The sequence below is a fragment of the Vibrio sp. PID17_43 genome (genome assembly GCF_002608565.1).
GTDB lineage: Bacteria > Pseudomonadota > Gammaproteobacteria > Enterobacterales > Vibrionaceae > Vibrio.
On record NZ_LIXM01000026.1, the window covers coordinates 1 to 55,809 of the forward strand.

Consider the following 55,809-nt stretch of genomic DNA (forward strand, 5'->3'; position numbering starts at 1 on the left):
GCATCATCGGTATGACAACGTTCGGTGAATCTGCACCGGCAGAGCAACTGTTCGAAATGTTTGGTTTCACGGTAGAAAACGTAGTGAACACAGCAAAAGAGCTGCTAGCGTAAGCTTAAGTAGATATAAGAAAAACCGAGTGTTCATGCTCGGTTTTTTTATGTCTCAAATAGAGAAAACTATTCAGTTAATGCGTTCCAACCTTCAATCAGGTACTATCTGTGACACGAAATTTTAGTGGAGTGAAGGACGAATGCTAAAGGTTGCGATCAATGGATTTGGGCGTATCGGTCGTAATGTACTGCGGGCAGTATATGAAAGCGGTAAGCATCAACAGATCAAAGTCGTTGCGGTCAACGAATTGGCTCAGCCAGAAGCGATGGCTCACCTCCTCCAATATGACACCAGTCATGGCCGTTTCTGCAAGAAAGTCTCTCACGACCAAGAACACCTCTATATTCATCACGGCTCTTATCATCAAAGTACGGGCGAATTTGATACTATTCGCATTCTCCACCTTTCTGAAATCGAACTATTGCCATGGCGTGATCTAGAAGTTGATATTGTACTCGATTGTACCGGTGTTTATGGTTCTCAAGCGGATGGTTTAGAGCATATTGCCGCTGGAGCGGAAAAGGTTCTATTTTCCCACCCTGGTGCAAACGACCTGGATAACACCATTATTTATGGGGTGAATCATGAAACCTTACGAGGGGAACACAAGGTCGTCTCTAACGGGTCATGTACCACCAATTGCATCGTGCCGATTATTAAAGTCTTAGATGAAGCGTTTGGCATTGAATCTGGTACCATTACTACCATCCACTCTGCAATGAACGATCAGCAAGTCATAGATGCTTATCACTCTGATTTACGCCGTACTCGTGCCGCAAGCCAATCAATTATTCCGGTAGATACAAAATTGCATAAAGGCATTGAAAGAATCTTCCCGAAATTTTCCAACAAATTTGAAGCCATTTCGGTGCGCGTACCTACCGTTAACGTTACTGCGATGGATTTAAGTGTCACAATTAGTACAAATGTGAAAGTTAATGACGTAAATCAAACCATTGTTAACGCATCTCAGTGTACATTACACGACATTGTTGACTATACTGAATCGCCGCTCGTTTCTATTGACTTTAACCACGATCCCCATAGTGCAATTGTCGATGGAACACAGACCCGAGTAAGTAATGGGCATCTAGTAAAAATGCTCGTTTGGTGTGATAACGAATGGGGCTTTGCTAATCGAATGCTGGATACTGCGTTAGCAATGCAGGCTTCCTCTCAAGGAGAGTCTTGAGCGTTGAAAGCCCTGGAGAAATTTTTTTATTTTTACCCTTGAAATAAATCAGAGGTATCTCCATATCAGTAACCAGTTTAAAGAATTAACAGGCTTGGCAGGGTTGCTGAGTTGTCAAAAACTTTATTAATTTAATATTTGAGAGGACACATCATGTCTGTAATCAAGATGACTGACCTGGATCTTGCAGGTAAACGCGTATTCATCCGTGCTGACCTAAACGTACCAGTAAAAGACGGTAAAGTAACTTCAGATGCACGTATCATTGCATCTCTACCAACTATCAAAATGTGTCTAGAAGCTGGCGCAAAAGTAATGGTTACTTCTCACCTAGGTCGTCCAACTGAAGGCGAATATGCAGAAGAGTTCTCTCTAGCTCCTGTAGTGAACTACCTAAACGATGCTCTTGATTGTGAAGTTAAGCTAGCGAAAGATTACCTAAATGGTCTAGAACTAAACGCTGGCGAGCTTGTTGTTCTTGAAAACGTTCGCTTTAACAAAGGCGAGAAGAAAAACGAAGAAGAGCTATCTAAAGCATACGCAGCGCTATGTGATATCTTCGTAATGGATGCATTCGGTACTGCTCACCGTGCACAAGCGTCAACACACGGTGTAGGTATGCACGCTCCAGTAGCATGTGCTGGTCCTCTACTAGCTGCTGAACTAGAAGCACTAGGTAAAGCAATGAGCAACCCAGAGCGTCCACTCGTTGCTATCGTTGGTGGCTCTAAAGTTTCTACTAAACTGACTGTTCTTGAGTCTCTATCAAAAATCGCTGACCAATTAGTTGTTGGTGGTGGCATCGCGAACACATTCATCGCAGCTGAAGGCCACAACGTAGGTAAGTCTCTATACGAAGCAGACCTAGTTGAGACAGCTCAAAAACTAATGAAAGAGTGTGCGATTCCAGTAGCAACTGACGTTGCATGTGCAAAAGCATTTGATGAGAACGCAGAAGCTGAAATCAAAAACGTTGCTGACGTGCAAGACGACGACATGATCTTCGACCTAGGCCCTGATTCAACTGCGGCTCTAGCTGAAATCATCGGCAACGCAAAAACTATCCTTTGGAATGGTCCTGTAGGCGTATTCGAATTCAAAAACTTCGAAGCAGGCACTCGCGGCATTTCTGAAGCAATCGCTAAGTCTGCAGCATTCTCTGTGGCGGGCGGTGGTGACACGCTAGCTGCTATCGACCAGTTCGGTATTAAAGCTGACGTTTCTTACATCTCTACTGGCGGTGGTGCATTCCTTGAGTTTGTTGAAGGTAAAGTACTTCCTGCAGTTGCGATGCTAGAAGAGCGCGCTAAAGCGTAAGAATTAATGAGAGCGGGGGGGATACTCCCGCTTTCTTGTTTGCTGCAAGCAGGAAGGAACTCTGCTAGAATACCTCCAGTTGTGAGCAAACGTTTGCAAGAATTTAAACTTAATTGTTTTATTTTTAAAACGACAGAAAAATAGGATCAAATCCATGTCTAAGATCTTCGATTTCGTAAAACCAGGTGTTATTTCTGGTGATGATGTACAGAAAGTTTTTGAAGTAGCGAAAGAAAACAAATTCGCACTTCCAGCGGTAAACGTTGTTAACACTGACTCTATCAACGGTGTTCTTGAAGCAGCAGCTAAAGTTAAAGCGCCAGTTGTCGTTCAGTTCTCTAACGGTGGTGCAGGTTTCTTCGCAGGTAAAGGCGTTAAACTTGAAGGTCAAGGTGCACAAATCCTTGGTGCTGTAGCTGGTGCGAAATACGTTCACGCAGTAGCTGAAGCTTACGGTGTTCCAGTTATCCTTCACACTGACCACGCAGCTAAGAAACTTCTTCCTTGGATCGACGGTCTACTAGACGCTGGCGAAGCTTTCTTTGCTGAAACTGGTAAGCCACTATTCTCTTCTCACATGATTGACCTTTCAGAAGAGTCTCTAGAAGAGAACATCGAAATTTCAGCTAAATACCTAGAGCGTATGGCTAAGATGGGTATGACACTAGAAATCGAACTAGGTTGTACTGGTGGTGAAGAAGACGGCGTTGATAACTCTCACATGGATGCATCTGAGCTATACACTTCTCCAGAAGACGTTGCTTACGCATACGAGAAACTAAGCGCAGTTTCACACCGTTTCACTATCGCAGCATCTTTTGGTAACGTACACGGCGTTTACAAGCCAGGTAACGTTGTTCTAACTCCAACTATCCTACGTGACTCTCAAGCATACTGTGCAGAGAAGTTCGGTATCGCACCAAATGCTCTAAACTTCGTATTCCACGGTGGTTCTGGTTCTACAGAAGCAGAAATCCAAGAGTCTATCGGCTACGGTGTTATCAAAATGAACATCGATACTGATACACAGTGGGCAACGTGGGATGGTATCCGTACATACGAAGCGGAAAACCACGACTACCTACAAGGTCAAATTGGTAACCCAACTGGCGAAGATGCACCAAACAAGAAGTACTACGATCCACGCGTATGGCTACGTGCAGGTCAAGCTTCAATGGTTGCTCGTCTAGAGAAAGCATTCTCTGACCTAAACGCAGTAGACGTACTATAATTTCTTTGAAATAGTACTCGCAAAATTACCCAAACCCGCTCTTATGAGCGGGTTTTTTTATGTCTATTTGGTGCTTATGAGAATGTTTCGCTGAACTTTCACACAAGACGCTCAATCATTCACCACACTAGGACTGATGGAGATGGTGTTGAATATCTTATATGCATAGTCGCAATTTTTGAAACATAAGATGTTTAACGCGAGGTGGACTGGAACAATAGAAAGACTGTGGTGAAATGTAACTTCATTGCGTAATCTGTAACAGGCTAGTATCAATTAACGCAGAGTAAGTGGCTGTTTTGCATATCTTTGCGAAACTTTAACTTTGCAAAAAGTCAGAATTGGGATATTGTGCCAAAATTCTGACACTGTTCAGTAAAGCAATAAGGATGTTATTCACAATAAGAACACATAAGTATTGTGGTTAATATTTAAACAGCAATTAGACTGATATCTCTTTATTTTTGAGGATACGAATTATGGCAGGCGAATCGATGGGTATCGATACCTCTTTGACTGATGGGCTAAATGAAGCGCAGACGTGGTTAAGCAACAACTCAGATCTTCTGATTCAATATGGCGTTAATATTATCTCAGCTGTACTGATTCTATTTATTGGTAATTTTATCGTGAAGATGATTGCTAATAGTGTAGCGAAGGTGCTTGAGAAGAAGAGCATGGATAAAGCGGTTGTCGAGTTTATCCACGGTATTGTTCGTTACCTACTATTAGTGATTGTTTTGATCGCAGCGCTGAGCCGAATTGGCGTGCAAACGGCTTCAGTGGTCGCGGTAATCGGTGCGGCAGGCTTAGCCATTGGTCTTGCTCTACAGGGTTCACTGTCTAACTTTGCAGCTGGCGTTCTTATTGTTGCTTTCCGCCCATTTAAATCAGGTGATTACGTTGAAGTCGGCGGTGTGGCGGGTAGTGTAGAAGCGATCCAAATTTTCCAAACTGTGCTAAAAACACCAGACAACAAAATGGTTGTTGTGCCTAACTCTGGCGTGATTGGCTCACCAATTACGAACTACTCTCGTCATGCAACGCGCCGCGTCGATCTTGTTATCGGCGTTTCTTACAAAGCGGATTTGAAGCAAACAAAGCAAGTGATTCGTGAGGCATTAGAAAAAGACTCTCGCATTCTGAAAGATCCAGAAATGACGATCGGTGTACTCGCACTCGCAGACTCTTCAGTTAATTTCGTGGTTCGCCCATGGTGTAATACGGAAGATTACTGGAATGTTTACTTCGACTCGACTCAAGCGATCAAAGAAGCGCTGGATGAAGCTGGTATCGAGATTCCATTTCCGCAAATGGATATTCATTTCAACAAAGTCGATGCTTAATCAATAAGATTGAGAACACCAAAAAGCGAGGCATTGGCCTCGCTTTTTTATATCTCGCAAAGAGCGTAATGGCCTGCCTGCTGAAGCGATGATGCTGTTGTTTATCAAGGCAGTTTTGATCGGGCTGCAGAGCACCTATTTGTGTCTCAATCTGCGATTTCTCAGCGTATTAAACAGCTTGAAAAGCACCTTGCTCAGCCGGTATTGATTCGAGATCTGCATAAAACATTTTTGACTGAGCATTTTAACATCCACCTAGACAGCGTAATTCACCATAATATCAGCAGCTCAGAAGCTTTTCTAAAAATGGCCTTGGCTGGTATTGCCTATTGTTTGATCCCTCGTTTACAGATTACGGATGAGATTGAAAGAGTGGCGCTTATTGATATTACCCCAGGCTTTTTGATGCCGTATCAGATTTGCTGGCACCATTGGCAGTTGGAGGCAGGTGTATTGCAACAAATGTTGCAAGCGATCATTCATTATGCTCAGCAGCATTTACCACAATAAGTTATCAAGTTAAGCGCGGTTTAGATTGGTATCACGTTGGAGTAACACCGTCAAAGTTGTGTTAGAAGTGGGGTGAAGTGCTTGGAAAATCAACAAAATTACCTATGATGAGTTCATCTCAATATAGATGGATTTGTCGAATGAAACTATTTTCATGTTTGCTAGCTTCTACACTGAGCCTTACTAGTGTATCAGTATTCGCTAATGTCCCTGAGTTTGCTCACCTGAGCACGACTGGTTATGGCGAGGTTGTGGCTACTCCTGATATGGCCACTTTTTCAGTAAAAGTGGTGGATACCACAATGACTGCGGAGCAAGCGAAGTTATCCGTTGATGACAAGGTGGATGCATTTTTAAAAAGTCTTGCTGACGCAGGTCTATCGAAAGAGCACATCATTAGCTCAAACCTTTATTTGGCACCTCAGTATCATTACCCCAAATCAGGTAAAGCGGAGTTGGTAGGTTATCGTGCATCACGCAGTATTGATGTGACAGTTAATGACCTTGCAAAACTCAATCAATACTTGGATATGGCGTTAAAAGCGGGCATTAATCAAGTGGATAATATTCAGCTTAAGGTAAGTAATCAGCTTGAGTATCAGCAAAAAGCGCGCATGGCGGCAATCAAAGATGCTCAAGACAAAGCGGCATCTTTAGCAACAGGCTTTGATAAAAAATTAGGCGATGTTTGGCAAATCAATTACAACCAGATGCACGCTCGCCCGGTTTTAATGCGTTCAATAGCGATGGATGCAAAACAAAGCGCGAATAGCTACCAAGATTCGACGTTGGTGATTCGTGATCAAGTTGATGTGGTTTACAAGCTGAAATAACGATTAAGCAATACGACGAATAGAAATAGAAAAGGCAGGGATTTCCCTGCCTTTGTCATATCTGGTTGTACTTAGTGAAGAATACGAGCACGAATTGTGCCTTCAATACCTTTTAACTTCACTAGTGCTTCTTCTGCTCGGTGGGTCTCAACATCAATCACCACATAGCCGATTTCTACTGCCGTTTGTAGGTACTGACCCGCAATGTTGATGCCTTCTTCTGCAAAAATGGTGTTAATTTGCGTCAGAATACCAGGGCGGTTTTTGTGGATGTGTAGTAGACGTGAACACTCACGATGCTCAGGCAAGGATACTTCAGGGAAGTTCACACTAGATAGCGTTGAACCATTGTCTGAGTATTTTGCTAGCTTGCCCGCCACTTCAACACCGATGTTCTCTTGTGCTTCTTGGGTAGAACCGCCGACATGTGGTGTTAGGATGACGTTGTCGAATTTTTGTAGTGGAGATTCGAACGCATCAGCATTGGTTTTTGGTTCTACAGGGAATACATCAACCGCAGCACCCGCAATATGACCTGATTCTAGGCTGTGGCATAGGGCAGGGATGTCTACCACTGTCCCACGCGCGGCGTTGATAAAGATCGCACCCGGCTTCATACGAGCGAACTCTTCTTCACCCATCATGTTTTTGGTTTCTGGTGTTTCAGGAACATGCAGAGAAATGACATCACACTTGTTTAGTAGCTCACTCATCGTGAACACTTGCGTTGCGTTACCTAGCGACAGTTTGTTTTCAATATCATAGTAGTAAACGCGCATTCCCAGGTTTTCTGCAATGATACCCAACTGAGTACCAATGTGACCGTAACCGATGATGCCAAGACGTTTTCCACGCGCTTCGTAAGAGCTGTCTGCGCTCTTCTTCCAAATGCCGCGGTGTGCTAATGCGTTTTTTTCTGGAATGCCACGAAGAAGCAGTAGGATTTGACCGAGCACCAACTCAGCAACACTGCGCGTGTTTGAGAACGGCGCGTTAAAGACAGGCACACCACGTTGTGCTGCGGCGTTTAGGTCAACTTGGTTAGTACCAATACAAAAACAGCCAATTGCAACAAGCTTATTTGCTGCATTGATCACATCTTCTGATAGGTTAGTTCGGGAGCGAATACCGATGAAGTGAACGTCCTTTACTGCTTCGATCAGTTCTTCTTCAGGGAGTGAACCTTTGTGATATTCAATGTTGCTGTAGCCTGCTGCTTGAAGAACTTCAACTGAAGAAGGGTGCAGCCCCTCAAGTAAGAGGATTTTAATCTTTTCTTTTTCCAGTGAAACTTTGGCCATTATTATCGTCCTTAAAATGGAAAGATGGGCTAATGTGGCGCACATAAAGCAAAACTATTAAAAGAGTGGGTCATTAATAGTTTTGTTGAAAGGCAAACGTTTTCTCGTGCGCATTCTGCTCAATAAAGTAACAAAAAAAAATTGCTTTGGGTAAGAAAATTACGGAATAAGGTAGGCGTTTGTTAGAAAAAGAGATGAAAAAACGGCGCCTTATGGCACCGTTTGTAATGAAATAACAGAAAAATCAGAACAACGTATGTTTTATTCTTCTATTTTTGCACCTTCCGGAGTACCAGTGATCACAACGTCAGCACCGCGATGAGCGAAGAGACCAACCGTTACCACACCAGCGATACCGTTGATTTTGTCTTCCATGTCTTTTGGATTGGTTATTCGCATGTTGTACACATCTAGGATCATGTTACCGTTGTCCGTCACTACACCTTCACGGTATGCAGGATCACCGCCTAGTTTCACCAACTCGCGAGCAACGTAAGAGCGCGCCATTGGAATAACTTCTACAGGAAGTGGGAACTGACCAAGTACGTCAACCGCTTTTGTGCCGTCAACGATACATACGAATTTGTCTGAGATAGCGGCCACGATTTTTTCACGAGTCAGTGCTGCACCGCCACCTTTGATCATTTCGCGAGCTGCGTTGATTTCATCTGCACCATCAACGTAGACATCAAGTCTTGCTACGTCGTTACACTCGTATACTTCAATACCGAGTTCTTTTAGACGTTCAGTAGAGGCAACAGAACTAGACACTGCGCCTTTGATATCGTCTTTGATACTGCCTAGGGCATCGATGAAGTGATTCACGGTAGAACCAGTACCTACACCAATAATGCTGCCTTTTTCAACATATTTAAGTGCAGCCCAACCAGCCGCTTTCTTCATTTCATCTTGAGTCATGCCAATCTCCTGAATAGGTATTCGTTAACGTTTGCGGCGTGATTATAACGGGTAAGTGTTACTTTTCCCATTGCCAGATTTTGCTTGGAGTCACGATCTTAGGCAACGGGATATCCCAACTTTCTGTAGGGAGGCGATCGACATGTTGGCAGTCGTGTGCAATGCCGATTGGCGCGGCGCCTTCCCCGGTACTGAACCAGCTAGCAAGTGTTCGGTCGTAGTAGCCACCGCCCATACCTAAGCGGTGACCAATACTGTCAAACCCGACTAAAGGGGTGCAGATTAGGTCGAGTTCGCGAATAGGCTTGAGATAACGAATATCGAGTTTGGGCTCTAAAATCCCGTATTGGTTATAAACCAACTGGTCGTCATGTAAGTACTGCAAAAACAGTAAATGGCCTTTGGCAAAAGGATGAATGACAGGTAAGTAAATGGATTTACCTTGCTGCCATAGCCATTCAATGAGTGGCTTGGTATCCAGTTCTCCATCGGCGGAGAGGTAGAGAGCAATATGCTGCGCAGTTTGGATCTCTGGTAGGTGAACAAACTGGGTAACGAGATCGAATCCAGCTTGAAACTGGGTATCACTGCATAATGCGTTGCGTTTTTCGCGGATAAGTTTACGAAATTCTTGTCGAGATAGAGCTGACATGGAAGGTTACCCCAGGGTGCCGTTGAGGATTGTGGCCCTTGAACCAGCTAGTTCAAGGCGGATCAGCAATGATAACCGTAGGCTTCTCGGTGCATGCCAAGCTTGCTCAATAGCTATCAAGTACTAACCCTTTGGTATTGCTTATCGGCTCGGGGACTTAAATCCTGCTGACAAACACCCCAGGGTAAATTTGGTATCTACTGCTGTCCCTGCTTTACTTTGTTTAGTGCGCTTTCTAGCGACGCGCTGAGCTTTTCCATTCGCTCAGTGATTTCCTGTTGCTGCCCGGTAGACTCGTATGATTTAGTATGCAACTCATAACTAATATTCAACGCAGCAAAGGTTAATAGCTGTACTTCATTGGTTACCTTAGTACGCTCGCTCATCTCTTTCAATCGTCGATCGAGATCTTTTGCCGCTGTAACCAGTGACTCTTCTTGCCCAGGAGGACAATTCACTCGTGTCATTTTGCCAAGAATTTCAACGTCGACCGCTTGATTGCTCATGATGAATAAACTCTATATTCGCGCTATCTAAGGTGTTGTTACGTACAACTACCGAGGGAGAAACTATAGGAAAACCGCAATTAAGATTCAAGCATTTCCCATCACAGAACGAAAAATGGTGAAGTGATCACACAGGAAATGGACAAATTGAGCAATTCCTATCCAAAATTGAATTTGATAGCCGTTTCAGCCGACTAGGCTTGATGGTAGGATATATCAAAAGATGATTATGAAGCATGAGCCCAGATATGAGTGAAATCACCCTTCCAGAATACCAATCTATTGCTGCTGAATTGAAATCCGCTAACCTTGCTGTAACGCCTGCTGAATTGCATGGCCTGCTTGTTGGTATGCTAAGTGGTGGATTGGCAACGAATGACCAAACCTGGCAACCCATTCTTTTTGATTACACCAACGATGGTATGGGCTGGCCGACAACTGCGCTCGTTTTCGCACAGAATGTGTTTAAAGTGACGGCCAGTGAATTAACGGGCTCTTCAATGGAGCTGTCTTTGTTGCTTCCGGAAGATCCTAGTGAAGATGGCTTGTTTGCTTTGGCTGATGGCTTGTCTGATTTCGTTAACCATTTCATTTCAGGTCTAGGCTTAGCGGGTATTACGCTAAATAAAGCGTCTGATGATGTGAAAGAGGCGTTGGCTGATCTAGAAGAGATCGCCAAGCTAGGAATTGATGAAGATGATGATCTTGGTGAGCAAGCCCAACTGCTAGAACACGTTATCGAACATGTAAAAGCGTGCGTGCTAACAATTCACGCCGAGTTTGGTGTTCGCCCTGAAAGCAATGACAGCAAGCCAACGATCCACTAATTGCACGGTTTTCAATAATCGAATTATTTCTAGAGGTTAGCATGAGGCAATATGATGTTGTAATTGCTGGTGGTGCCATGGCCGGAGCCACGCTTGCGTTAGCGATTGACTATTTATCTAAAGGCGAATTGAAGATCGCAGTGGTTGAACCTTTTAAAGCTCAGTCAGATGCACACCCAGGCTTTGACTCGCGTTCGATTGCGTTATCCTATGGTACGGTCAATATTTTGCGTCGTTTTCAGCTATGGTCTGCGATTAAGCCTTTTGCGACTCCTATTGAACATATTCATGTTTCCGATCGTTCTCATGCCGGAATGACAGACATCAGCAAACAAGACGTCGGTGTTGAGGCGCTCGGCTACGTAGTGGAACTAGCTGATGTCGGTCGAGCTTACCAAGCGCTGCTGGAGAAGAGTGAATCGATAACCCTGTTTTGTCCGGATGGTGTTACTCATATTGAGCGAGAGCACGATCAAGCCCGCATTGAACTAAGTAGCGGAGAGACGCTAGAAGCTAAATTGCTGGTGGCCGCTGATGGTGCAGTGTCTCAATGTTGCCAGCAAATTGGTTTGGTGCTGTCTGAACACGATTTTGACCAAGTCGCGGTGATTGCGAATATTGTTACGCAAGAGGCGCCTCAAGGGCGTGCATTTGAACGTTTTACTGAAAACGGTCCTGTTGCTCTTTTACCTATGAGTGACAACCGCATGTCGTTAGTTTGGTGTCTCCGCCCTGAAGAAGCAAAAGCGGTGATGAACTTTTCTGATGCAAAGTTCCTTGAGCGATTACAACATGAATTTGGCTGGCGTTTAGGTGCGATGCAGAAAGTGGGACAACGTGCGAGTTACCCATTGCTATTACGTCATCGCAAACAAAATATTTCTCATCGTTTTGCGATTGTGGGTAATGCGGCACAAACGCTTCACCCAATTGCCGGGCAGGGCTTTAACCTTGGTATTAGAGACGTGGCATCACTGGCGGAAGAAATCGTCAAGCAGAGTGATGATGTTGGGTGCTATCAAGGGTTGATGCGTTTTAGTCAACGTCGTGAAGATGACCGCCGTGAGACCATCTGGCTGACGAGTTCGTTGGTACACATATTTTCAAACGATTTACCTGCGATGAAAATTGGACGTAACCTCGCGCTAGCAGCGATGGATAACTTTTCTATTTTTAAGCAGCCACTATTACGCCATACGCTTGGTTTAGTGAAGCGATGAGTGACAGCAACGAATTAGGTAACAATAAGCAATGATGCAAAGTGTAGATATCGCCATTATTGGCGGTGGTATGGTTGGGTTAGCGCTGGCCACGGCTTTTAAGGACAGTGATCTGCGTGTGGCTGTGATTGAAGGTGCAGTACCTGACGATACGCTAAACGAACTGCCAGATGTTCGCGTTTCTGCGTTAAGCCGTTCGAGTGAAATTATTTTGCGTAATCTAGGTGCATGGGAGGGCATTGAACAACGTCGTTCCGTCCCTTATTACGCGATGGAAGTGTGGGAGCAAGACAGTTTCGCGAAGATCGACTTTGACGCACAAAGTATGGCGCAGCCAGATCTAGGTCATATCGTTGAAAATCGGGTGATTCAACTTGCCCTGTTAGAGCAAGTGGAAAAGTTGGATAATGTGACGCTATTCATGCCAGCACGCTGCGCCACACTAGCGGTTGGTGAGCAAGAAAGCTGGCTAACGCTCGATAATGGCCAAGCGATGACCGCAAAGCTGGTGGTGGGAGCGGATGGCGCGAATTCTTGGTTGCGTAATCAAATGGACATTCCGCTGACCCTTTGGGATTACGGTCACAGTGCGCTAGTTGCAAACGTGAAAACGGCTGATGCTCATAATAGTGTCGCACGTCAGATTTTTACTCCCCAAGGCCCACTGGCTTTTCTGCCTATGTCTGATCCACACATGAGCTCCATTGTGTGGTCGACGGATCCGAGCCGCGCCGAACAACTGCTAGCAATGAGTGAGCATGACTTCAATAAAGCGCTGACGAGTGAGTTTGATGCTCGCTTAGGTTTGTGCGAAGTGGTGGGGGAGCGTGCCGCGTACCCACTCAAAATGCGTTATGCACGTGACTTTGTGGTTGAACGAGTCGCCTTGGTTGGTGATGCCGCCCATACTATCCACCCGTTAGCTGGGCAAGGTGTGAACTTAGGTTTGCTTGACGCCGCAAGCTTAGCGCAAGAAGTGCTAGCCTTGTGGAAACAAGGTCAAGATATCGGAACGAAGCGTAATTTGCGTGGTTACGAACGCTGGCGTAAAACGGAAGCGGCGAAGATGATCGCGGCAATGCAAGGTTTCCGTGATTTGTTTAGTGGCGAGAACCCAGCCAAGAAGCTAGTGCGTGGTATTGGTTTGAGCTTAGCGGGACAATTGCCAGGTGCGAAAGACGAAATCATGAAGCGAGCATTGGGCTTGAAAGGCAATCTGCCGGATCTTGCTCGTCGGTGAACGCTTGCTGAGTTTCATTATGTGAAAGACGCAAAAAAGGCTGGTTAATCCAGCCTTTTTTATTACATCGATGTTTCGCTAAGCCAAGTTAAGCATACGCACATCGGAGTTTCATGATTTCTTGGTTAATCTCTTTTACTGCTTGAAAGTGGCGTTTTTCAGCTTTCTCCGGCAACATCAACTTTCCGTTATCAAACTCGAACTTACCGACTCCGTAAATATAGATTCTGCCTTTAAAAAGACGACTTATGTGTTTAGCAATCATACCGGGTGTATAGCGCTTAAACAGTCTCATATTTACTTTTCCTTATCTCTTACCTAGCGCGCTTATTCTACGTTTTACATCCAAAAATTATTGTGACAGCAATAGTATTCGGCATAGGCTGGGTGTGTGATTTAAGAGATTTGTGCAGCATTAGACAAATTGACAGAGCCACCGCTCAAATAGCGTGAGGATTACCCCAAAAAAATGTGATGGGAGGAACCTGCTCTGCAGCTATGTCTGTATACGTGGTGTATTTAGCCTTGGTTTTGTTACAAGATTAAGAATAGAAGGAAAAATATTGGTTGCAAAATTTTGTGGTGAAATGAACATCTAGTGCATTGGGCCAGTGGCTTTCATGCAGAGAGATAAAGGGATAGAAAAAGGGTAAGTAAAAAAATGCCCGCTTCGGCGGGCGAATAGTCACAGATGCATTACACAAAAGTGGACGATTGGCTTCATAAACGCAGTCATTAAACTCAGTATGTCCACTTTATGTTGGTTAAGCAGTTGTTGAAAACTTAACCAACAAATTCAGCATATACGAGTTTTTACTGTGTGACTATTTATGTTTTTAAAATGACTAAAAATACCATGATATGATCGAGTTGATATGAGTGAGATCACACAGGGATGAGAATGCTGGGTATGATTACATTGAGAACCTGAGTTTAGCGGCAGATATCAGCGAGGGTGGGGTGACACAACGTAATAAGATCATTGATGGACAATGCTAATCCAGCCATTCGATCGCCACTGCTGATGGTGATTTCTTTTTCTTCCAACAAACTTGGGTCGAACACAATAGGCATGTCGCGCTTTAGTCGTAACGGGGTGACGGTGCCAATCATGTATCCGGTGATTGCTTGTACGTCAGCTTGGTCAACACAGGTCATGCGACGGCATTGCAGCAGTGCACGAACTTTTCTAGGATCAATGCTACGATCGCCAGGCGCACAGGCGAGCGCATATTGATTGCCCATATCACGCAACAAGATCGTTTTGACCATTTGTGAAGGACGGATGCCACGTTGTTGCGCGGCATCCTCAATTGTCGTAGCGGGTCTTTGGTGAGGAAGAAGGCGGAACGCTATGTTCTGATCTGCCAAAAACTGCATCAAAGGAGTATGGAAGGTATTATTCATCTTCAAGGCTGTACGGCAGTGCCGCGATTTCCCATTCGCATTCTGGTTGAGCAATCAAGCGTAGGCGAGTGCCATCGTCTAGATTATTCGGCAATACAATCAAACCCATCGCTTGGTTGTCGCAAAATTGGTAATGCGCGAGCAATGCACCCACTGATCGCCAGTTTTCACCCACGCTACGTTCCAATTCAATCGCGCCTTCACCCAGTGCGTCTGCGGTTGCACCTTTCACTATGTACATTGCACGTTTATTGGTACCACGATACTTTGCTCGAGCGACGGTCTCTTGACCGGTGTAGCAGCCTTTGGTGAAGCTGATCCCACCAAGTGCTTGCAGGTTCAGAGCTTGTGGAATGTGTTCGTTTTGCGCTTCGGTTGCTACGAATGGCAACGCCGATTCAATATCAAAGCGAGTCCAAAGTTCATGAGTGGTCAGTGTGGCTTGGCTGTTTGTAACCAACGCTTGCGCTGTTTCTGCTGTCACGACAAGTAGCCAACGGTTTTCTGTCACTTTAACGGCTGTACCTCCTTGGATGACACACACATCACCAGCACCCTCAGTTATGCTAGAGACAAATGCGTCAGCATTCTCACCCGCAACACCAAGAATGATGTCGCTCGATTCCTCGATGATGACTTTGGAGAATACGGCGTACTTTTTGATCTCTTTCAGTTCGACTTCAATGGCTGATTTGGGTTGGATCATGCCGTAGCCATCGTGGTGATGGAATAAACGGAAGACGCTCCATACTTTACCTTTCGCATCACAGTGTGCACCTAGCGTAGATTGGTCTTTTTCAAGAGAAACCACATCACAGGTTACTTGGCCTTGTAGGTACGACTTTTTATCCTCCCCGACGATGGTGATCATGCTCAAATTATCGAGAAGTGAGATAGACAGCTCGGGCAAAGCGTCTTGCGTTGATAGCGGTAGTGGTGAAAAGCGAGTTTGCCATTCCATGATTACAATGCCTTTATAAAATATTTTTAACTATGTTAATCGCACAAAGCGAGTTTGTCAGCTTTCGCTAGCGTATTGTGACCCCGGTACTAGTGACACCGCTTTTCCCTTGTTACACTCCGCTATAAGAACAAGACATCTATGAAGGAATACTGAATGTACACTGCGGAAGAAAAGGCGCGTATTAAATGGGCTTGTCGTCGAGGCATGCTTGAGCTTGACGTGGTGATTATGCCGTTTTTCGAAGAGTGTTTTGACACTCTAACAGAACAAGAGCAGCGTGATTTTGTCTCTTTACTAGAATGTGACGATCCGGATTTGTTCACATGGGTGATGGGACATGGTCGTAGCGAAAACTTAGGCCACGCTTCAATGGTTGATAAAATTGTCGCGCACAACCTCAGTAAAGTTCGTTAATCTCACGATTTATACCTCTTTAATCGCCCAAGTCTCTAACCAGCTTCTTCTCCATGGTTTAATTTGGGCGGTTATCTGCACTGATATCCCATTTATCTTATCGACCTATCTGTTATTAATGATCGCCAAATGCCAAAATCAAGGTACCTTTGTGCAGCCCTCTGCTCAAGGGCATTGGTATTTTCACCGCGATGGCGTGGTAAGAAACGCTTTTCAAACTTCTTTGTTGTCCAAAGTAGATACCTCCGCTGCAAGTTTTAAAGTCTCTTTTGAGTTAGAGTCCGGAGAGTGGGGAACGATTTGGCGAGATAGTTGCGCTGATGAGCAATACCGACAGCTTTGTTTGATATTACGTCAATGGAAAATGGGAGCTGATGCTCCCATTTGATGTTTTTATTTGTTTGGCGTCAGAATCGTTGGCCCACTATTTTCCAGCTGATTTGGGTAATCCAAGGTGTAGTGCAGGCCTCGGCTCTCTTTGCGCTGCATCGCACAGCGTACCATCAGTTCTGCTACTTGCAGTAGATTACGAAGCTCCAGCAAGTTGTTCGAAACGCGGAAGTGACTATAGTACTCGTGTGTTTCTTGCTGCAACATTTGAATGCGGCGCAGTGCGCGTTCCAGACGCTTATCGGTACGTACGATGCCCATGTAATCCCACATAAATAGACGTAATTCATGCCAGTTATGCTGAATGATGACTTCTTCGTCACTGTTCGTCACTTGGCTTTCATCCCAGCAAGGCACTTGCGGTGCGAGCTCTACGTCGTGGTGGTGCTTAAGAATATCTTTTGCTGCCGACCAGGCATAAACCACACACTCCAGTAACGAGTTCGATGCCATACGGTTCGCGCCGTGCAAGCCGGTGTAGCTCACCTCGCCAATGGCATACAGATTTTTCAGGTCGGTATTGCCGTTTTGATCCACCATGACGCCGCCACAGGTGTAGTGCGCTGCTGGTACAATCGGGATCGGCTCTTTGGTCATATCAATGCCCAAATCCATCAAGCGAGAGTAGATCGTAGGGAAGTGTTTGGTAATAAAGTCAGCTGGTTTGTGACTGATGTCTAAGTACATGCAGTCTGCGCCTAGGCGTTTCATCTCGAAGTCGATCGCACGGGCAACCACATCACGTGGTGCGAGTTCTTTACGTTCATCGAAATCTGGCATAAAACGTGAGCCGTCAGGGCGACGTAGGTATGCGCCTTCACCACGCAGAGCTTCTGTCAGTAGGAAATTACGCGCTTCAGGGTGGAATAAACAGGTTGGATGGAACTGATTGAATTCCATGTTCGCAACGCGACAGCCTGCACGCCACGCGATCGCAATACCATCGCCCGATGACACATCTGGGTTAGAGGTGTATTGGTAAACTTTGGAAGCGCCGCCCGTTGCGAGCACAACAAATTTTGCACGAACGGTTTCAACTTGCTCTTTGTTGCGATTCCAAATGTAAGCACCAATGACTTTGCTCTTATCACCACCGACTTTATCTTCGGTGATAAGGTCGAGTGCGTTGTGGCGCTCAAGAACATGAATGTTAGGGTGGTTGTGGGCGTTATCTTGCAGAGAGGTTTGCATTGCCATGCCTGTTGCATCGGCAGCGTGCAAAATACGGCGACGGCTATGGCCCCCTTCACGAGTTAGGTGATAGCGAGGCTTATCATCAGAATCGTCTTCTTCACGATCAAATGGTACACCGCCATCAATTAACCACTGCACACACTCTTTTGAGTTTTCGGCGATGAACTTGACGGTCTCTTCGTCACAGATGCCATCTCCAGCAATTTGTGTGTCTTCAACATGAGATTCAATGGTGTCGGACTCATCAAATACGGCTGCGATACCACCTTGCGCGTAATAGGTAGCCCCTTCGCTGCGTGGTCCCTTGCTGAGTACCATCACCTTACAGTGGTTGGCGACGCGTAAAGCCAACGACAAGCCCGCAGCGCCACTCCCTACCACTAATACGTCACATTCATGTTCACGATTTGTGTTCATATAACTTTTATAATCCCAAGCTAAGGTAACAAGGCTACCTTGTGTATATTTTGCACACCATGTGCGTTCCATTAACGCGACGTTCGTCGCTTAGGGCTAAGTTGGGAGACTGTTCTAAATCATCGTTTTTCTGGTGGCTTTAGCCACTCTATTTTATTGCACGTCAAAGACATACAAATTTGTCTGAGTGTTATTTGAATCTCGATGTTCGGATAGCCATTAGCCATGCAAGTGAAAAGTAATAGTTTGCCATTGCCATTGCTTTTCTAGTGTCTACCCAGCACAATCTGGGAGAGAGAGCATCTATTATACCCATTTCCCCTTAAGTATGCTCGCTTGTCACTATTAGACTTAGGTCAGACAAGGAGCGGGATTTGGTTGGTGGCATCACACTGTGAAAAAACAATGAGAAAAAATTGCGAAAGTGTGGAACTTTCTTATTCACGTAGCAGTCACAATAGTGCTCAAGTAAGCAGTGGTGTCAATACTACGTTTTGCATAATTAGTACCCATATCTGAGAAGAGTAGGGGCATAACAGATAGGAGTATCGGCTCGAATGAACGAGCAGCTGACCGATCAAGTATTGATTGAGCGAGTTCAGAATGGTGATAAGCAAGCATTCAACCTGCTGGTAATAAAGTATCAGAACAAGGTATGTAATCTTATTTCCAGATACGTAAGTAATCCTGGTGATGTTCCAGATGTAGCACAAGAAGCGTTTATCAAGGCTTACCGAGCTATCCCTAGTTTTCGTGGGGAGAGTGCGTTTTATACGTGGCTGTATCGCATTGCTGTGAATACTGCGAAAAATCACATCGTCGCTCAAGGGCGCAGACCACCAGCAAGCGATGTTGATGCTGAAGAAGCTGAATTTTACGAAACAGGTAATGCACTTAAAGAAATTTCGAACCCTGAGAACCTAACGTTGTCCAAAGAATTACAACGGGTAGTGTTCAGTGCTATCGAAGCCTTACCTGAAGATTTGAAGACAGCAATGACATTACGAGAGCTTGATGGCTTAAGTTATGAAGAAATTGCTGAAGTAATGGATTGTCCGGTGGGAACAGTACGATCACGTATCTTCCGTGCTCGTGAGGCGGTGGAAAAGAAAATCAAACCTCTTTTACAACGCTAGTACAAGTGATAACTATGGTGAAAACAATGGCTGACAAAGAAAAACTTTCAGCACTCATGGATGGAGAATTGGTTGATAAGGCTTTGATTCAAGAATTAGAGCAAGACCAAGAAAGTCGTGATGCTTGGCAGAACTATCATCTTATCGGTGATGTGATGCGAGGTGACGCGCCCGCAAAACCAGAGTGGAATATTGCTGAAAGCGTGGCGTTAGCGTTAGAAGGTGAACCTGTACATCGTGCTATTGATTCGCGCAGTGCGAATGTGATTTCAATCAGTGACACACTAAAAGAGTCGCAACCGGAACCACAGAAAGCCAAACGCCAGTTACCAGAATGGTTGACTCAGTTTGGGCAAGTTGCCGTTGCTGCATGTGTGTCATTGGCAGTGATTTTAGGTGTGCAACAATACGGTGGTAGTGACCCAATGTCACCACAAGCGGAGCAACTTCCAGTGCTTCAAACTGTGCCATTTGCAGGCAGTGCTGAGCCAGTGAGTTTGACGCGTGAATCCGTAGAGCGTTCTGTTGGTGAAGCCAATATGCAAGAGCAGCGTAAACGCGTACATGCTATGCTTCGTGATTACGAGCTGCAGCTAAGAATTAACAGTGATGCATCTCAGCAAGATGAACATCTGACACCGGATATTGAATGAATAAATTTCTGATCAGCGCTTGCGCTCTGTTCAGTCTGATGTCTTCGCATGCCTTTGCTGGTGATAAGCCAGCGGAGGCGTTGTTGCATCAAATGAGCGAGGCGAGTCAAAACCTAAGCTACGAACTCTCTTATATCCTCATCAAAAAGAACAGCATTGAACCCTTGTTGTATCGCCACGCGACTCATGGTCAAGACCAATACGCCCATCTTGTGTATCTGAGCGGCCCTGTGCGTGAGGTGATTCGTCGTGGCTCTGAAGTGAGTTATGTCGAAACGGGCGCGGAACCTTTTACCATCGAGTCCGGCAAGATGGTCGCACCAACGATGCCAATGCTGAACACCAATATTGATGAGTTGAATCTTTACTACGATTACGTGCAAGTAGGCCGTGCGCGCGAAGCTGGCGTGCCGACTCAAGTATTACGGATCGTACCAAAAGACGGTTTGCGCTATTCCTACGTGCTTTGGATTGATGAAAAGAGCAAACTGCCTCTGCGCGCGGATCTTGTTGACCGCGATGGCGAGATGTTGGAGCAATACCGTACCATTTCCTACACGGTGAACCCTAAAATAGCAGAGCTGATGAGTGGGCTCCAAGATGTACAGCTTCCAGCCGTGTTGACAATGCCGAAAGGCGACAATGGAACCAGTAACTGGAATGTGGGCTGGACGCCAGCAGGTTTTCATCCCAACGAGCTAAATCGCTACCGTATGGCGGTGACCGATCAAATGGTAGAGAGCCAACTGTATTCTGATGGCTTATTCAGCTTCTCCGTGTATGTAGCAAACAAAGATGAACACTCGTTAAAAGGCCAGTTGGTTCGCCAAGGGCGCAGGACGTTACATAGCTTCATCAATGGCAACTATGAAATTTCAGTGGTGGGCGATATTCCACCCGCAACGGCTCAACGTATCGCACAATCGGTTACCTTTGATGTAGCAAAGAGTGAAGTACAATGATGACCGCATTAGCAACCGTGACAGGAGTTCAACGTCACGGTCAGCAATACGACGTTGACCTCAGCTGCGAGCAACAGACCAGTTGCAGCAGCTGTTCATCGCAAAAAAGCTGCGGAACAGGTGTGGTGACCAAAGCGATCGGCAACAAAACCTTGTCATGGCACCTGCGTACTGAAAAGTCTGTCAAAGTTGGTCAGGTGGTAGAAATCGGCTTTCCTGAATCGAGTTTGATCAAGTCAGCGATGGCGGTGTATCTTTTTCCTCTATTTGGGTTAATGATTGGTGCGCTTATTGGCCATGCTGCCTTTGCTCCGCTCACGGGAGGAGGTGAAGGGGTCATCATTATCACTTCAGTCTTGTTTGCCGCAGGTGGTATGTTTGTGGCGAAATGCGTTTCTCGTCCTTTAGAGGATGCGTCAAAACAACAAGTCACACTCATTCGAGTGCTTGGTGAGCCGATCCAATAGCTTGAGCCCCTCATTTTTGAGTCATTCAGGTATATACTTTAAAACAGGTGCGCCCGTTCACGAAATTGGGTAGAATCTGCCAACTTGATTGAAATGCCGTCAGCTGACGGCTTTCTTACTGTCCTTATTTGTAAAGAGTTAGTCACCCTAAATCTATGAAGCACATTCGTAACTTTTCGATTATCGCCCACATCGACCATGGTAAGTCGACCCTATCAGACCGTCTCATCCAAGTATGTGGAGGATTGAGCGATCGTGAAATGGCCGCACAGGTTCTGGATTCTATGGATCTTGAACGTGAGCGTGGTATCACCATTAAATCTCAGAGTGTGACGCTAAACTACACTGCTAAAAACGGTGAAACGTATCAGCTGAACTTCATCGATACTCCGGGACACGTTGACTTTGCGTACGAAGTATCACGCTCTCTAGCCGCTTGTGAAGGTGCGTTACTCGTGGTTGACGCCGGTCAGGGTGTAGAAGCTCAAACGCTCGCTAACTGTTACACCGCAATCGAAATGGATTTAGAGGTTGTGCCAATCCTTAACAAGATTGATCTACCAGCTGCGGATCCTGAGCGTGTAGCGGAAGAAATTGAAGAAATCGTTGGTATTGATGCGATGGAAGCAACCCGCTGTTCTGCGAAGACAGGCCTCGGTGTTGATGACGTACTTGAAAATATCGTATCAGCGATCCCTGCACCAGAAGGTGATCCAGATGCGCCACTGCAAGCGCTGATCATTGACTCATGGTTCGATAACTACCTTGGCGTTGTTTCTTTGGTTCGTATTAAAAACGGCTCTCTGAAGAAAAACGAAAAGATCAAAGTGATGAGCACTGGTCAAACTTGGGGTGTAGACCGTCTAGGTATCTTCACACCTAAGCAAGTAGATACCGATGTTCTAAATACTGGTGAAGTAGGCTGGGTAGTTTGTGGTATCAAAGACATCCTTGGTGCACCAGTTGGTGATACGCTGACACTAGCGAAAAACGGTAGCGATAAGCCACTACCCGGCTTTAAGAAAGTAAAACCTCAGGTATACGCGGGTTTGTTCCCAGTATCATCTGATGATTACGAAAACTTCCGTGACGCACTAGGCAAGCTAAGCTTAAATGACGCATCACTATTCTATGAGCCAGAAAACTCGGCTGCACTTGGTTTTGGTTTCCGTTGCGGCTTCCTTGGCATGCTGCACATGGAAATTATCCAAGAGCGTCTTGAGCGTGAATACGATCTTGATCTTATTACGACAGCACCGACCGTAGTTTACGAAGTTGAACAAACAAACGGTGACACCTTGTACGTAGATAGCCCAGCGAAGCTACCTGCAGTGAATGATATTGAACACATTCGTGAGCCTATCGCACGTTGTAATATTCTTGTACCAGCGGACTACCTAGGTAATGTTATTACCCTCTGTGTAGAGAAACGTGGTATGCAAGTCGATATGGTTTACCATGGTAACCAAGTTGCAGTGACGTATGATATTCCGATGGCAGAAGTGGTACTGGACTTCTTTGACCGTCTTAAGTCAACGTCTCGTGGTTACGCATCATTGGATTACAACTTCCAACGCTTTGAAGAATCAAACATGGTTCGTGTAGACGTTCTATTGAACGGTGATAAAGTGGATGCCCTGGCGATCATCACTCACAAAGATCAAGCACAAAGCCGTGGTCGTTTGTTGGTAGAGAAGATGAAAGAATTCATCCCTCGTCAGATGTTCGATATCGCAATCCAAGCGGCAATCGGTAACCACATCATCGCGCGCTCTACCGTAAAACAGCTGCGTAAGAACGTAATTGCGAAATGTTACGGTGGTGACGTGAGCCGTAAGAAGAAACTTCTGAAGAAACAGAAAGAAGGTAAGAAACGTATGAAGCAGATCGGTAACGTAGAGCTGCCTCAAGAAGCGTTCCTAGCGATTCTTCACGTGGGTAAAGACTAGAGTTGAACTTTATCTCACTCTTGTCTGTCATAAGACGTAGATAACAACATAAGTGAAAGGGTTTCGGCTCTTTCACTTTCGTATTTTTTAGATAAGGGAATTTAATGGCGAATACATTTTCACTGATCCTTGTTATCGTAACTTTGGTAACAGGCGTCGTTTGGCTACTGGAAAAGTTGGTGTTTGCGAAAAAGCGTCAGGCGAAAGTGGCAGAGATCCAAGCACAGACAGCAAATGGTCTGGATGCGGTGACGCTACAGAAAGTAGAAAGCCAACCTTGGTGGATAGAGAACAGCGTGTCTATCTTCCCAGTGATTGCATTCGTTTTAGTATTGCGTTCTTTTATCTATGAACCGTTCCAAATTCCCTCAGGGTCAATGATGCCAACCCTACTCGTAGGTGACTTCATTCTGGTGGAAAAATACGCGTATGGATTGAAAGATCCCGTATGGCGTACTCAACTAGTGGAAACGGGTAAGCCTGAGCGTGGCGATATCGTGGTATTCAAATACCCACCTCAACCCAACATTGATTATATCAAGCGCGTTGTTGGTCTACCGGGCGATACGGTTCGTTACTCAGAGGGTAAAGACCTGTGTATCAAAGCAAAAGGCGAGTCGGTTTGTAAGCCGGTGAAATTGAGTAATGTAGAAGAAAGCCCATTTATTCAAAATGGCATTCCTCTGATTCAAATGAACGAAAAGTTGGGTGATGTATCCCATCAAGTTTTGGTTAACCCACTGTCTCGAGACCGAGTACAGAGCTACCAGCCACGCCCTGGAGTGAATGAGTGGGTTGTACCGCAAGGTCAGTACTTTGTGATGGGTGATAACCGTGACAACAGTGCTGACAGCCGTTACTGGGGCTTTGTACCAGAAGCAAACTTAGTCGGAAAAGCGGTTGCTATCTGGATAAGCTTTGAGTTTGAGCGCGGTGCAGACAGCGTTCTACCTTCATGGATTCCAACCGGTGTGCGTTTTAACCGCATCGGCGGTATTCACTAACCATTTAATATCGAGAGAGTATGAATTCTCCAATTGATAAACTAGAGAGAAAGCTTGGCTACCAGTTTAATGATGCTGAGCTTATCAACCTGGCGCTGACTCACCGCAGCGCCAACAGCAAGCACAACGAACGTCTTGAGTTTCTGGGCGATTCAATTTTAAGTTTTGTCATCGCTGATGATCTGTACCATCGTTTCCCAAAAGTAAACGAAGGTGACATGAGCCGCATGCGCGCCACTTTGGTTCGCGGACATACATTGGCTGAGCTGGGTCGTGAATTCGGTCTAGGAGATTACTTAAAATTAGGTCCAGGTGAATTGAAGAGTGGTGGTTTCCGCCGAGACTCTATTCTAGCCGATGCGGTAGAAGCCATTATTGGTGCGATTTACCTTGATAGTGATCTTGAAGTTGTGCGTGGTATTGTACTGAGTTGGTACAACAGTCGTCTTGAGGCGATTAAGCCAGGCGTATCACAGAAAGATCCAAAAACTCGCCTACAAGAGTTCCTGCAAGGCAGAAGAAAACCACTGCCAGCTTACACAGTGACTAATATTAAAGGTGAAGCGCACAACCAAGAGTTCACGGTTGAGTGTGAAGTAGCAGGTGTGGATAAGCCTGTCATTGGTAAAGGCACCAGCCGCCGCAAGGCAGAACAAGCGGCTGCAGAAACAGCACTTGAGCAATTAACGAATGGCTGATAACGAATTCGATATCGATGCATATTTTGCATCACCTGGTGAGCAAAGTTCACCAGAGAACCAACATTGTGGCTTCATTGCTATTGTTGGCCGCCCTAACGTAGGTAAATCGACACTTCTGAATAAAATCTTGGGTCAGAAAATTTCGATCACGTCACGTAAGCCGCAAACAACACGTCACCGTATTATGGGCGTGGATACGGACGGTGATTACCAAGCGATTTACGTTGATACACCAGGACTTCACATTGAAGAAAAGCGTGCGATCAACCGTTTAATGAACCGTGCGGCAAACTCGTCTTTGAGTGATGTGAACTTGGTGTTTTTCTTAGTTGATGGTACGCATTGGACCAAAGACGACGAGATGGTACTGAATAAGCTTCAAAAATCGAACTTCCCAGTTGTCCTGTGTGTAAACAAAGTCGATAACGTGCAAGATCGTAACGAAGTGATGATGCACATGGCTGACATGTCTAAGAAAATGGACTTTGTTGACGTTGTGCCAATCTCTGCGAAGCAAGGTAAGAATATCGATGTGCTGCGCAAGCATGTGCGTGATCACTTACCAAAAGCGACGCATCACTTCCCTGAAGAGTATGTGACAGACCGCTCTCAGCGTTTCATGGCGTCTGAAATTGTTCGCGAAAAGCTGATGCGTTTTACCGGTGATGAACTGCCATACTCGGTAACGGTTGAAATCGAACGCTTCGATTACAACCCTGAAACCGACGGCTTCCACATCAATGCCTTGATTCTTGTTGAGCGCAGTGGCCAGAAGAAGATGGTGATTGGTAAAGGTGGCGAGAAGATCAAGACCATTGGTCGCGAAGCGCGTCTAGATATGGAAGAGCTGTTTGGTCGTAAGGTATACCTAGAGACTTGGGTAAAAGTGAAATCTGGTTGGGCAGACGACGAACGTGCACTGCGCTCACTAGGCTACATCGACGACCTATAAGCTTGGCTGCGAAGATACTTCGCTCCAACATCGATTAACATTCAATATCGATTAAAATAAGGAGCCTTTGGCTCCTTATTTTTTATTACCGACTTAGGCACACTGATTGAAATGAGCAACCAGTCTTCAGAAGGCTTTCAACGCTGCTTTGTATTGCATCGACGCCCTTACAGTGAATCGAGCTTAATCCTTGATGTATTCAGTGAGGAGTATGGGCGGGTCACGTTAATGGCAAAAGGTGCACGCAGTAAACGCTCCAATCTAAAAGGAGCGCTGCAGCCTTTCACGCCTTTGTTACTCAAATGGTCTGGCAAAGGCTCAATGAAAACTTTGCGTCAAGCAGAGCCCATTAGCCTTGGTTTACCTCTGAGTGGAATCCATCTTTATTCTGCAATGTATGTGAATGAGTTGATCGGTCGCGTACTGATGGCAGAAGTACCAATGCCCGCTCTATTTCATGACTATCTACATGCATTAACAGAGCTTGCTCAGTGTGATAACCCAGAGCCGGGATTGCGTCGTTTTGAACTAGCACTTCTATCTGCGATGGGTTATGGGGTCGACTTTTTGCACTGCGCCGGTACAGGTGAGCCTGTTGATCCTGATATGACCTATCGTTATCGTGAGCAAAAGGGATTCATCGCTTCGGTAAGGCGCGATAACCTGACTTTTTTAGGCAACGAATTGATAGCGATTAGTGAACGGCGTTTCGTCACTAAAGAGCAATTAAAAGCGGCGAAACGCTTTACACGACTAGCATTAAAGCCGTATCTTGGCGGCAAACCTTTAAAAAGTCGCGAATTATTTATTCAGACCAGAGCACGGAGTAATGGAAAATGAGCTCAATCTACTTAGGCGTTAATATCGATCATATTGCTACTCTTCGTAATGCACGTGGTACGAAATACCCAGATCCTGTACACGCAGCAGAGATTGCAGAGCGCGCAGGTGCGGACGGCATTACGATTCACTTGCGTGAAGATCGCCGCCATATCAATGATCGTGATGTGCGTATCCTAAGAGAAACCATTCAGACTCGTATGAACTTAGAAATGGCGGTGACGGATGAGATGGTTGAGATTGCACTTCAAACTCAACCTGAGTTTGTTTGCCTGGTACCTGAAAAGCGTGAAGAATTGACGACAGAAGGCGGTCTGGATGTGGTTGGTCAACTTGAAAAAGTGAAAGCGGCCACCCAAAAACTGACCGAAGCAGGCATCAAAGTGTCGCTGTTCATTGATGCTGACCGTCAGCAAATCGATGCTGCAAAAGCATGTGGTGCACCATACATTGAACTTCACACAGGTCACTACGCAGACGCGGCAACAGAAGTAGACCAGCAAGACGAACTAAAGAAAATCGCAGCAGGCGCAAGCTACGCTGACAACCTAGGCATCATTGTTAATGCAGGCCATGGTCTGACTTACCACAACGTTGCACCTATTGCGGCTCTGCCAGAAATTTACGAGCTAAATATCGGTCACTCGATCATTGGTCGTGCAGTATTCGATGGTCTAGAAAAATCTGTGGCCGAAATGAAAGCCATCATGGTTGCCGCGCGCAAATAATCAGATTTCAGCATGGCAATTTTAGGATTAGGCACTGACATCGCTGAGATTGAGCGCATCGAGAAGGCGCTTGCTCGAACTGGTGAGCCGTTTGCAAAACGCGTCCTTACACAAGAGGAAATGGCAAAGTTTGCTGAACTGAAGCAAAAAGGACGTTACCTTGCGAAGCGTTTTGCAGTAAAGGAAGCGGCATCAAAAGCTCTGGGAACGGGCATTGCCAAAGGTGTGACCTTCCATGATTTTACTGTCTCCAATGATGAGTTTGGTAAGCCAGTGTTGACTTTATCTGGTGTTGCAAAGCAAATCACAGAGTCGATGGGCGTCAATCATGTTCATCTGTCGATTTCTGATGAGCGTCATTACGCGGTCGCGACGGTGATTTTTGAATCCTAACTTGTCTGATTGCGGATTAAAAACCGAATACGAAAAAGCCAGAGTCGATGCTCTGGCTTTTTTATTGCGTTGATTTATGAAGCTATTCTCTACTGTTCAAGATAGAGCTTCGCCGTTGTGGTGACTTTAATCATCTCATCTTGTAGCTCGAACATTTCCGGCTCGATGTCTTCGATGTCAGCACCTGAGCACAGCGCTTGCTCTAACGTTGCACACAATGACTTCAACCTTGGTACGCCGCAGTAAGAGCTGCTGCCGTGAAGTTTATGCACCACATGGATAAGATCATCACGCGAGAAATCTTCTTGTACTAATGCTTGATCGACCACTTCTTCCACCTCAGGAATAAAATCAATCAACATACGCAGCATGTCTTTGGCTAAGTCTTCTTTGTTGGCACTTTGCTTCAATGCCGCTTGCCAGTCGATGATGACGTCTTGTTGTGGTTTTTCTATCGCTGGTGGTGCTGTCTCTACAACAGGCTCTACATAAGATGGCGCAATCTTGTCGACACTTTCAGTACAAGTATTTGGGTTCCAGTGAACCAAAACCTGCTGCAACACATGCTCTTCAATGGGTTTGGTCAGGTAGTCGTCCATGCCAGCAGCCAGAAGTCGGTCACGCTCGCCCGCCATAGCGTGAGCGGTCACCGCAATTACTGGGGTATCTTTGTTAAGATCTAGCTCTTTGATGTGCTGACAAGCGGTCACTCCGTCCATCAATGGCATTTGGATGTCCATAAAGATCAGATCGTATTTCTTCTCGGTCGCGAGGTTCACTGCTTGCTGACCATTGCTGCACGCTGTCACCGTTTCGACACGCTCTTTTAGTAACGCAGCGATCAGTTTTAAGTTGGCCGGATTGTCATCAACAGCGAGTACCGTTAGTGGCAATCGCTCGCTTTCTAACGCCTCAATGGGTGTTACCTCAGGTTGAGGTGCTTCAGTGTGCTCAGAGATGAGGCTTTGCAATAGCTTACGGCGCGACAATGGTTTAGTTAGACATTGAATTTGGAGCGTATTCATGACTTGATCGGCCAGTGCAAGCTCGGTACTTGGCGTTCCCATTATCACACTCGGAGCCATACGTTTGGCTTGCTCAATCCAAGCGGTCACCGACTCTTCGTCATAAGTTTGGTTGGCTGCAAGGTTAAGCAATACGTAGTCGTAGTGTTCGTCATTTTCCGGAAGTGATGAACGATAAGTGACTATCATGCCTTCTTGGTTCAAGAGTTGCTGTGTCACGGATGCAGCTTGCATGTTGGGTTCGACTAATAGCAGTTGCTTACCAGTGAGCAATTCTACGTCAATCAGATCGCTCATCGGCATTTCAGTCGAGCTGAGACGCAGCGTAAACCAGAAGGTTGAACCTTGGTGCAGACGACTGGTAAGGCTGATTTCGCCCTCCATTTGACTGACCAGTTTTTGCGTGATGACCAAGCCAAGGCCAGTTCCACCATAGCGACGAGAAATACTCGCATCTGCTTGGCTAAAGGCTTGGAATAACTGCGCTTGTTGACGCTCTGAAATACCAATTCCCGTATCACGCACCATAAATTGTAGCTCGACAGAGTCAGCAGATTGAGAGCGCATCTCGACGCTGATATCGATGTTGCCACGCTCAGTAAATTTGATCGAGTTGCCGACCAAGTTGGTTAAGATTTGTTGGATGCGTAGTGGGTCACCGACTAGACCCTGTGGGAGCTTCGGATCGACTTTTAACGTGATTTCCAGACCTTTTTCATGCGCGCTAGTCGCTTGTAAGCTGATGACTTCCTCTAGGCTTTCTCGGAAGTTAAATGGGATGTTTTCTAGTGCCAGTTTACCTGCTTCCAGTTTTGAGAAGTCAAGAATGTCATTGATGATATTCAGCAGGTTGTTGGCGGATTTTTCAATTGTTTGTAGATAATCCGTTTGACTGTTTGACAACTGGGTCTTCAACATTTGTCGAGTAAAGCCGATCACACCATTGAGAGGTGTACGCAGTTCGTGAGACATATTGGCTAAGAATTCAGATTTTACGCGAGCAGCTTCTTGTGCTCGTTTCTTCGCGATATCCAATTCGACGTTCTGAATTTCGAGCTGTTCTAACGTTTCACGTAAATCGGAAGTTGCTTGGTCTATACTGTGTTGCATCTCCACGTGGTACTCAGACAGCGAGACCGCCATGGCGTTGATGCCGTTCTTCAGTTGATCCAATTCGCCATGCATTTTTCCTTCAATACGCACATCTAGGTGGCCGCGGCGAATTCTATCCACGACGTTCTTCATATGAGTGATCGGCTGAGTGACGTCGTGCATTAGGCGAGAGGCAAATATACTGGCTAAGCTAATGCCAAGAACCAGTACGAGGAAAGCAGAGAAAACTTCTTGGTATTGCTGTAAGCGAAGTGTTGAGAGGTCCATTTCCACCGCAATGTAGCCAATAGCTTTGGAAGCTTGGCCCTCGTTAGAGAGAGCGGATAAGTAACGACCTTCTGACAAAATGGGGACGCGAAGGATAAGGGCGTTATCAAATATTTCTGAATTACCCAGTTGAGGAATGGGCTGATCTTTTGGAAACGTCAGAGCTTCAAAATCGGGATGAAAGTTAGAGGTAACAAACAGTTCATGCTGTTCATCAAATACGGCAATACTGCGTACCAACTTTGAGTTTTTGCGGTGCGTATAACTAATCAGTCGGCGAACAGCTTCTCGACTTTCAGAAAGTAAGTGGGCTTCACTGGCAATGGCAAGCGGTTCGATAATGCTGTTACCGGTGGTGATCACTTGTGTCTCGAGGTCTTGGTAGCGATTAAATGAGAAAAAACCGCTCAGTAATAAACCAATAATGAGTGTGGGCGCGAGAGTGAGTGTAATTACGCGTGCTCGTAAGCCATATCTGGTCATGTTATCTGATTACATCGGGGGCTGGATATGGGAAAATAACGCATCATTGCTCAAGTATCATAATTAACTTGAGTATAAGTGGCGTCACCGAATAAACGGTAAGCATAATCAAGTCACTCGAATCACACAACGGCTGCAATCAAGAATAGTGAAGCCGTAGAGCAATTAGACACAAATCAGGCACAGAGCATGGCACGTATCTTTCAACCTAAAAAGAAAACGCAACTAAATACTCGTCACCAAGCGGTGCAGGTGGAGCGTTTGGATCACCACGGCGCAGGCATTGCTTACCTTAAAAATAAGCCCTTATTCATTAATGGCGCTCTACCGGGTGAGGAAGTGGTTACCCAATTGGTGGAAGAGAAGAGCAAATTTGCACGCGGTCAGTTGATTCAAGTTATTCAACCGAGTGAAGCGCGTGTCGAGCCATTCTGTCCGCACTACCATGAATGCGGTGGATGTGACTTACAGCATCTTAATTATGACCAACAATTGACACATAAACAGCAGACGCTCCGCCAGCTAATGCGAAAATTCGCGGGTAGCGATATTGAGCTCGATGCGCCGATATTGGGTGAATCGCTCGGCTATCGTCGCCGTGCGCGAGTCAGTCTATTTGTAGACAAGAAAACGCGCCAATTGCATTTTGGTTTCCGTAAGAAGCAAAGCAAGCAAATCGCGCAAGTGACAGACTGCCCAGTGCTAGCGCCTGAGTTGAATGTACTATTGCCAGAAATCTACTCGACGTTAAAAGCGTTTAGGAAACCAGAGCAGCTAGGTCACGTAGAGTTGGTGCTAGGCGACAATGGCCCATGTATTACATTGCGCCATCTAAGCAAGCTGACTGAAAAAGAAACCAACACGCTGGTGGAATTGGCGAAGTGTCATCATGCAGCGCTCTATCTGATGCCAGAAAGGGATCAGCTTGATTTGATTGAAGGTGAAGCACCTTTCTATCAAGAAGCTGGTGTCACCGTGCCATTTACGCCAAATAACTTTATTCAAGTGAACCAAGCGGTGAACCAAAAAATGGTGGCGCAAGCGTTGGAGTGGTTAGACCCACAAAGTGACGAGCGAGTGTTAGATTTGTTTTGCGGTCTAGGAAACTTCAGCCTACCAATTGCCAAGCGAGCGAAGCACGTCGTGGGGGTTGAGGGTGTCGCTGAGATGGTGGCAAAGGCAGCAAATAATGCCTCCTTGAACCAAATCAATAACGCACAATTTTATCACGCTAACCTTGAGGAAGATTTTGAGGGGCAAGTTTGGGCGGCAGAACAGTTCGACAAAGTGCTGCTTGATCCCGCAAGAGCTGGTGCGAGTGGGATCATCGATCAAGTTTCTGCACTTGGCGCACAGCGTGTAGTTTATGTTTCTTGCAATCCTGCTACCCTTGCAAGGGATAGTCAGAGCTTACTAGAACAAGGCTATCAATTAACCAAATTGGGTATGCTGGACATGTTCCCTCATACTAGCCATTTAGAGTCGATGGCACTATTTGAAAAGTCTTAACCTTTAAGACGTTGGCCACTTACTTGTGGTGAGTGGTCAAAAAGCCTGCGCATAACGCGGGGCACTAGAACTAACCTGGATGGTGATAGTCAAACCACACAAATATAATAATTAGGATGATGAGATGGTTGCGGTAAGAAGCGCGCATTTAAACCAAGACGAACAGTTTGAACTTGATAACTGGGTGGCTAGCCTAGGGCAAGAGAAGAACACAGCAAAACGCTTAGCTGAAGTGTATCGAGACTGCCAAACGATTTTGGTCGATCACGAACAGGCTGAGCTATTGTTGTGGCGTGGACGAGAGATGATCGAGATCTTGATCACCTTGTCGATGGATAAAGCGACGTTAATCGCTGCCCAACTGTTTCCTTTGGTCTCTAGTGGTGCTTTTGACAGAGAAGCACTGGAAGAGAAATACAGCAAAGAAATCATTAAATTGATTGATGGTGTCGAGGAAATGGCAGCCATCGGACAACTTAATGTGACCATGGACGGCGGTGCGGCGTCGTCTCAAGTGGATAACGTTCGTCGTATGCTGTTAGCGATGGTCGACGATTTTCGCTGCGTGGTCATCAAGCTGGCTGAGCGTATCTGCAACCTGATTGAAGTCAAACAAGCGCCAGATGAGGTGCGATGTGCAGCCGCAAAAGAGTGTGCCAACATCTATGCGCCACTTGCTAACCGTCTTGGTATTGGTCAGCTGAAATGGGAAATAGAAGATTACGCATTTCGTTACCAACAACCTGAAACCTATAAGCAAATCGCTAAGCAGCTTTCTGAGCGCCGTATTGTACGTGAACAGTACATTAAAGACTTTGTTGATGACCTCACTCAAGAAATGAACACTTTTGGCATCAACGCTGAAGTCAGTGGTCGTCCAAAGCATATTTACAGTATCTGGCGAAAAATGCAGAAGAAAAGTCTGGCATTTGATGAATTGTTTGACGTACGTGCAGTACGTATCATCGCCGACAAACTTCAAGACTGTTATGCCGCACTTGGTGTGGTTCACACCAAATACAAGCACTTGCCAAATGAGTTTGACGACTATGTCGCCAACCCAAAACCAAATGGTTACCAATCAATTCACACCGTCATCCTTGGTCCGGAAGGTAAGACAATAGAGATCCAGATCCGAACCAAGCAAATGCATGAAGAGTCGGAGCTGGGTGTCGCTGCGCACTGGAAATACAAAGAAGGTGCAAGTACTCGCAGCGGCTACGACGAGAAGATTACATGGTTACGTAAGCTACTGGATTGGCAAGAAGAGATGTCCGATTCTGGCGAAATGCTGGATGAGCTACGCAGTCAGGTATTCGATGACCGCGTGTATGCCTTTACCCCGCGTGGCGATGTTGTCGACCTGCCAATGGGCGCGACGCCACTTGATTTCGCCTACCACATTCACTCAGAAGTGGGCCACCGTTGTATCGGCGCCAAAGTTGCGGGGCGAATCGTACCATTTACCCACAAACTGCAAATGGGCGATCAGGTAGAAATCATCACTCAGAAAGAACCGAATCCATCACGTGATTGGTTAAACCCTTCTTTAGGTTTCGTCACCTCAGGCCGCGCGCGTGCGAAAATCAATGCATGGTTCCGTAAGCAAAGCCGTGAGAAGAACCTAGAAGCCGGCCGTGAAATTCTTGAACATGAGTTAGCAAAAATTGGTGCAACGCTCAAAGATGCAGAGCACTACGCGGTTAAGCGCTTTAACGTCAACAGTGCGGATGAGCTTTACGTTGGCATTGGTAGTGGTGATTTGCGAATTAACCAAATTGTTAACCATATTAATGCATTAGTTAATAAGCCAACAGCCGAAGAAGAAGACAAACAAGCGCTCGAAAAGCTGCAAGAAGCAGAGGGTAAAGCACCCGCACAAAGCCGACCACAAAAAGATGCCGTGGTTGTCGAGGGGGTCGATAACCTGATGACGCACCTTGCGCGTTGCTGTCAGCCAATCCCAGGTGATGAAATCGCAGGGTACATCACCCAAGGTCGAGGTATTTCGGTTCACCGCAGTGACTGTGAACAGCTTGATGAGCTTCGCCATCATGCACCAGAACGTATCATCGATACCGTATGGGGTGGCGGCTATGTTGGCTCATACATCCTGACCGTTCGCGTTGAAGCGATGGAACGTGGCGGTCTACTAAAAGACATCACCACACTGTTTGCCAACGAAAAAATCAAAGTCACCAGCATGAAGAGCCGCGTCGATTACCGTACGCAAATGTCGATCATGGACTTTGATCTTGAAGTCACCAACCTTGAAGTGTTCTCTCGCGTATCGAAACGCGTTGAGCAGATTAAGGATGTCATGTCGGTAAAACGCCTCGGCTAAAATTCTCGTCATACTTGAAGCTGATAGCGTTGTTGCCTGCGCTCACTCCGGAGTGCCGGCCCAGGCTCATCACATAGGCAAGCTATGCTCAGGAGTCTCGCTCGCTTGCCGCCTAGCTACAGCTTCAATTATTTAGAGAATTGATCAACATATAACAAAGGTGAGTGGTTTTGACTGCTCACCTTTTTCTTTAGATAGAAAGGGTTAAAGGAACAGAAAAATGAGTCATCCAATTGAACAGTTAGAACAAATCATGGCGAAGCTGCGTGACCCAGAAAGTGGCTGTCCTTGGGATTTAAAGCAGACATTTGACACTATCGTTCCTCACACTATCGAAGAAACCTATGAAGTCGTTGATGCGATTCAAAACCGCGATTGGTCAAACCTAAAAGAAGAGCTCGGAGACTTGTTGTATCAAGTGATTTTTTATAGTCAGTTGGCCAAGGAGCAGGCGTTGTTTGATTTTTCTGATGTGGTGGAGACGGTGAATGAAAAACTGACTCGTCGCCATCCTCATGTTTTTTCTGAAGTGGAATTTGATTCCGAAGAAGAAATTCATGCCAATTGGGAAGCGGAAAAAGCCAAAGAAAAAGCACAAGTAGGCAAATCGGAAGAAAGTATTCTAGACTCAATACCAAACTCTCTGCCTGCGCTTTCTCGTGCTACAAAGATTCAAAAGAAATGCGCTAAATATGGTTTCGATTGGGATTCACTTGGCCCGGTAGTAGAGAAGGTTCAAGAAGAAATTGAAGAGGTCATGGAAGAGGTACTTCAAATCACACCAGATGCAACTAAGGTAGAGCTTGAGCTGGGGGATTTATTGTTTGCAACGGTAAATCTTTCACGTCACTTGGGGCAAGATCCTGAAGTGGCACTGTCTAAAGCGAATTTGAAGTTTTCAAGACGTTTTAAAGGCGTAGAGGCGAAGGTCGCGCAAAAGGGAAAAACGCTAACGGACTTTAGTTTGAATGAACTGGAATCGATGTGGGATGAAGTAAAACGAGAAGAGTGAAGCCAAAATGGCATGAGCACTCGACTTTGATTTGAAGCAAAAAATAAAAAATTGCGGTGTGATAGATTTCACGTTGTGGCGTTAGGGAGCTTCTGGTATATTTACGTCCCGTCCAGAAGCACTCCATTTCCCTCATTCAACCAATTTCAGGTTAAACATGACGACAAATTACATTTTTGTTACTGGCGGGGTTGTATCCTCTCTAGGTAAAGGTATTGCAGCAGCATCTCTTGCGGCTATTCTTGAAGCTCGTGGTCTTAAAGTGACGATGATGAAGCTTGACCCTTACATCAACGTTGACCCAGGCACAATGAGCCCAACTCAACACGGTGAAGTGTTTGTTACAGAAGATGGCGCGGAGACTGACCTTGACCTTGGTCACTACGAGCGTTTCATTCGCACTAAGATGACTAAGCGTAACAACTTCACTGCTGGTCGTGTTTACGCAGACGTTCTACGTAAAGAGCGTCGTGGTGACTACCTAGGTGCTACCATTCAGGTAATTCCTCATATCACTAATGCTATCAAAGATCGCGTAATCGCAGGTTCTGAAGGCCATGATGTTGCTATCGTTGAGGTAGGCGGCACGGTAGGTGATATCGAGTCACTGCCATTTATGGAAGCAATTCGTCAGCTAGCAGTAGAACTTGGTCGCGAGCGCGCAATGTTCATGCACCTAACTCTAGTTCCTTACCTAGCAGCTGCTGGCGAAGTGAAAACTAAGCCAACTCAGCACTCTGTTAAAGAGCTGCTATCTATCGGTATCCAACCAGATATTCTAGTTTGTCGCTCAGATCGTATGATCCCAGCAAACGAACGTAAGAAGATTGCTCTTTTCTGTAATGTTCAAGAAAAAGCAGTTATCTCAATGAAAGACGTAGATTCTATCTACAAGATCCCTCAACTAATCAAAGCTCAAGGTCTAGACGATCTTGTTTGTGCTCGTTTTGGCATTAATGCTCCAGAAGCAAACCTGTCTGAGTGGGAACAAGTAATCTACGAAGAAGCGAACCCAACAGGTGAAGTTACGATTGGTATGGTTGGTAAGTACATTGAACTGCCAGATGCATACAAATCAGTAAACGAAGCCCTAAAACACGCAGGTCTTAAGAACCGTCTGAGCGTTAAGATTCAGTATGTAGACTCTCAAGATGTTGAGAACAAAGGTGTCGAGATCCTTGAAGGTCTAGACGCAATCCTTGTTCCTGGTGGTTTCGGTGACCGTGGTATCGAAGGTAAGATTCGTGCAGCGCAATACGCTCGTGAAAACAATGTTCCTTACCTAGGTATCTGTCTAGGCATGCAAGTCGCACTGATCGAATACGCGCGTAACGTAGCGGGTATGGAAGGTGCGCATTCAACAGAATTTAACAAAGAAACTAAGTACCCTGTGGTAGGCTTGATCACAGAATGGGTTGATGGCGAAGGTAAAGTTGAAGAACGTACCGAGAAGTCTGACCTAGGTGGTACGATGCGTCTTGGCTCACAACTTTGTCACCTAGAAAAAGGCACAAAAGCACGTGAGCTTTACGGCAACGCGACTATTTATGAGCGTCACCGTCACCGTTATGAAGTGAACAACAATCTTCGTCCGCAAATCGAAAAAGCAGGCTTAAAAGTATCAGGTCTATCTGCAGACAAGAAACTGGTAGAAGTGATTGAGAACCCAGCTCACCCATGGTTTGTAGCGGCTCAATTCCACCCTGAGTTCACATCTACACCACGTGATGGTCACCCACTGTTCGCTGGTTTCGTGAAAGCGGCTGGTGAATACCAACGCGGCGAATTTGAGAAGTAAGTAAGGAATACAGGCAGTAACGTAAGCTGTGTTGCTGCCTTTAATTTTGACATTATATATTCAACGAGAAGGAAACATTCAATGTCTAAGATCGTTAAAGTTCTAGGTCGTGAAATCATCGATTCACGTGGTAACCCAACAGTAGAAGCTGAAGTACACCTAGAAGGCGGTTTCGTAGGTATGGCTGCTGCTCCATCTGGCGCATCTACTGGTTCTCGCGAAGCTCTTGAGCTACGTGACGGTGACAAAGCCCGTTTCCTAGGTAAAGGTGTTCTTAAAGCTGTTGAAGCGGTAAACGGCGCAATCGCTGAAGCTCTAGTTGGCAAAGACGCGAAAGACCAAGCTGCAATCGACGCAGTAATGATCGAACTAGACGGCACTGAAAATAAATCTAAGTTCGGTGCGAACGCTATCCTAGCGGTTTCTCTAGCAAACGCTAAAGCTGCAGCAGCAGCTAAAGGCATGCCTCTATACGAGCACATCGCTGAGCTAAACGGTACTGCAGGTCAGTTCTCAATGCCTCTACCAATGATGAACATCATCAACGGTGGTGAGCACGCAGACAACAACGTTGACATCCAAGAGTTCATGATCCAACCAGTTGGTGCTAAGACTCTTAAAGAAGGTCTACGTATCGGTGCTGAAGTGTTCCACAACCTAGCTAAAGTTCTTAAGTCTAAAGGCTACAGCACTGCAGTTGGTGACGAAGGTGGTTTCGCTCCTAACCTTAAGTCTAACGCTGAAGCACTAGAAGTTATCGCAGAAGCTGTTGCAGCTGCTGGTTACGAACTAGGTAAAGACGTTACTCTTGCTATGGACTGTGCAGCATCTGAGTTCTTCGACAAAGAAGCTGGCATCTACAACATGAAAGGCGAAGGTAAAACTTTCACTTCTGAAGAGTTCAACCACTACCTAGCTGAGCTAGCTAACCAATTCCCAATCGTTTCTATCGAAGACGGTCTAGACGAGTCTGATTGGGATGGCTTCAAGCACCAAACTGAACTACTAGGTGACAAGCTTCAACTAGTAGGTGACGACCTATTCGTTACTAACACTAAGATCCTTGCTGAAGGTATCGAGAAAGGCGTAGCTAACTCTATCCTTATCAAGTTCAACCAAATCGGTTCTCTAACAGAGACTCTAGCTGCAATCAAGATGGCTAAAGATGCAGGTTACACAGCAGTAATCTCTCACCGTTCTGGCGAAACTGAAGATGCAACTATCGCTGATCTAGCGGTAGGTACAGCTGCAGGTCAAATCAAGACTGGTTCTATGAGCCGTTCTGACCGCGTTGCTAAGTACAACCAACTAATCCGTATCGAGGAAGCTCTAGGTGAGCGCGCTCCTTTCAACGGTCTTAAAGAAGTTAAAGGTCAAGCTTAATTCTTAATTGAATTAATGGCTTAGCTTAAAGTTTTGAAACGCTCCACTTCGGTGGGGCGTTTTTTTTATCTGATATAATGGCGCGGGCTTCGCCCTTTTGGAACACTTTTCTTCGAGAGTCGAGAACGGACTTCAAAGGAGTATCGCGAACTTTTATTTGTCATTTCTTTGAATGCCGAAGAAGAGGGTAGAGAATCTCTTTGTTTCATTTTGCGGCTTTTTTTCCTGTAAGGAGCGTGTGAGTATCTTCATCTCCCCTAGAGGCTACCTCGCATTTATGCTATATATGTCCTCTTATCTAATCCCTTCCGGTACAGAATGTTAGCAGCGATATGCGAATCTTTGTTATAGCCCTTACGTTACTGTTTGGCTGGCTTCAATACACTCTATGGTTTGGTAAAAATGGAGTGTCGGACTACTACACAGTGAAAGATGAAATTGAAGTTCAGCAACAAGTGAACAGCAAGCTGCAAGCTCGTAATAATGAGATGTTCGCAGAAATTGATGACTTACGACAAGGTCTTGATGCGATTGAAGAGCGAGCGCGTCATGAGCTTGGCCTAGTCAAAGAAGGGGAAACTTTCTACCGCATTATTGGTGAGGAAAATCAGTAAAATGTTAGATTCAGCGCCATCTCATGTTGCAATCGTGCCTGCAGCCGGTGTCGGTAGTCGAATGAAAGCAGACCGCCCTAAGCAGTATCTGATGATTGACGGTAAAGCCGTCTTGGAGCATACGGTCGAGAAACTCCTTTCTCATCCTAAAATTGCTAAGGTTGTGGTTGCGGTGACAGATGGTGATCCTTATTACCCAGAATTATCGATTGCCCAACATCCCGACGTTATTCGAATTGCGGGTGGCAAAGAAAGGGCAGACTCGGTGCTATCGGGGCTAAACTATGTAAGTACCCAACTTGAAAGTGAGTGGGTATTGGTTCACGATGCGGCAAGACCTTGTGTGTCGATAACTGATATTGACCGTTTGATTGACGTTTGCCGTTCTCACCAAATCGGCGGTATTCTAGCGTCACCAGTGAGAGATACCATGAAGCGTGCAAATTCAACGCAAGATATTGATCATACGGTAGACAGAGAGGCATTATGGCACGCACTAACGCCACAAATGTTTAAAACTCAGCAACTGACTCAAGCGCTGGCCGACGCATTGCAGCAAGGCGTCACGATTACCGATGAAGCTTCTGCTCTTGAGTGGCGAGGTGAAACACCGGCCTTAGTTCAAGGTAATGCGAGCAATATAAAAATTACTCAGCCAGAAGATCTTGCTTTAGCGGAGTTTTATCTACGCCGTGAACGCGGCTAGAAAAGAAAGGATAGAAAATGATTCGAATTGGTCACGGTTTTGATGTGCACAAGTTTGGTGGAGAAGGCCCGGTTATCATCGGTGGTGTTGCCATACCTTATGAGCAAGGCTTGATTGCACACTCAGATGGTGATGTCGCTTTGCACGCATTAAGCGACGCTTTACTTGGTGCTATCGCTGCAGGCGATATTGGCCGCCACTTTCCTGATACGGATGATAAATGGAAAGGGGCGGATAGCCGTGAACTGTTGAAAGACGTGTATCGTCTTGTAAAAGAACAAGGCTACCGACTTGGTAATGCGGACATTACTATCATGGCGCAAGCGCCAAAGATGGCGCCTTATATTGATGCCATGTGTGCGGCAATTGCCGAAGACCTGGAAACCAACATTAGCAACATTAACGTAAAAGCGACCACGACAGAACGTCTCGGTTTTACTGGACGCAAAGAAGGCATTGCAACGGAAGCAGTGGTACTTTTGTTTAAGCAATAACTAGCAATTTGCTCCTCTAAGCTGTGATATCAGCGGAAAAACATCATGTCAGACATTTTATCTTCATTGGCTTTCTTAACCGGTAAGCCAGTTGCATCAGCAAAAATTAAAGCGCAACCAGAGCATTTTCAGGTTCGCGAAGATCTCGGTTTTGCTTTTACGGGGGAAGGCGAGCACTTGATGGTGCGTATCCGTAAAACCGGAGAGAACACCAGTTTCGTCGCGAATGAATTGGCGAAAGCTTGTGGCGTTAAATCAAAAGACGTCAGTTGGGCAGGGCTCAAAGATCGCCACGCGGTGACCGAACAGTGGTTAAGCGTACACTTACCAAAGGGTGAGACGCCAGACTTCACGGAGTTTTTGGCGCAGTACCCAAGTATTGAGATTCTAGCGACAGACCGACACAACAAAAAGCTGCGTCCTGGTGATTTAGTAGGTAACGAGTTTGCGGTTACTTTGTCCGATGTGAGCGATGTGGCTGATGTTGAACAGCGTCTTGAAAAAGTGAAGCAAGTGGGCGTGCCGAACTATTTTGGCAGTCAACGTTTTGGTAACGATGGTAATAACCTCGTCGAAGCTCGTCGTTGGGGCCGTGAAAACGTCCGTACCCGCAACCAAAATAAACGTAGTATGTACTTATCTGCTGCGCGTTCGTGGATTTTTAATCGTATCGTTTCAGCGCGTCTAGAAAAAGGGTTATTTGATCAGTTTATCGAAGGTGATATTGCACAGACAGAAACCGGCATTCAAGTTGTCGATGCAAGTAACCTTGTTGAGCTTCAAGCGCAATTCGAGCAGGGGGGAGTGAGCATTACAGCAGCACTGGCTGGCGATAATGATCTACCAACTCAAGCGCAAGCACAAGCTTTAGAACAGCCATTTTTGGATGATGAGCCCGATTTGATGAAGTTGATTTGTGGCAATCGCATGCGTCATGATCGCCGTGATATCGCTTTAAAACCAAAAGACTTGGCTTGGACCGTTGATGGCAATAACATCACATTGACCTTCTCACTGGATGCGGGCTCTTTTGCGACATCTATTGTTCGTGAGTTGGTTATCGAGGAAAAAGTAGAAAGAGAATACTAATGGAAGTGGATTCACTAAACGCAAAGCCCTTAAGAATTCTACTGAGTAACGATGATGGCGTTCATGCTCAGGGAATTCACGCTCTCGCGAAAGAGCTTAAAGCGATTGCACAAGTGACCATTGTTGCCCCAGATCGTAATCGTTCTGGAGCATCTAATTCACTGACGCTTGAGCAGCCGCTGCGAGTGACAGAGATCGCGCCAGATACTTTTTCTGTGCAGGGGACGCCGACAGACTGCGTGCACTTTGCATTGAATGAATTGATGAAAGGCGACCTACCAGATTTGTTGTTAACTGGTATTAATCATGGTGCTAACCTCGGTGACGATGTGTTGTACTCAGGGACAGTTGCAGCGGCAATGGAAGGGCACTTCCTTGGCGTTCAGTCGGTCGCCTTTTCTTTGGTCGGTAAACAAAATTTTGACTCTGCAGCAAAAATAGCGCGAAAACTGGTTGAGCAACATTTGGCGTTCCCCATTCCAACCAACCGCTTATTAAACGTGAACGTACCTGATCTGCCGCTAGACAAGCTGGGCGAGATTGAAGTAACTCGGCTAGGTGCTCGCCATCACGCTGAGAATATGATTAAGCAGAAAGATCCGCGTGGTAATGATATTTATTGGCTAGGTCCTCCTGGTAAAGAGCAAGATGCCGGAGAAGGCACAGATTTTTATGCCATTGAACATGGCCGTGTCTCAATCACACCATTGCAAGTTGATCTCACGGCTCATGAGTCACTACGCGCGATGGCCAGTTGGTTAAAGGAAGAGAAGTAATGAGTAACCCACATGCTGACAGGTTGATAGCGTTTCTTATCGCCAGTGGCATCAGTGATCAACGTGTATTAGATGTAATCTATCGTTTACCACGGGAAAGTTTTGTGTCGCAAGCGATGATGCATCAAGCCTACGATAACAATGCGTTGCCGATTGGTCAGGGGCAAACCATTTCTCAACCTTACATCGTTGCTAAAATGACAGAGCTGTTAGATCTAAAGTCAGACAGTAATGTACTAGAAATCGGTACGGGTTCTGGTTATCAAACCGCAGTGCTTGCTCAAATCGTTGATCATGTTTATTCCGTTGAACGCATTAAATCTCTGCAATGGGGCGCTAAACGTCGTCTGAAGCAACTTGATATTTATAATGTATCGACCAAACATGGTGATGGCTGGCTTGGATGGGAAGCAAAAGGCCCATTTGATGCGATTATTGTTACAGCGGCGGCGGAGGCGATCCCTCAAGCGCTTCTAACGCAGCTAAAAGATGGTGGCAAGATGGTCATTCCTGTCGGTGAAGATGAACAACAGTTATTAAAAATAGAGCGAAAAGGCGAACAGTACCTATCAACCGTGGTTGAGATGGTTAGGTTTGTGCCATTAGTTGCTGGTGATTTGGCTTAAGGGTTGAAGACTAGGTGAATAGGTTGTTATGTCGTTTTGGTATTAGCTGTCTGTTAGCTGTGGGACTGGTGGGTTGTGCGGCTCATATTCCTGCGCCTGTTTCCAGCCTAAATAAGGACTATTCTAGCGTTGACCGAGGCAGCTATAGAGGTAGTTATTATGAAGTAAAGAATGGTGATACACTTTATTTTATAGCCTATGTCACAGATAAAGATGTAAATGATCTAGTTCGTTACAATGAACTGGCTGCACCCTATACCATTTTCCCAGGACAAAGGTTAAAACTTTGGGCTCCAAAATATGTCGCCCCCAAATTTGGCCATAAAGTAGAACCTGTTGTGGTTCCAGTAGTTGCAAAGACACCTACGCCAGTGACGAAACCATCAACAGTCTCAAAACCGCAAAAATCAAGTAAAAACTCTAATCAAAAGCCAATCAATACTTCCACTCAGGTTGCAAAAAAAACGCCGCCTAAGAAGGTTGAACAATCAAAACCAAAGGAGTATGTTGGTACAAAAGTTAACCAAAATATCAAGCCAAAGCCGCCAGTAACCACTGCGAAGAATGACAAAGTATCTAAGTGGTTGTGGCCAACAAAAGGGAGAGTAATTAAGAATTTTTCGGCGGGTGAACAGGGAAATAAAGGCATCGATATCGCAGGGCAGCGAGGTCAGTCAATTGTTTCAACCGCCCCAGGCACTGTGGTTTATTCTGGTAATGCGCTAAGAGGTTATGGCAATCTTATTATAGTGAAGCATAACGATAATTATTTAAGCGCATACGCACATAACGATAGGCTGCTGGTTTCTGAAGGACAGAGTGTCAAGAGTGGACAAAAAATTGCGACCATGGGTAGCTCAGGTGCTAAGTCCGTTAAATTGCACTTTGAAATTCGTTATCAAGGTAAATCCGTCAATCCAAAGCGTTATTTGCCTTAAAACTTTGAAAGACAACTTGCGACATCATTTAGCGACATATTGAGTTGTTATGTCTTGCTAACTCGCCAGGGGGAGGCGTTATGAGTATCAGCAACACAGTAACCAAAGTTGATGAGTTTGAATATAACAATGCATCAGAAGAGTGCGTTGATAAAGAACTTGAAAAAGCATCATCCAATAAAACCAAAACCGTTGCTCGTGAGGAATTAGATGCGAGCAGCAAGAGCTTAGATGCCACACAGCTGTATCTGGGCGAAATTGGTTTCTCTCCACTACTCACTGCAGAAGAAGAAGTGCTTTATGCACGCCGCGCACTTCGTGGTGATGAGGCCGCTCGTAAGCGTATGATTGAAAGTAATTTGCGCTTGGTTGTCAAAATTTCTCGCCGATACAGTAATCGTGGTTTAGCCCTTCTTGATCTTATTGAAGAGGGGAACCTAGGGCTGATCCGTGCAGTAGAGAAGTTTGACCCAGAGCGAGGTTTTCGTTTCTCAACGTATGCGACGTGGTGGATTCGCCAAACGATTGAGCGCGCGTTGATGAACCAAACTCGTACCATCCGCTTGCCAATCCATGTCGTGAAAGAGCTGAACATTTATCTGCGTACTGCGCGTGAACTTTCTCAAAAGCTCGATCATGAACCAACAGCTGAAGAGATCGCGTCTCAGTTAGATATCCCAGTTGAAGACGTGAGTAAGATGCTACGTCTTAATGAGCGTATTAGCTCTGTCGATACACCGATAGGTGGAGATGGTGAAAAAGCACTACTGGATATTATTCCGGACGCAAACAATTCCGATCCTGAGGTATCAACTCAAGATGACGATATCAAGTCATCGTTGATTCACTGGTTAGAAGAGCTAAACCCTAAGCAGAAAGAAGTGCTTGCACGACGTTTTGGTTTGCTTGGTTATGAGCCATCAACGCTAGAAGAGGTGGGGCGTGAAATTGGTTTGACTCGTGAACGCGTTCGTCAGATTCAAGTTGAAGGTTTACGTCGCTTACGTGAGATCTTGATTAAACAGGGTCTGAACATGGAAAACTTGTTCAACGTAGAAGACGACTAGTTCTGATTTTATAAGAAAAACAAAAAGGTTATGGTGACCCCATAGCCTTTTTGCGTTTTTTCATCTAAGAGATAAGTATTGGAGCTAGAGCATCTTCTTCAAGCGGTAAAGCTCTTCTAATGCCTGACGAGGGGTCAGGTCATCTGGATCAATATTAGACAATGCTTGTTCCACATCGCTTGGTTCAGGAATAAGGCTAAGCTGGTTCGCTACATCCACCGTAGTGGGGCGAGGACCATCACTTCCTTGACCTAATTGCTCAAGCTGAGAGAGCTTCATACGTGCATTTTTGATCACAGATTTTGGTACGCCGGCCAACCCTGCTACTGCTAAACCGTAGGATTTACTTGCCGCGCCTTCTTGAACGGCGTGCATAAACGCAATGCTGTCACCATGTTCAACCGCATCAAGGTGAACGTTAGCAAGGTTCGGCAATTGGTTTGGTAGTTCTGTCAGTTCGAAGTAGTGCGTAGCAAATAGCGTCATCGCACCAATTTGTGTTGCCAGCCATTCGGCGCTTGCCCATGCTAAAGAAAGGCCATCGTAAGTACTGGTGCCGCGTCCGATTTCATCCATCAGCACCAAACTGTTCTTCGTTGCATTGTGCAGAATGTTCGCAGTCTCGGTCATTTCGACCATGAAGGTTGAACGACCCGAGGCGAGATCGTCAGAGGCACCGATACGGGTGAAGATGCGGTCCAATGACCCAATATGAGCCGATTCTGCCGGTACGTAAGAGCCGATGTGGGCCATCAGCGCAATTAATGCCGTTTGGCGCATGTAGGTCGACTTACCGCCCATGTTTGGGCCGGTGATGATCAGCATCTTACGGTTTGAACTGAGCTCAATTGGGTTAGCAATAAATGGTTCGCTGGTGACTTGCTCAACCACTGGATGACGACCTGCTTGGATACGAATACCTGCTTCTTTATCCAACGATGGTCGGCAGTAATCCAGAGTATCTGCACGCTCAGCTAAGTTTTGTAGGACATCCAATTGAGAAATCGCTGAGGCAAGGTTTTGCATTTTCTCAAGGTTTGGCATCAATAAATCAAACAGTTCTTCCCACAGTTTTTTCTCTACCGCGAGCGCTTTCGACTTTGAATTCAGTACCTTGTCTTCGTGCTCTTTTAGCTCAGGAATGATGTAACGTTCCGCATTTTTTAGTGTTTGGCGACGCACATAATGCGGTGGTACAAGGTGACTTTGACCACGGCTCACCTGAATGAAGAAACCGTGTACGGCGTTGTAGCCAACTTTTAGTGTATCGATACCGTGACGCTCACGCTCATCAGCTTCTAACTTCTCTAGATATTCAGTGGCACCATCTGCCAGTTTGCGCCACTCATCAAGCTCAGTATCATAACCTTCTGCGATTACGCCGCCATCACGAATCACCACTGGTGGGTTTTCTTTGATCGCGCGTTCTAGCAAATCACATACATCATCCATTGGTGCAGCAAACTGAGCCAGCTTCGTGAGGTATGGATGAGCGAGAGAGGAAGTGACTGATTCCAGTTCTGGTAATTGTTGCATCGCATGACGCAGGCGAGCCATATCGCGTGGGCGTGCCGATCGAAGTGCCAAACGAGCCAGGATACGCTCGATATCGCCGATCTGTTTAAAGATGGGTTGAATGTCGGTGAACAGGCTTTGATCCTTGATTTCACCAATGGCATCTAGGCGATGGTTTAATGTATCAACGCAGCGCATTGGCTGGTGTAACCAACGTTTTAGCATACGGCTGCCCATCGGAGTGGAGCAGTGATCCAGTATCTCCGCCAATGTGTTGTCGGTGCCGCCAGAAAGGTTTTGTGTCAGTTCTAGGTTACGACGCGTTGCCGCATCCAAGATAACGGAATGGTCTTGACGATCATAAGTGAGCGAGCGAATGTGTGGTAGGGCAGTACGTTGAGTGTCTTTTACGTATTGGATCAAACAGCCTGCAGCGCACAGACCTAGCGTTGCGTGTTCTACACCAAAGCCAACGAGATCGCTAGTGCCGAATTGTTGATTGAGTTGTTGTTTAGCAGTATCCAGCTCAAATTCCCACACAGGGCGACGGCGATTGCCATTGCGGCTTGACATCAAATGGACAGATTCAAAGTCTTCTGGGAATAGTAACTCGCGTGGCGCAGTCCGTTGTAGTTCTGCGGCCATCGCCTCTTCAGTTTCTGGTTCAACCAACTGGAAACGTCCTGAAGTTACATCCAAAGTCGCATAACCAAACTTACCGTTGTGGGAGTATATGGCGGCAATTAGGTTATCAATACGCTCAGACAGTAACGCTTCATCGGTCACTGTCCCCGGTGTAACAATACGCACCACTTTGCGCTCGACCGGACCTTTACTGGTAGCCGGGTCGCCAATTTGCTCACAGATTGCGACAGACTCACCAAGCTGAACGAGTTTGGCTAAATAACCTTCTACAGCATGGTATGGAACGCCAGCCATCGGGATTGGCTCTCCTGCTGATGCACCGCGTTTAGTCAACGAAATATCAAGCAGTTGGGATGCGAGTTTGGCATCATCGTAGAAGAGTTCGTAGAAGTCGCCCATGCGGTAGAACAGCAAAATTTCTGGGTTCTCAGCTTTGAGCTTGAGGTATTGCTGCATCATCGGAGTGTGTTTTTGTTCAGCTTTCACAGGTAAGATCTTTAGTTTATTTCCGTAGCGACTTAGGATACGTGAATCCCGATCAAGTAAAAAGAGACAAAGGGCATTTTTGACCATGGAACAAACATCAAAATTGAGTGCTGATTTAGGAGCACTATTAGCGAAGCATGGGCATATGATGACAACGGCGGAATCCTGTACGGGAGGTGGTGTCGCTACCGCTATCACTGACATTGCAGGCAGCTCTGCTTGGTTGGATCGCGCGTTTGTCACCTACAGTAACGAAGCAAAAATGGAGATGCTTGGGGTGCAAGCCACCACGTTAGAATCCTATGGTGCCGTCAGCGAACCGGTTGTGATTGAAATGGTGCAAGGCGCATTGAAACACTCCAACGCCACCATCGGTGTGTCGATCAGTGGCATTGCTGGGCCTAGCGGTGGTAGCCAAGAAAAACCGGTTGGTACGGTCTGTTTCGCGTTTGCAGATACCCAAGATTGGTTGCAGGTTGAGACGATGCATTTTGCTGGCGATCGTGCCGAGGTGCGTGAGCAGGCGGTGATTCATGCACTTACTCAATTGCAGCAACATTTAATCTGAAATTTCTTCGAACAGCGTTAGCCCAGATTTGATAAGGGCTAGAGCAAGTCGCTCTATTGAGCAGACCAATTTTTTTTTATACAGGTATAGACACTGTATGAATCAACAGTATAATAACTTTCATTGCTGAGCAGTTTTCCTGCTTATGAAAAATGAATTATTATTCGTCGCCCAAAGAAGATGAATAAATCGGAGAAAGTAATGGACGAGAACAAACAAAAGGCGCTCGCCGCTGCGCTAGGTCAAATTGAAAAGCAATTCGGTAAAGGCTCTATCATGCGCCTTGGTGATAACCGCGCAATGGACGTAGAAACCATCTCAACAGGTTCTCTTTCTCTTGATATCGCTTTGGGTGCTGGTGGCTTACCTATGGGCCGTATCGTAGAAATCTACGGTCCAGAATCTTCAGGTAAAACAACGCTAACACTAGAGCTTATCGCAGCAGCACAGCGTGAAGGTAAAACATGTGCGTTTATCGATGCTGAGCATGCACTAGACCCGGTATACGCGAAGAAACTGGGTGTTGATATCGATGCGCTATTGGTTTCTCAGCCAGATACGGGTGAGCAAGCGTTAGAGATCTGTGATGCACTTGCACGTTCTGGCGCGATTGATGTCATGGTTATCGACTCAGTTGCAGCATTAACACCTAAAGCAGAAATCGAAGGCGAAATGGGCGATAGCCACATGGGCTTGCAGGCGCGTATGCTTTCTCAAGCAATGCGTAAACTAACAGGTAACCTAAAGCAGTCTAACTGTATGTGTATCTTCATCAACCAAATTCGTATGAAGATTGGTGTGATGTTCGGTAACCCTGAGACTACAACGGGTGGTAACGCGCTTAAGTTCTACGCTTCTGTTCGTCTAGATATTCGCCGTACTGGTGCAATCAAAGAGGGCGATGAGGTTGTAGGTAACGAAACGCGCATCAAAGTCGTTAAGAACAAGATTGCAGCACCGTTTAAAGAAGCAAATACACAAATCATGTACGGTCAAGGTTTCAACCGTGAAGGTGAACTGATTGACCTAGGCGTGAAGCACAAACTAGTTGAAAAAGCAGGTGCTTGGTACAGCTACAATGGTGACAAGATTGGTCAAGGTAAAGCGAACGCTTGTAACTATCTACGCGAAAACCCAGAAGTGGGTAAGACCATCGATATTAAGCTTCGTGAAATGCTATTATCACCAGCTTTGCTAGAAGCGCCAGAGTCTAGCGAGAAGCCTGAGCAAGAAGAAGAGTTTTAATCTTCTGATTAAATAAATCAAAACAAGGCCCTGCTATGCGGGGCTTTGTTGTATTTGCTGAAATCAAAACCAAATAAAACAAAGAGCTGAGCAATACCAATCACAGCAATTCAGAAAGCAGAACTAGCGTCATAATAAGCTAGGGTGAAGCGTAATATATTACGATTGGTATCGAGATAGTACAGCAATAACACGTTTAGGATCATTATGTACCAAAAGCGTCAAGCGCCAACGTTGTCGAGTAAAGAAGCGGCCATACAGTTGTTAAGCCGTCGTGATCACGGGCAATACGAGCTTTACCAAAAACTTGCTTTGAAAGGTTACGAAGAAGCGGACATCGAAGCTGCTATTAATTTTTGCCTCGACCACCACTATTTGGACGATTTGCGTTATGCCAAAAGCCAGATCCGACAGCATGTATACAAAGGGTATGGGGAACGTCGTATTCGTCAAGAGCTCAATCAAAAACGTATTGCGGAATCCATTATCGATATGGCGATGACCGAAGAGCCACAAGACTGGTTTGAACGAGCAAGAATGGCGGCGGAAAAGAAATTCAAAGGAGTCAAAGCCAAAGACCAAAAAGAGTACGCTAAACAGGTGCGATTTATGCAATATCGTGGCTATAACTTTGACCAAATAAGTTATGCGCTAAGCTTTGATTATGAAGATTAGCGGTGAATCCCACACCCTGATTTTTGTTTTGCTTCAAATTTTTTCTTCTCCCCCCTCTTTTCCGCAAGAAAACTAGTCGTAGCTGATTGCATGATCTACAATACTGCAAAATTCTAACTCGACTATTTTCAGGAAGAGCTGCATGTACATGAGCACTGATGAGGTTCGTAACGCGTTCCTCAAGTTCTTTGAAAGCAAAGGACACCAAATCGTAGAAAGTTCATCGTTAGTTCCACATAACGACCCAACACTGCTGTTCACAAACGCAGGTATGAACCAATTTAAAGATTGCTTCTTAGGCTTGGAAAAACGCGCCTACACTCGAGCAACTACGGCTCAACGTTGTGTACGTGCTGGTGGTAAACACAATGACCTGGAAAACGTTGGTTTCACCGCTCGTCACCACACGTTCTTTGAAATGCTAGGCAACTTTAGCTTTGGTGACTATTTCAAAGAAGATGCAATCGCATTTGCTTGGGAATTCTTAACAGAAACGCTAAAGCTACCAGCAGACCGCCTGCTTGTTACTGTCTATGAGACAGATGACGAAGCATTTGAAATCTGGAACAAGCAAGTGGGTATTCCTGCCGATCGTATTATTCGCATTGGCGACAAAAAAGGTGGTAAGCCATACGAGTCAGATAACTTCTGGCAAATGGGTGATACTGGTCCTTGTGGTCCATGTACCGAGATTTTCTACGATCACGGTGAGCACATCTGGGGTGGCCGTCCTGGTACACCTGAAGAAGATGGTGACCGTTTCATCGAGATCTGGAACAACGTATTCATGCAGTTCAACCGTCATGCAGACGGCACAATGGAACCGCTTCCAAAACCATCGGTAGATACGGGTATGGGTATCGAGCGCATCTCTGCGATCATGCAAGGTGTTCACTCAAACTACGAAATCGATGTATTCCAAGCGTTGATCAAAGCAGCGGCTGAAACGATCGGTTACGAAGACCTATCGAACCAATCGCTACGCGTTATCGCTGACCACATCCGTTCATGTTCATTCCTGATCGTGGATGGCGTTATGCCTTCAAATGAAGGCCGTGGTTATGTTCTACGCCGCATCATTCGTCGTGCCGTTCGTCACGGTAACAAGCTGGGCGCACAAGGTGCATTCTTCCACAAACTGGTTGGTGTACTAGCAGACATCATGGGTACTGCGGGCGAAGAGCTGAAGCGTCAACAAGCAGTGGTTGAAAAAGTACTGCGTATCGAAGAAGAAAATTTCGGTCGCACACTTGAGCGCGGTATGGCGATTCTAAACGAAGCATTAGATAACCTAGACGGTAAAGTGCTAGACGGCGAGACAGTATTCAAGCTCTACGATACTTATGGATTCCCAGCTGACTTAACCAACGATGTGGCTCGTGAGCGTGAGTTCGCGATCGACGAAGAAGGTTTCGAGAAAGCAATGGAAGAGCAGCGTCAACGTGCGCGTGAAGCAGGTAACTTCGGTACTGACTACAACGCAGCAATCAAAGTTGATACGCAAACAGAATTCTGCGGCTACACAGGTACGAAAGGCTCTAGTTCAGTCGCGGCAATGTTCGTTGAAGGCAACGAAGTAGATGCACTGTCTGCTGGCGACAAAGCGATCATCGTACTTGGTGAAACACCATTCTACGCTGAGTCAGGCGGTCAATGTGGTGACGCTGGTGAAATCCGAACGGAATCTGGTGTATTCCGTGTTGATGATACTCAGAAACTAGGTAACGCAATCGCACACCACGGTGTCATGGTAGAAGGCGTTCTAGCAAAAGGTGACGAAGTTGCAACCATCGTTGACGCAGAGCGTCGCGCCGCTATCTCTCTAAACCACTCAGCGACGCACTTGCTACATGCAGCACTTCGCCAATTGCTTGGTGAGCACGTTACGCAGAAGGGCTCGCTAGTGAAAGCTGATGGCCTGCGTTTCGACTTCTCACATCTAGAAGCAGTAACGGCCGCTGAACTGAAAGAAGTTGAGCGTCTAGTGAACGCACAAATTCGTCGTAACCACGCGATTGAAACCAACGTGATGGACATTGAGTCTGCGAAGAAGAAAGGCGCAATGGCACTGTTTGGTGAGAAGTACGATGACGAAGTTCGCGTACTATCTATGGGCGATTTCTCTACTGAGCTTTGTGGTGGTATCCACGCTTCTAACACCGGTGATATTGGTCTATTCAAGATCACTTCAGAAGGCGGTATCGCGGCTGGCATTCGTCGTATCGAAGCGGTAACGGGTGAAGGTGCGCTAGACGCAATCGAAGCTCAAGCGGCTAAGTACGAAGAGAAACTGGCTGAATCAGCACAGAAAGCGAAATCTCTAGAGAAAGAAATCCAGAAACTGAAAGACAAGATGGCTGCTGCAGAAAGTGCAAACATCATGGGTAAGGTTCAGGACATTAATGGTACAAAAGTACTGATTGCTGCGCTAGAAGGCGCGGATAACAAGAATCTACGTACTATGGTTGATGACATCAAAAACCAAGTAGGCAGCGGCGTTATCCTTCTTGCTAACGTGAATGATGACAAAATTGGCCTAATTGCAGGTGTGACGAAAGACCTTATCGGCAAAGTAAAAGCGGGTGACCTCGTTAAGATGGTTGCTGAGCAAGTTGGCGGTAAAGGCGGTGGTCGTCCAGACATGGCTCAAGCTGGTGGTACAGACGTTGCTGCGCTGCCTGAAGCAATTCAGTCTGTACAACCTTGGCTAGAAGAACGCCTATAATTATTTATAAAATGAATTACGCTCAATCAATGTTCTTTGATTGGGCGTAATTTTTTTATGGCAACCAAGTGGTTTAATTGACCGTATTTTGACCAAGTTATTTGAGCGACTTGGTTTTGTTGTAACTACCGCTTATATAATTTTCAACGAATAAAATACAAGTGGTCCTAATGAAACTTTGGTCTTGGGAAGGTGAAGACTGGTGAAAAAGCCCCTTATCGTGCAAAAGTTTGGTGGAACCTCGGTAGGCTCAATTGAGAGAATATATCAGGTAGCTGAACACATCATTAAGGCGAAAAATGATGGTAATCAAGTTGTCGTTGTTGTGTCTGCGATGTCAGGCGAGACAAACCGACTAATGGATCTCGCTAAACAAGTTGATAGCGTTCCAACGGCTCGAGAACTTGATGTTTTGCTCTCTGCTGGTGAGCAAGTGTCGATGGCACTACTGGCAATGACACTTAATAAATTGGGTTATGCCGCGCGCTCACTTACCGGAACACAAGCGAACATTGTGACGGATAATCAACACAATGACGCGACGATTAAACACATTGATACTACTACGATTATGGGTTTTTTAGAGCAAGATCAAATCGTTATCGTGGCAGGTTTTCAAGGTGTGAACGAAAATGGGGATATCACCACATTAGGTCGAGGTGGCTCTGATACGAGTGCAGTGACATTAGCTGGTGCGTTAAACGCAGACGAGTGTCAGATTTTTACCGACGTTGATGGCATTTATACTTGTGACCCGCGTGTAGTAAAAAATGCTCGCAAGATCGACGTGATCGATTTTCCTTCAATGGAAGCGATGGCGAGTCGAGGTGCGAAAGTGTTGCATTTACCTTCTGTGCAATATGCATGGAAGCATAATGTTCCGCTACGCGTGCTTTCAACATTCGATTTGAATGAAGGCAGCTTGGTTAAAGGAGACTTAGGCAATCAAGCCGTCTCGGGTATTGCTATTCAACGAGATCTTGCCATTATTGAAGTGGATAAAGAACATTTATCGAGTGCTACAAAGCAATGTCAGATGTTGGGTATCGACATTTGGATTGTGATCGAGGAAACAGAAAGAACAGGTATCATGATAAAACAAGATGCATGTGCCAAGTTGGAACTGGTGTTCAGCGATAAAATCCGTAATAGTGAAGAAGTAAGTCTATTGACCGCAGTAGGGCTCGAAGCCAGTGGAATGGTGGAGCATGCTGTTAGTTTGTTGGCAGGAAAGGATATTTCAACCCATTTCTGTTCAACCGATGCTCTCTCAATGATGCTAGTCTTACTCCCTGAGAGTATTGATGTGGCAGCAAACATTCTTCATGAAGCTTACGTTACATCCAGCGAAGTATTGAGCATTCAGCAAAAACATGCCTTTTTAGGCTAATTTTCGGCAACAAGATAGTTTACGAAAATATAACTTTTGTTGGATAATAGCTTTGTAGCAAGAAAATTTAGAGATTACTCAAGGAGCAAAGAATGCTAATTTTGACTCGCCGTGTAGGCGAAACACTTATGATTGGTGATGAAGTGACTGTGACTGTACTAGGTGTTAAAGGTAACCAAGTACGTATCGGCGTTAACGCTCCGAAAGAGGTTTCTGTTCACCGTGAAGAAATCTACATGCGCATTCAAGCTGAAAAAGGCAATGGCAACGTTGCTTCAGGCAACTACTAAGTCGCTCCTGTTTACAGAACTTAGTTTGAATGGAAAAGGCTAGCCTACGGGCTAGCCTTTTTAGTTTGTGCCATATATCTAAGTGACTGAACGCGAAATCAACCATCGCGAGCGAACTGGATATAAATGTATTTTTTTAAGAGAGTAGTCTCTTTTTTTCATCATAATAGAGTGGTAAAGTTCATTTAACGATCGCTTTGATTAAATCCGCACCGCTTAAACGTTTTTTGCGTTTTTTTTTAAAGAAAGTGTTTGACATATTTTCGGTAAAACGTAATATGTGCCTCCGCAAGACGGTGAGGTGGCCGAGAGGCTGAAGGCGCTCCCCTGCTAAGGGAGTATACGGTTTATCCCGTATCGAGGGTTCGAATCCCTCCTTCACCGCCATTCTTGCAACGTTGAGAAATCAACAAAAAGTGCGTCCTTAGCTCAGCTGGATAGAGTACCTGGCTACGAACCAGGCGGTCGGAGGTTCGAATCCTCCAGGACGCGCCATATCTCCTCGGAGATATAACAATGAAAACGGTGAGGTGGCCGAGAGGCTGAAGGCGCTCCCCTGCTAAGGGAGTATACGGTTTATCCCGTATCGAGGGTTCGAATCCCTCCTTCACCGCCATTCATTGACTGGCCGATTGGCCTTTTTTTTGTTTCGTAAGAAATAAAATGTGACTTGTTTCACAGCTTCTTTAGCAAGAAGAACTGCGCGTCCTTAGCTCAGCTGGATAGAGTACCTGGCTACGAACCAGGCGGTCGGAGGTTCGAATCCTCCAGGACGCGCCACTATTTAATAATTCGTTTGATAAACGGGTTATACACAGTAAAATATATATTATTGCGCGTCCTTAGCTCAGCTGGATAGAGTACCTGGCTACGAACCAGGCGGTCGGAGGTTCGAATCCTCCAGGACGCGCCACTCTTTAGGGTTTGATTTGATACAAATCGAAGTCCTGATATTGAACCTTGTTGATCAACAGGCTTAATATCGAAAACTGCGCGTCCTTAGCTCAGCTGGATAGAGTACCTGGCTACGAACCAGGCGGTCGGAGGTTCGAATCCTCCAGGACGCGCCACTCTTTAGGATTTGATTTGATACGAATCGAAATCCTGATATTGAACCTCGTTGATCAACAGGCTTGATATCGAAAACTGCGCGTCCTTAGCTCAGCTGGATAGAGTACCTGGCTACGAACCAGGCGGTCGGAGGTTCGAATCCTCCAGGACGCGCCACTCTTTAGGGTTTGATTTGAT

At 45.8% G+C, this 55,809-nt stretch carries 50 protein-coding genes, 7 tRNA genes, 1 other RNA gene and 1 pseudogene; 48 read left to right on the top strand and 11 right to left on the bottom strand.

What is annotated here, in order from left to right; all coding sequences use genetic code 11:
- Positions 1-253: 253 nt before the first annotated feature.
- From epd to AK965_RS16895, 6 genes and pseudogenes are all read left to right on the top strand, one after another.
- The gene (gene epd / locus AK965_RS16870; RefSeq protein WP_099080705.1) at positions 254-1,306 is read left to right on the top strand and encodes an erythrose-4-phosphate dehydrogenase; all 1,053 of its coding nucleotides are present in this window, start codon (positions 254-256) and stop codon (positions 1,304-1,306) included.
- 153 nt (positions 1,307-1,459) lie between these two features.
- Positions 1,460-2,623, top strand: coding sequence for a phosphoglycerate kinase (locus AK965_RS16875; RefSeq protein ID WP_099080706.1), 1,164 nt, complete (start codon positions 1,460-1,462; stop codon positions 2,621-2,623).
- 154 nt (positions 2,624-2,777) lie between these two features.
- A complete protein-coding gene (gene fbaA, locus AK965_RS16880; protein WP_099080707.1) occupies positions 2,778-3,854 on the top strand; it encodes a class II fructose-bisphosphate aldolase in 1,077 nt (358 codons plus the stop codon).
- A gap of 479 nt (positions 3,855-4,333) precedes the next feature.
- Entirely contained in the window at positions 4,334-5,200 is an 867-nt protein-coding gene (gene mscS / locus AK965_RS16885; protein ID WP_099080708.1) for a small-conductance mechanosensitive channel MscS, read from the top strand.
- Between the two features lie 84 nt (positions 5,201-5,284).
- A pseudogene (locus AK965_RS16890) lies at positions 5,285-5,710 on the top strand (LysR family transcriptional regulator); the annotation flags it as partial.
- 140 nt (positions 5,711-5,850) lie between these two features.
- Positions 5,851-6,543, top strand: coding sequence for an oxidative stress defense protein (locus AK965_RS16895; protein ID WP_099080709.1), 693 nt, complete (start codon positions 5,851-5,853; stop codon positions 6,541-6,543).
- A gap of 71 nt (positions 6,544-6,614) precedes the next feature.
- On the opposite strand, the gene serA is transcribed toward AK965_RS16895, so the two are convergent.
- The 5 genes from serA to AK965_RS16920 form a co-directional block, all read right to left on the bottom strand.
- A complete protein-coding gene (serA, locus tag AK965_RS16900) occupies positions 6,615-7,844 on the bottom strand; it encodes a phosphoglycerate dehydrogenase (RefSeq protein WP_099080710.1) in 1,230 nt (409 codons plus the stop codon).
- Positions 7,845-8,105: 261 nt separating this feature from the next.
- Positions 8,106-8,762, bottom strand: coding sequence for a ribose-5-phosphate isomerase RpiA (gene rpiA / locus AK965_RS16905; RefSeq protein WP_099080711.1), 657 nt, complete (start codon positions 8,760-8,762; stop codon positions 8,106-8,108).
- Positions 8,763-8,820: 58 nt separating this feature from the next.
- On the bottom strand, positions 8,821-9,414 hold the full coding sequence (locus tag AK965_RS16910) for a 5-formyltetrahydrofolate cyclo-ligase (protein ID WP_099080712.1): 594 nt from the start codon (positions 9,412-9,414) through the stop codon (positions 8,821-8,823).
- Positions 9,415-9,418: 4 nt separating this feature from the next.
- A non-coding RNA gene (ssrS, locus tag AK965_RS16915) (6S RNA) lies at positions 9,419-9,603 on the bottom strand.
- Positions 9,604-9,611: 8 nt separating this feature from the next.
- The gene (locus AK965_RS16920) at positions 9,612-9,920 is read right to left on the bottom strand and encodes a cell division protein ZapA (RefSeq protein ID WP_099080713.1); all 309 of its coding nucleotides are present in this window, start codon (positions 9,918-9,920) and stop codon (positions 9,612-9,614) included.
- A 248-nt stretch (positions 9,921-10,168) separates the two neighbouring features.
- Here AK965_RS16920 and AK965_RS16925 point away from each other — a divergent pair, with 248 nt between their 5' ends.
- Genes AK965_RS16925 through AK965_RS16935 form a run of 3 tightly spaced genes read left to right on the top strand, consistent with a single transcriptional unit; the run spans position 10,169 to position 13,207 of the window.
- Entirely contained in the window at positions 10,169-10,747 is a 579-nt protein-coding gene (locus AK965_RS16925) for a YecA family protein (RefSeq protein ID WP_099080751.1), read from the top strand.
- A gap of 41 nt (positions 10,748-10,788) precedes the next feature.
- On the top strand, positions 10,789-11,967 hold the full coding sequence (ubiH, locus tag AK965_RS16930; RefSeq protein WP_099080714.1) for a 2-octaprenyl-6-methoxyphenyl hydroxylase: 1,179 nt from the start codon (positions 10,789-10,791) through the stop codon (positions 11,965-11,967).
- Positions 11,968-11,998: 31 nt separating this feature from the next.
- Positions 11,999-13,207, top strand: a complete 1,209-nt coding sequence (locus AK965_RS16935) for an FAD-dependent 2-octaprenylphenol hydroxylase (protein WP_099080715.1) — start codon at positions 11,999-12,001, stop codon at positions 13,205-13,207.
- A gap of 88 nt (positions 13,208-13,295) precedes the next feature.
- Here AK965_RS16935 and AK965_RS16940 read toward each other — a convergent pair whose 3' ends face one another.
- The 3 genes from AK965_RS16940 to ygfZ all read right to left on the bottom strand — a co-directional run bounded on the left by AK965_RS16940 (position 13,296) and on the right by ygfZ (position 15,575).
- Positions 13,296-13,502 carry a DUF1107 domain-containing protein gene (locus AK965_RS16940; RefSeq protein ID WP_005449772.1) on the bottom strand — a complete coding sequence of 69 codons (207 nt, stop codon included), beginning with the start codon at positions 13,500-13,502 and terminating at the stop codon, positions 13,296-13,298.
- Positions 13,503-14,140: 638 nt separating this feature from the next.
- The gene (locus tag AK965_RS16945) at positions 14,141-14,614 is read right to left on the bottom strand and encodes an aminoacyl-tRNA deacylase (RefSeq protein ID WP_099080716.1); all 474 of its coding nucleotides are present in this window, start codon (positions 14,612-14,614) and stop codon (positions 14,141-14,143) included.
- Entirely contained in the window at positions 14,607-15,575 is a 969-nt protein-coding gene (gene ygfZ, locus AK965_RS16950) for a tRNA-modifying protein YgfZ (RefSeq protein ID WP_099080717.1), read from the bottom strand. Before ygfZ ends, AK965_RS16945 begins: the two co-directional genes overlap by 8 nt.
- A gap of 156 nt (positions 15,576-15,731) precedes the next feature.
- Here ygfZ and AK965_RS16955 point away from each other — a divergent pair, with 156 nt between their 5' ends.
- Positions 15,732-15,992: a succinate dehydrogenase assembly factor 2 gene (locus AK965_RS16955; protein WP_099080718.1), complete on the top strand. Its 261-nt coding sequence runs from the start codon at positions 15,732-15,734 to the stop codon at positions 15,990-15,992.
- A gap of 118 nt (positions 15,993-16,110) precedes the next feature.
- Complete coding sequence (locus AK965_RS20955) at positions 16,111-16,380, top strand: hypothetical protein (RefSeq protein ID WP_099080719.1); 270 nt, start codon at positions 16,111-16,113, stop codon at positions 16,378-16,380.
- A gap of 5 nt (positions 16,381-16,385) precedes the next feature.
- On the opposite strand, the gene nadB is transcribed toward AK965_RS20955, so the two are convergent.
- Positions 16,386-17,993, bottom strand: coding sequence for an L-aspartate oxidase (gene nadB, locus AK965_RS16965; RefSeq protein ID WP_099080752.1), 1,608 nt, complete (start codon positions 17,991-17,993; stop codon positions 16,386-16,388).
- A gap of 557 nt (positions 17,994-18,550) precedes the next feature.
- Here nadB and rpoE point away from each other — a divergent pair.
- From rpoE to acpS, 11 genes are all read left to right on the top strand, one after another.
- Positions 18,551-19,129, top strand: a complete 579-nt coding sequence (gene rpoE / locus AK965_RS16970; protein ID WP_099080720.1) for an RNA polymerase sigma factor RpoE — start codon at positions 18,551-18,553, stop codon at positions 19,127-19,129.
- Between the two features lie 26 nt (positions 19,130-19,155).
- A complete protein-coding gene (locus AK965_RS16975; RefSeq protein WP_172438180.1) occupies positions 19,156-19,782 on the top strand; it encodes a sigma-E factor negative regulatory protein in 627 nt (208 codons plus the stop codon).
- Complete coding sequence (rseB, locus tag AK965_RS16980; RefSeq protein ID WP_099080722.1) at positions 19,779-20,744, top strand: sigma-E factor regulatory protein RseB; 966 nt, start codon at positions 19,779-19,781, stop codon at positions 20,742-20,744. The genes AK965_RS16975 and rseB overlap by 4 nt, the downstream gene beginning before the upstream one ends.
- Complete coding sequence (locus tag AK965_RS16985) at positions 20,741-21,211, top strand: SoxR reducing system RseC family protein (RefSeq protein ID WP_099080723.1); 471 nt, start codon at positions 20,741-20,743, stop codon at positions 21,209-21,211. Before rseB ends, AK965_RS16985 begins: the two co-directional genes overlap by 4 nt.
- Positions 21,212-21,366: 155 nt before the next feature.
- Entirely contained in the window at positions 21,367-23,160 is a 1,794-nt protein-coding gene (lepA, locus tag AK965_RS16990; protein ID WP_099080724.1) for a translation elongation factor 4, read from the top strand.
- A gap of 104 nt (positions 23,161-23,264) precedes the next feature.
- Entirely contained in the window at positions 23,265-24,164 is a 900-nt protein-coding gene (gene lepB / locus AK965_RS16995; RefSeq protein ID WP_099080725.1) for a signal peptidase I, read from the top strand.
- A gap of 20 nt (positions 24,165-24,184) precedes the next feature.
- Positions 24,185-24,862: a ribonuclease III gene (gene rnc / locus AK965_RS17000; protein ID WP_099080726.1), complete on the top strand. Its 678-nt coding sequence runs from the start codon at positions 24,185-24,187 to the stop codon at positions 24,860-24,862.
- A complete protein-coding gene (gene era / locus AK965_RS17005) occupies positions 24,855-25,817 on the top strand; it encodes a GTPase Era (RefSeq protein WP_099080727.1) in 963 nt (320 codons plus the stop codon). Before rnc ends, era begins: the two co-directional genes overlap by 8 nt.
- 111 nt (positions 25,818-25,928) lie before the next feature.
- A complete protein-coding gene (recO, locus tag AK965_RS17010; RefSeq protein ID WP_099080728.1) occupies positions 25,929-26,657 on the top strand; it encodes a DNA repair protein RecO in 729 nt (242 codons plus the stop codon).
- Entirely contained in the window at positions 26,654-27,385 is a 732-nt protein-coding gene (gene pdxJ, locus AK965_RS17015) for a pyridoxine 5'-phosphate synthase (RefSeq protein WP_099080729.1), read from the top strand. Before recO ends, pdxJ begins: the two co-directional genes overlap by 4 nt.
- Positions 27,386-27,397: 12 nt before the next feature.
- A complete protein-coding gene (acpS, locus tag AK965_RS17020; RefSeq protein WP_099080730.1) occupies positions 27,398-27,778 on the top strand; it encodes a holo-ACP synthase in 381 nt (126 codons plus the stop codon).
- Between the two features lie 89 nt (positions 27,779-27,867).
- Here the strand turns inward: acpS and barA are convergent, their stop codons facing one another.
- A complete protein-coding gene (gene barA, locus AK965_RS17025) occupies positions 27,868-30,666 on the bottom strand; it encodes a two-component sensor histidine kinase BarA (RefSeq protein ID WP_099080731.1) in 2,799 nt (932 codons plus the stop codon).
- Positions 30,667-30,855: 189 nt separating this feature from the next.
- Here barA and rlmD point away from each other — a divergent pair, with 189 nt between their 5' ends.
- From rlmD to rpoS, 13 genes are all read left to right on the top strand, one after another.
- On the top strand, positions 30,856-32,175 hold the full coding sequence (rlmD, locus tag AK965_RS17030; RefSeq protein ID WP_099080732.1) for a 23S rRNA (uracil(1939)-C(5))-methyltransferase RlmD: 1,320 nt from the start codon (positions 30,856-30,858) through the stop codon (positions 32,173-32,175).
- A 124-nt stretch (positions 32,176-32,299) separates the two neighbouring features.
- Positions 32,300-34,519, top strand: coding sequence for a GTP diphosphokinase (relA, locus tag AK965_RS17035; protein ID WP_099080733.1), 2,220 nt, complete (start codon positions 32,300-32,302; stop codon positions 34,517-34,519).
- A 220-nt stretch (positions 34,520-34,739) separates the two neighbouring features.
- Positions 34,740-35,531, top strand: coding sequence for a nucleoside triphosphate pyrophosphohydrolase (mazG, locus tag AK965_RS17040; RefSeq protein WP_099080734.1), 792 nt, complete (start codon positions 34,740-34,742; stop codon positions 35,529-35,531).
- 157 nt (positions 35,532-35,688) lie between these two features.
- Entirely contained in the window at positions 35,689-37,329 is a 1,641-nt protein-coding gene (locus AK965_RS17045; RefSeq protein ID WP_099080735.1) for a CTP synthase, read from the top strand.
- Positions 37,330-37,410: 81 nt separating this feature from the next.
- Positions 37,411-38,712, top strand: coding sequence for a phosphopyruvate hydratase (gene eno / locus AK965_RS17050; RefSeq protein WP_099080736.1), 1,302 nt, complete (start codon positions 37,411-37,413; stop codon positions 38,710-38,712).
- Positions 38,713-39,044: 332 nt separating this feature from the next.
- Positions 39,045-39,326, top strand: a complete 282-nt coding sequence (gene ftsB / locus AK965_RS17055) for a cell division protein FtsB (protein ID WP_099080737.1) — start codon at positions 39,045-39,047, stop codon at positions 39,324-39,326.
- Position 39,327: 1 nt separating this feature from the next.
- Complete coding sequence (ispD, locus tag AK965_RS17060; RefSeq protein ID WP_099080738.1) at positions 39,328-40,032, top strand: 2-C-methyl-D-erythritol 4-phosphate cytidylyltransferase; 705 nt, start codon at positions 39,328-39,330, stop codon at positions 40,030-40,032.
- A 17-nt stretch (positions 40,033-40,049) separates the two neighbouring features.
- Entirely contained in the window at positions 40,050-40,526 is a 477-nt protein-coding gene (gene ispF, locus AK965_RS17065) for a 2-C-methyl-D-erythritol 2,4-cyclodiphosphate synthase (RefSeq protein WP_099080739.1), read from the top strand.
- 45 nt (positions 40,527-40,571) lie between these two features.
- Entirely contained in the window at positions 40,572-41,615 is a 1,044-nt protein-coding gene (gene truD / locus AK965_RS17070; protein ID WP_099080740.1) for a tRNA pseudouridine(13) synthase TruD, read from the top strand.
- Positions 41,615-42,391: a 5'/3'-nucleotidase SurE gene (gene surE, locus AK965_RS17075; RefSeq protein ID WP_099080741.1), complete on the top strand. Its 777-nt coding sequence runs from the start codon at positions 41,615-41,617 to the stop codon at positions 42,389-42,391. The genes truD and surE overlap by 1 nt, the downstream gene beginning before the upstream one ends.
- Complete coding sequence (locus tag AK965_RS17080; protein ID WP_099080742.1) at positions 42,391-43,017, top strand: protein-L-isoaspartate(D-aspartate) O-methyltransferase; 627 nt, start codon at positions 42,391-42,393, stop codon at positions 43,015-43,017. The genes surE and AK965_RS17080 overlap by 1 nt, the downstream gene beginning before the upstream one ends.
- 14 nt (positions 43,018-43,031) lie before the next feature.
- Positions 43,032-43,955, top strand: coding sequence for a peptidoglycan DD-metalloendopeptidase family protein (locus AK965_RS17085; protein ID WP_099080743.1), 924 nt, complete (start codon positions 43,032-43,034; stop codon positions 43,953-43,955).
- 80 nt (positions 43,956-44,035) lie between these two features.
- Positions 44,036-45,022 (top strand): RNA polymerase sigma factor RpoS, encoded by a 987-nt coding sequence (rpoS, locus tag AK965_RS17090; protein WP_099080744.1) that lies wholly within the window; start codon positions 44,036-44,038, stop codon positions 45,020-45,022.
- Positions 45,023-45,106: 84 nt separating this feature from the next.
- On the opposite strand, the gene mutS is transcribed toward rpoS, so the two are convergent.
- Positions 45,107-47,668, bottom strand: a complete 2,562-nt coding sequence (gene mutS, locus AK965_RS17095; RefSeq protein WP_099080745.1) for a DNA mismatch repair protein MutS — start codon at positions 47,666-47,668, stop codon at positions 45,107-45,109.
- Between the two features lie 85 nt (positions 47,669-47,753).
- Between mutS and pncC the strand changes: the two genes are divergently transcribed.
- The 13 genes from pncC to AK965_RS17160 all read left to right on the top strand — a co-directional run bounded on the left by pncC (position 47,754) and on the right by AK965_RS17160 (position 55,788).
- On the top strand, positions 47,754-48,236 hold the full coding sequence (pncC, locus tag AK965_RS17100; protein ID WP_099080746.1) for a nicotinamide-nucleotide amidase: 483 nt from the start codon (positions 47,754-47,756) through the stop codon (positions 48,234-48,236).
- A gap of 201 nt (positions 48,237-48,437) precedes the next feature.
- Complete coding sequence (gene recA, locus AK965_RS17105) at positions 48,438-49,481, top strand: recombinase RecA (protein ID WP_099080747.1); 1,044 nt, start codon at positions 48,438-48,440, stop codon at positions 49,479-49,481.
- Between the two features lie 207 nt (positions 49,482-49,688).
- Positions 49,689-50,156 (top strand): recombination regulator RecX, encoded by a 468-nt coding sequence (gene recX / locus AK965_RS17110; protein WP_099080748.1) that lies wholly within the window; start codon positions 49,689-49,691, stop codon positions 50,154-50,156.
- Positions 50,157-50,298: 142 nt separating this feature from the next.
- On the top strand, positions 50,299-52,881 hold the full coding sequence (gene alaS / locus AK965_RS17115; protein WP_099080749.1) for an alanine--tRNA ligase: 2,583 nt from the start codon (positions 50,299-50,301) through the stop codon (positions 52,879-52,881).
- A gap of 202 nt (positions 52,882-53,083) precedes the next feature.
- Complete coding sequence (locus AK965_RS17120) at positions 53,084-54,271, top strand: aspartate kinase (protein ID WP_099080750.1); 1,188 nt, start codon at positions 53,084-53,086, stop codon at positions 54,269-54,271.
- Between the two features lie 92 nt (positions 54,272-54,363).
- Positions 54,364-54,561 carry a carbon storage regulator CsrA gene (gene csrA, locus AK965_RS17125; RefSeq protein ID WP_004415691.1) on the top strand — a complete coding sequence of 66 codons (198 nt, stop codon included), beginning with the start codon at positions 54,364-54,366 and terminating at the stop codon, positions 54,559-54,561.
- Between the two features lie 295 nt (positions 54,562-54,856).
- A tRNA-Ser gene (locus AK965_RS17130) sits at positions 54,857-54,948 on the top strand.
- 31 nt (positions 54,949-54,979) lie between these two features.
- Positions 54,980-55,056, top strand: a tRNA-Arg gene (locus AK965_RS17135).
- Between the two features lie 29 nt (positions 55,057-55,085).
- A tRNA-Ser gene (locus tag AK965_RS17140) sits at positions 55,086-55,177 on the top strand.
- Positions 55,178-55,264: 87 nt separating this feature from the next.
- Positions 55,265-55,341 (top strand) — tRNA-Arg (locus tag AK965_RS17145).
- Between the two features lie 56 nt (positions 55,342-55,397).
- Positions 55,398-55,474, top strand: a tRNA-Arg gene (locus tag AK965_RS17150).
- A gap of 80 nt (positions 55,475-55,554) precedes the next feature.
- Positions 55,555-55,631, top strand: a tRNA-Arg gene (locus AK965_RS17155).
- Positions 55,632-55,711: 80 nt separating this feature from the next.
- A tRNA-Arg gene (locus AK965_RS17160) sits at positions 55,712-55,788 on the top strand.
- Positions 55,789-55,809 lie beyond the last annotated feature (21 nt).

Coding starts and splice junctions, on each gene's coding strand:
- epd (WP_099080705.1), top strand. CDS start 254: ATGCTAAAGGTTGCGATCAATGGATTTGGGCGTATCGGTCGTAATGTA.
- AK965_RS16875 (WP_099080706.1), top strand. CDS start 1,460: ATGTCTGTAATCAAGATGACTGACCTGGATCTTGCAGGTAAACGCGTA.
- fbaA (WP_099080707.1), top strand. CDS start 2,778: ATGTCTAAGATCTTCGATTTCGTAAAACCAGGTGTTATTTCTGGTGAT.
- mscS (WP_099080708.1), top strand. CDS start 4,334: ATGGCAGGCGAATCGATGGGTATCGATACCTCTTTGACTGATGGGCTA.
- AK965_RS16895 (WP_099080709.1), top strand. CDS start 5,851: ATGAAACTATTTTCATGTTTGCTAGCTTCTACACTGAGCCTTACTAGT.
- serA (WP_099080710.1), bottom strand. CDS start 7,844: ATGGCCAAAGTTTCACTGGAAAAAGAAAAGATTAAAATCCTCTTACTT.
- rpiA (WP_099080711.1), bottom strand. CDS start 8,762: ATGACTCAAGATGAAATGAAGAAAGCGGCTGGTTGGGCTGCACTTAAA.
- AK965_RS16910 (WP_099080712.1), bottom strand. CDS start 9,414: ATGTCAGCTCTATCTCGACAAGAATTTCGTAAACTTATCCGCGAAAAA.
- AK965_RS16920 (WP_099080713.1), bottom strand. CDS start 9,920: ATGAGCAATCAAGCGGTCGACGTTGAAATTCTTGGCAAAATGACACGA.
- AK965_RS16925 (WP_099080751.1), top strand. CDS start 10,169: ATGAGTGAAATCACCCTTCCAGAATACCAATCTATTGCTGCTGAATTG.
- ubiH (WP_099080714.1), top strand. CDS start 10,789: ATGAGGCAATATGATGTTGTAATTGCTGGTGGTGCCATGGCCGGAGCC.
- AK965_RS16935 (WP_099080715.1), top strand. CDS start 11,999: ATGATGCAAAGTGTAGATATCGCCATTATTGGCGGTGGTATGGTTGGG.
- AK965_RS16940 (WP_005449772.1), bottom strand. CDS start 13,502: ATGAGACTGTTTAAGCGCTATACACCCGGTATGATTGCTAAACACATA.
- AK965_RS16945 (WP_099080716.1), bottom strand. CDS start 14,614: ATGAATAATACCTTCCATACTCCTTTGATGCAGTTTTTGGCAGATCAG.
- ygfZ (WP_099080717.1), bottom strand. CDS start 15,575: ATGGAATGGCAAACTCGCTTTTCACCACTACCGCTATCAACGCAAGAC.
- AK965_RS16955 (WP_099080718.1), top strand. CDS start 15,732: ATGTACACTGCGGAAGAAAAGGCGCGTATTAAATGGGCTTGTCGTCGA.
- AK965_RS20955 (WP_099080719.1), top strand. CDS start 16,111: ATGATCGCCAAATGCCAAAATCAAGGTACCTTTGTGCAGCCCTCTGCT.
- nadB (WP_099080752.1), bottom strand. CDS start 17,993: ATGAACACAAATCGTGAACATGAATGTGACGTATTAGTGGTAGGGAGT.
- rpoE (WP_099080720.1), top strand. CDS start 18,551: ATGAACGAGCAGCTGACCGATCAAGTATTGATTGAGCGAGTTCAGAAT.
- AK965_RS16975 (WP_172438180.1), top strand. CDS start 19,156: ATGGCTGACAAAGAAAAACTTTCAGCACTCATGGATGGAGAATTGGTT.
- rseB (WP_099080722.1), top strand. CDS start 19,779: ATGAATAAATTTCTGATCAGCGCTTGCGCTCTGTTCAGTCTGATGTCT.
- AK965_RS16985 (WP_099080723.1), top strand. CDS start 20,741: ATGATGACCGCATTAGCAACCGTGACAGGAGTTCAACGTCACGGTCAG.
- lepA (WP_099080724.1), top strand. CDS start 21,367: ATGAAGCACATTCGTAACTTTTCGATTATCGCCCACATCGACCATGGT.
- lepB (WP_099080725.1), top strand. CDS start 23,265: ATGGCGAATACATTTTCACTGATCCTTGTTATCGTAACTTTGGTAACA.
- rnc (WP_099080726.1), top strand. CDS start 24,185: ATGAATTCTCCAATTGATAAACTAGAGAGAAAGCTTGGCTACCAGTTT.
- era (WP_099080727.1), top strand. CDS start 24,855: ATGGCTGATAACGAATTCGATATCGATGCATATTTTGCATCACCTGGT.
- recO (WP_099080728.1), top strand. CDS start 25,929: ATGAGCAACCAGTCTTCAGAAGGCTTTCAACGCTGCTTTGTATTGCAT.
- pdxJ (WP_099080729.1), top strand. CDS start 26,654: ATGAGCTCAATCTACTTAGGCGTTAATATCGATCATATTGCTACTCTT.
- acpS (WP_099080730.1), top strand. CDS start 27,398: ATGGCAATTTTAGGATTAGGCACTGACATCGCTGAGATTGAGCGCATC.
- barA (WP_099080731.1), bottom strand. CDS start 30,666: ATGACCAGATATGGCTTACGAGCACGCGTAATTACACTCACTCTCGCG.
- rlmD (WP_099080732.1), top strand. CDS start 30,856: ATGGCACGTATCTTTCAACCTAAAAAGAAAACGCAACTAAATACTCGT.
- relA (WP_099080733.1), top strand. CDS start 32,300: ATGGTTGCGGTAAGAAGCGCGCATTTAAACCAAGACGAACAGTTTGAA.
- mazG (WP_099080734.1), top strand. CDS start 34,740: ATGAGTCATCCAATTGAACAGTTAGAACAAATCATGGCGAAGCTGCGT.
- AK965_RS17045 (WP_099080735.1), top strand. CDS start 35,689: ATGACGACAAATTACATTTTTGTTACTGGCGGGGTTGTATCCTCTCTA.
- eno (WP_099080736.1), top strand. CDS start 37,411: ATGTCTAAGATCGTTAAAGTTCTAGGTCGTGAAATCATCGATTCACGT.
- ftsB (WP_099080737.1), top strand. CDS start 39,045: ATGCGAATCTTTGTTATAGCCCTTACGTTACTGTTTGGCTGGCTTCAA.
- ispD (WP_099080738.1), top strand. CDS start 39,328: ATGTTAGATTCAGCGCCATCTCATGTTGCAATCGTGCCTGCAGCCGGT.
- ispF (WP_099080739.1), top strand. CDS start 40,050: ATGATTCGAATTGGTCACGGTTTTGATGTGCACAAGTTTGGTGGAGAA.
- truD (WP_099080740.1), top strand. CDS start 40,572: ATGTCAGACATTTTATCTTCATTGGCTTTCTTAACCGGTAAGCCAGTT.
- surE (WP_099080741.1), top strand. CDS start 41,615: ATGGAAGTGGATTCACTAAACGCAAAGCCCTTAAGAATTCTACTGAGT.
- AK965_RS17080 (WP_099080742.1), top strand. CDS start 42,391: ATGAGTAACCCACATGCTGACAGGTTGATAGCGTTTCTTATCGCCAGT.
- rpoS (WP_099080744.1), top strand. CDS start 44,036: ATGAGTATCAGCAACACAGTAACCAAAGTTGATGAGTTTGAATATAAC.
- pncC (WP_099080746.1), top strand. CDS start 47,754: ATGGAACAAACATCAAAATTGAGTGCTGATTTAGGAGCACTATTAGCG.
- recA (WP_099080747.1), top strand. CDS start 48,438: ATGGACGAGAACAAACAAAAGGCGCTCGCCGCTGCGCTAGGTCAAATT.
- recX (WP_099080748.1), top strand. CDS start 49,689: ATGTACCAAAAGCGTCAAGCGCCAACGTTGTCGAGTAAAGAAGCGGCC.
- alaS (WP_099080749.1), top strand. CDS start 50,299: ATGTACATGAGCACTGATGAGGTTCGTAACGCGTTCCTCAAGTTCTTT.
- csrA (WP_004415691.1), top strand. CDS start 54,364: ATGCTAATTTTGACTCGCCGTGTAGGCGAAACACTTATGATTGGTGAT.